This window comes from Pseudomonas sp. GW821-FHT05H12 (assembly GCF_059419385.1).
In genome coordinates this window covers 36920-93512 of sequence record NZ_JBWKRS010000016.1, presented here as the reverse complement: position 1 = coordinate 93512, position 56593 = coordinate 36920, and the positions used below count along the sequence as shown (strand labels likewise).

The window sequence follows — 56593 nt, the reverse complement described above, 5'->3', positions numbered from 1 at the left end:
CCGTGATGCTGCGGGTCAGCAGCCAGGCCAGCAGCAATGTGGCAATCAGGGCACACAGGATGATCAGGCCGACCACCCACTGGGCGTTGGTGTACATCTGCGCGGCGAGGCCAGCGGCGTCTTCCACGCCTTTCTGGTTGAAGGTAATCATGTCCTCCAGGCTTTTATTGAGGACGGTGCCCTGGGGCGCCAGGCGGCTGGTGAGCAAGTCGATGGCGTCTTGCTGCTGGTCCTTGTCGACCAGGGCGACCATCTGCCCGACGATGGTCACATAGGTGTTCACGTTGGCCTTGAGTTGCGTGAGCATCTCGCGTTCTTCATCGCCGCTGAGCAGGTCTTGGTGGTGATCGAGCAAGGTTTGCAGTTCGCTGCGCTGGCGAGTGATCAGGCTTTTGCTGTTATCCCGCACCCGCGACTCGTCGGTGGTCGCCAAGCGCAAGGCCTCCAGGCGGATGCTGGCGATACAGGCGGCGGCGTCGTGGATGCTCTCGATGCTCGGCATCCACGAATCTTCGATGACCAGTGCACTTTCGCGCAGCTTGGCCATCTGCCCCAAGCCAAACAGGCCGACAATCACCAACATGCTGGCCAAAACCCCAAAACTCAGACTGGCACGCAATCCGATCCTCATGTTCCTCAATGACATCTCAATGCTCCTTGGGCGATTAGAACCTGTTCCCGGATCGGTCTTCAGACCTTGTTAGGGTGGGAGAGGGCGCGCTATATATCAAAGTGCCACTAAGGTGGTAATCAGGGTTTCCCTTACGCTGTATCAAGATGGTTACAAACGGTGAACTTCAGTGACATAGCGGGTTTTACCGTGCAAAAGCGCCAAGCCCCGCCGATTCAGGCGTGCAGGTGAGGGCGGGTAGCGATTCGTGCGACTTTTTGGTGCATTTACTGACCGAGTGGTCGAATTATGAAAATTGAAAATAAATGTACGAAGTGCGCAAAGCTGTACAACCTGCCGCGAAAAATCCTCCTTCTCCTGCTTCTATTCACTGGCTAAGCTCAGGGCTTCCAGATGCCCGCCAGAGGTTTCCCGCATGTCGCAATCCGCCCCCGCCATCGCCCGGATGATCCTCGATGGCTTCGACGACTACCGTGAGCATTTCCGCCAGATCACCGACGGTGCCCGCGAGCGGTTCGAGAAGGCGCAGTGGCAGCTAGGGCAGGCGGCGTCGGCGGCGCGGATCAACCTGTATGAAGAAAAGGTCGGCGAAGTCACGGCGCGCTTGCGAGCCAGCTTCGACGAGGCGGTGTTGTTGGAGGTGGGCGCCTGGCCCCTGGTCAAAAGCGCCTACATCGGCTTGATCGACCTGCGCTTTGACGATGAGCTGTCCGAGACCTGGTACAACTCGATCTTCTGCGGCCTGTTCAGCCACGACCTGATCAGCGACGGCTGCATGTTCATCCACACCACCCGGCCCAGCCTGCGCCGGGCGCGGGCGGCGCAAACCCGCACCTACACGCCAAATGGCAAGATTGCCCAGATGCTGGCGCAGGTGTTTGCCGACTACCGCTTCAGCGAACCCTACGCCGACCTGCCAGCTGATCTGCGTCGCCTTGAAGCCCAGCTACGGGAAAACCTGCCGGACTGGGTGTGCAAAGACCCGGACCTCAACGTCGAGTTGTTCTCCTCGGTGCTCTATCGCAACAAAGGCGCCTACCTGGTGGGTCGCCTCTACACCCGCGACGAACAGTGGCCGCTGGCGATCCCGTTGCTGCACCGCGAGGGGCGCGGCATCCAGATCGATGCGCTGATCACCGACGAAGCCGACGTGTCGATCATCTTCTCCTTCACCCGTTCCTACTTCATGGTCGACGTGCCGGTGCCGGCGGAATTCATCGGCTTTCTCAGGCGCATCCTGCCGGGCAAGCACATCGCCGAGCTGTACACCTCCATCGGCTTCTACAAGCACGGCAAGTCGGAGTTCTATCGCGCGCTGATTAACCACCTGGCCACCACCGATGATCGCTTCATCATGGCCCCGGGCGTGCGTGGCATGGTTATGAGCGTGTTCACGTTGCCGGGCTTCAACACCGTGTTCAAGATCATCAAGGACCGTTTTTCGCCGTCGAAAAACGTCAACCGCGCCACCGTGATCGAGAAGTATCGGCTGGTTAAAAGTGTCGACCGGGTCGGGCGCATGGCTGATACCCAGGAGTTCGCCGATTTTCGTTTTCCCCTGAGCAAGTTCGAGCCCGACTGCCTGGCGGAACTGCTGGAAGTCGCGGCCAGCACCGTCGAAGTGGAGGGCGATACGGTGCTGATCCGCCACTGCTGGACCGAACGGCGCATGACCCCGCTCAACCTCTACCTCGACAACGCCAACCCCGCCCAGGTCCGCGAAGCCCTGGAAGACTACGGCCTGGCCATCAAGCAATTGGCGGCGGCGAATATCTTCCCCGGTGACATGCTGCTGAAAAACTTCGGCGTCACCCGCCACGGTCGCGTGGTGTTCTACGACTACGACGAAATCTGCTTTCTCACCGAAGCCAACTTCCGCCATATCCCCGCGCCGCGCACCCCCGAGGACGAAATGGCCTCCGAACCCTGGTACTCCATAGGCCCGCTCGATGTGTTCCCCGAGGAATTCCCGCCGTTCCTGTTCGCCGACGCCAGCCAGCGCCAGCTGTTCGATGAGCTGCACGGCGAGTTGTACAACGCCGACTACTGGAAGGGCCTGCAGGAAGCGATTCGCGCGGGCAAGGTCATCGATGTGTTCCCGTACCGGCGCAAGGACCCGCTCTAACGCCTGCTCCTTGTGGGAGGGCTTGTGTGGGAGCGGGCTTGCCCGCGATAGCGGTGTATCAGGCGGTAGAGGTGTTGCTGACAGATCGTAATCGCGGGCAAGCCCGCTCCCACATTTGATTGGGTTTATCCTTGATGCCGCTCAGCCGCCTGCCAGACGAGACGCTTTTCTGCCACACTTGCCGGCCGTGCCTATACAGATGACCGTCAAGTAGCTGATGACTGACCAAGCGCCCACTATCGACCAACTGCTCAAAACCCTCGATCACGCCATGCTCGCCGACCGCCACCGCTTGCGGCGGCAATTGCTTGAGCTGCGCAAAAAGCCCGACGAGGACAAGTTGGCGCAATGGGTGGCGCGCATGCAGGCCTCCTGCGCCCAGGTTACGGCGCGGCGTGCCAGCCTGCCGTTGATCCGTTATGACGACAGCCTGCCGATTGCCGCCAAGCGTGATGAAATCAAAGAGGCCTTGAACAAGCACCAGGTGCTGATCATTGCCGGCGAAACCGGCTCGGGCAAAACCACCCAGCTGCCGAAGATCTGCCTGGAAATTGGCCGTGGCCAGTTCGGCCTGATCGGTCACACCCAGCCACGCCGGATCGCGGCGCGCAGCGTGGCCAGCCGGGTCGCCGAAGAACTGGGCACGCCACTGGGCGCGCTGGTCGGCTACCAGGTGCGCTTCGAAGACCAGAGTGATTCCAACACGCTGATCAAGCTGATGACCGACGGCATCCTGCTGGCGGAAACCCAGAACGACCGCTACCTGGAACGCTACGACACGATCATCGTCGACGAAGCCCACGAACGCAGCCTGAACATCGATTTCCTTTTGGGCTACCTGAAGACCCTGCTGCCGCGTCGCCCGGACCTCAAAGTCATCATCACCTCGGCGACCATCGACCTCGAGCGCTTCTCCAAGCATTTTGACGACGCGCCGATTGTCGAGGTGTCGGGCCGTACCTTCCCGGTCGACACCTGGTATCGCCCGCTGACCCTGGAACAGGACGAGGAGGGCAACCGCGTCGAGGACGACCTCACCGTCGACCAGGCGATCCTCGCCACCCTCGATGAGATCGCCGCCTATGAGCGCAGCGAACGGCGCAGCCCCGGTGACGTGTTGGTGTTCCTGCCCGGCGAGCGCGAGATCCGCGACGCCGCCGACATGCTGCGCAAGGCCCAGCTCAAGCACACCGAAATCCTGCCGCTGTACGCACGCCTGTCGCCGGCCGAACAGCAGCGCATTTTCCAATCCCACCCGGGCCGCCGTGTGGTGCTGGCCACCAACGTTGCCGAAACCTCGCTGACCGTACCGGGCATTCGTTATGTGATCGACAGCGGCACCGCACGCATCAGCCGCTACAGCTACCGCGCCAAGGTGCAGCGCCTGCCGATTGAGGCGATTTCCCAGGCCAGTGCCAACCAGCGTAAAGGCCGTTGCGGCCGGGTTGAGCCGGGCATTTGCGTGCGGCTGTACAGCGAAGAAGATTTTATCGGGCGCCCGGAATTCACCGACCCCGAGATCCTGCGCACCAACCTCGCTGCCGTAATCCTGCAGATGCTGCATTTGCGGCTGGGCGAGATCACCGACTTCCCGTTTATCGAGCCACCGGATGGCAAGGCCATCAGCGACGGTTTTAACCTGCTGCAAGAACTCTCGGCGGTGGACCGCAACAGCCAGCTCACGCCATTGGGCCGCCAACTGGCGCGCCTGCCGGTGGACCCGCGCATGGGTCGCATGCTGCTCGAAGCGGCCAAGCTCGGCAGCTTGCAGGAAGTGCTGATCGTGGCCAGCGCCATGTCGATCCAGGACCCGCGCGAGCGCCCACCGGAGCGTCAACAGGCCGCCGACCAGGCCCACGCACAGTGGAAGGACACGGACTCGGACTTCGCCGGGCTGGTCAATTTGTGGCGCGGTTTTGAAGAGCAACGCCAGGAACTGACCGCCAGCCCGCTGCGCAATTGGTGCCGCAAGAACTTCCTCAACTACCTGCGCCTGCGCGAGTGGCGTGACTCCCATCGTCAGTTGAGCTTGATCTGCCGTGACATGCAGCTCACCCTCAACAAGGACCCGGCCGACTACCCGAAACTACACAAGGCCGTGCTCTCCGGCCTGCTCAGCCAGATCGGCCAGAAAACCGAAGACGGTGACTACCTGGGCGCGCGTCAGCGGCGCTTCTGGATTCACCCGTCGTCGGGCATCGGTAAGAAGCGTCCGCAATGGCTGATGACCGCCGAACTGGTGGAAACCACCAAGCTGTATGCGCGCATGGTGGCCAAGATCGATGCCGACTGGATCGAACCGCTGGCCGGGCACCTGATCAAGAAGAACCACTTCGAACCCCATTGGGAGAAGAAGCGCGGCCAGGTCGTGGCGTTTGAACAGATCACCTTGTTCGGGCTGATTGTGGTCGGGCGCCGGCCGGTGCATTACGGGCCGGTCGATCCGGTGGTGTCCCGCGAGTTGTTTATCCGTGAAGGCCTGGTGCGGGGTGAGATTCAGTCCCGCGCCAAGTGCCTGGCGGCCAACCAGCAACTGCTGGAGCAACTGGATGAGCTGGAAGCCAAGGCGCGTCGGCGCGATATCCTGGCCGATGAAGAAACTCTCTACGCGTTCTACGACGCGCGTCTGCCGGCCGAGATCCACCAGACCGCCACGTTCGACAGCTGGTACAAAGTCAACAGCCAGAAGAACCCGCAGCTGTTGATCATGCGCGAAGAAGACGTACTGGCCCGCGAGGCCAGTGAGGTCACCGCCCTGCATTACCCGGACACCCTGCACCTGGGTGACCTGGAACTGGCGTTGAGTTACCACTTCGAACCCAACCACCCCCGCGACGGCGTGACCCTGCGCGTGCCGGCGCCGCTCTTGCCAGCCTTGCCGCCGGAGCGCCTGGAATGGTTGGTGCCGGGGGTGATCGAAGCCAAGTGCATCGCCCTGGTGCGCAACCTGCCCAAGGCCCTACGCAAGAACTTCGTGCCGGTGCCGGACTTCGTCAAGGCCGCGCTGCAACGCATCGAATTCGGCCAGGGCTCGTTGCCCCAGGCGTTGGGCCGCGAGTTGCTGCGCATGACCGGTGCGCGGGTCAGCGATGAAGCCTGGGCCGAAGCGGCGCAGCAGGTGGAGAACCACCTGAAGATGAACCTGGAAGTGGTCGACGGTCAGGGCAAGTTCCTTGGCGAAGGCCGCGACCTGGCCGAACTGACCGCGCGGTTCGCCGAGGCCAGCCAGGCCGCGTTGGCCGTGCCGCAAACCGCAAAGAGCCAGCAACCGGTGGAGGCCAAGGTGTTCGCGGCAGTGGCCGAGAAGACCCAGCAAAAAATCGCTGGCCTGTCGATGACGGTGTACCCGGCATTGGTGGAAGAAAACGGCACGGTCAAGGAAGGGCGTTTCTCCACCGCCGCCGAGGCCGAATTCCAGCACCGTCGTGCGTTGCAGCGTTTGCTGATGCAGCAATTGGCGGAACCGGCGAAATTCCTGCGTGGCAAGTTGCCGGGCCTGACCGAACTGGGCCTGATGTACCGCGAACTGGGGCGCATTGATGCGCTGGTGGAGGACATCCTGCTGGCCAGCCTCGACACCTGCGTGCTCGAGGGCGAAGCCAGCCTGCCACGTGATGGCGCCGGGTTGGCGGCGTTGGCCGAGCGCAAGCGCGGCAGCTGGACCGAACACGCCGAGCGCCTGGCGCGCCTGACCCTGGAGGTGCTGAAACTCTGGCATGGCCTGCAAAAACGCTTCAAGGGCAAGATCGACCTGGCCCAGGCCGTGGCCTTGAACGATATCAAGCAGCAGCTCAGCCACCTGGTCTATCCCGGTTTTGTGCGGGAAACCCCGGCACAATGGTTCAAGGAATTGCCGCGCTTTCTCAAGGCCATCGAACTGCGCCTGGAGAAGCTGCCGAGCCAGGTGCAAAAGGACCGGGTGTGGAGCGGAGAGCTGGCGGGCCTGTGGACCCAGTACGAAAACCGCCTGAAAAAGCATGCCCAGGAAGGTAAGCGCGACCCCCAGCTGGAGCTGTACCGCTGGTGGCTGGAGGAATACCGGGTGTCATTGTTTGCTCAGCAGTTGGGCACCAAAGTGCCGATTTCCGACAAGCGCCTGAGCAAGCAATGGTCTTTGGTCGAAGCCTGATACATCCCCTGTAGGCGCTGGCTTGTGTGGGAGCCGGCTTGCCCGCGATAGCATCACCTCGGTGTGTTGGTCACACCGCGGTGATGCTATCGCGGGCAAGCCAGCTCCCACACAAGCCAGCTCCCACATTTTGAATGCATTCCAAGGCAAACCGGTGTTTGTCCGCAGATAGCGCCAAATATCGAGGTTTGTGGCAAACTTCGCGCCTATAAATGCCGGGATCGTCGTGACAGGCTGGTGCGCAGCCACGGCGCGATGGAATAAAGCGTTGCCAGTTTGATGCCCGCTGGACGGCATCGAACGACTTAAAGTTTGGTACGACGGTACCAATATCTTCTGCCTGACAGATTTAGAGGAACGACCGTGCATAACGTCGTCATCAGCGGCACCGGCCTGTACACCCCGGCCAACAGCATCTCCAACGAAGAGCTGGTGCAGTCTTTCAATGCTTACGTGCAACAGTTCAACAGCGACAACGCCGCCGCCATCGAGCGTGGTGATGTGCAGGCGCTGACCGAATCCAGCGCGGCGTTCATTGAAAAAGCATCGGGTATCAAGAGCCGCTTCGTGATGGACAAGGACGGCATTCTCGACCCGCAGCGCATGGCCCCGCGCCTGCCCGAGCGCAGCAACGACGAGTGGTCGGTGCTCTGCCAGATGGCCGTCGGCGCTGCCGAACAGGCCCTGCAACGTGCCGGCAAGACCGCGGCCGACATCGACGGCGTGATCGTCGCCTGCTCCAACCTGCAGCGTGCCTACCCGGCCATCGCCATTGAAGTCCAGGAAGCCCTGGGCATTGAAGGCTTCGGCTTTGACATGAACGTGGCGTGCTCGTCGGCCACCTTCGGAATCCAGAACGCCGCCAACAGCATCCAACTGGGCCAGGCCCGGGCGATCCTGATGGTCAACCCGGAAGTCTGCACCGGCCACCTGAACTTCCGCGACCGCGACAGCCATTTCATCTTCGGCGACGCGGCCACGGCGGTGATCCTGGAACGCGCCGACCTGGCGACCTCCGAGCACCAGTTCGACGTGGTAAGCACCAAGCTGCTGACCAAGTTCTCCAATAACATCCGCAACAACTTCGGCTTCCTCAACCGCACGGCGGAAGAGGGTATCGGCGCGCCCGACAAGCTGTTCGTGCAGGAAGGCCGCAAAGTCTTCCGCGACGTGTGCCCGATGGTGGCCGAACTGATCGGCGTGCACCTGGCAGAAAACCAGCTGAACGTGGCTGACGTGAAGCGCTTCTGGCTGCACCAGGCCAACCTGAGCATGAACCACCTGATCGTGAAGAAACTGCTGGGCCGCGAAGCCACAGTGGAAGAAGCGCCGGTGATTCTCGATACTTACGCCAATACCAGCTCGGCCGGTTCGGTGATTGCCTTCCACACCTACCAGGACGACCTGCCCAAAGGCTCCGTCGCGGTACTGAGCTCCTTCGGTGCGGGCTATTCGATTGGTAGCGTGATCCTGCGCAAACGCTGATCTGCTGGCCAATGTGGGAGCTGGCTTGCCTGCGATGACGAGGGTGAATTCACCACCGCTATCGCAGGCAAGCCAGCTCCCACAGGTATCGGATTTCCACAGCAGGATTGAGGTAAACGATGGCAGCAGCGGACGACACGCACCTGCTTGAACGGCTGCTCAAGGGTGAGCAACGCGCCTACAAGGAGCTGGTCACCACCTACCAAAGCGCCATGCGTGCAGTGGCCTACGCCATCGTCGGCCAGCGCCATGCTGATGAAGTGGTGCAGGACGCCTGGCTGTCGGTGGTGCGCAACCTGGCCAAGTTCGAAGGGCGCTCCAGCCTCAAGACTTGGCTGCTGACCATCACCGCCAACTCCGCCAAGGGCCGCTACAAACAGAACCGCCGCGAAGTGCTGCTCGACGACTTGCCGTCGCCCCACGGCACCATCGGCGATGACCGCTTCGTGCCGGACGATGGCCATTGGGCTGTCGCCCCGTATGCCTGGCACCAGGACACGCCCGAAGCCTTGTTGACCGAGGATGAACTGCGCAAATGCCTGGAACATACGATCCTGAGTTTGTCCGAGTTGCAAAGCAGCGTGCTGGTGTTGCGTGAACGCCAGGGCCTGGAATTGGAAGAGATCTGTAATCTTCTGACGCTCTCGCTCTCCAATGTCCGTGTGCTGTTGCATCGAGCACGGCTTAAAGTCTTCGCCACGGTGGAGCATTTTGAGGAAACGGGCGAATGTTGACCTGTAAAGAACAAGTGGCGCGGTCCAGTGATTATCTCGACGGGCAATTGACCTTTCGCGAGCGTCTGCTGGTGCGTCATCACTTGATGTTCTGCCCCAACTGCCGGCGTTTTATCCGCCAGATGCGCCTGATGCAGGCGACGCTGAAGATCATGCCGGAGGAACCGGTCAAGGATGTGGATGCGCTGGCTGAACGCCTGGCGGCCGAACGACTGAAGGGTCAGTAAAGGCGGGGGGTAAAGGCAGACTCGCGTGACGGAGTCGAACGGATGATGGGGACCGACCCAACCACGCGAGGCTGTTAAAGGCACCTCGGGCCGTCCTGGCCCAAGGCGTATTACGTGCTAAATCAGAACTTGGCTTCAGCATCCAACTGCAGGGTGTTGGTGTTGGCGTCGCGCTGAGTACGGCTGGAGAAGTCAGCCTTGGTCAGGAAGTACGTGGCGCCCAGGGCGAAGTTCTTGTCGATGTCGTAGCTGACCTTGAACTTGTGGCCACGGGAACCGGTGGTGCCGTTGGCGAAGTCCGAGTCGGTGAAGGCACCCACGACCGCGTTACGCTGAATGTCGCGGTAGTTGTAGTCCAGGTTGAAACCGAACACCTTGGACTTGGCACCCAGCAACCAGGCAGTGTCCTGGTCGGTCACGGCGTCGTTGTTCTTCACGTACTGGCCGTAGAAAGCCAGCGGCACTGCCAGGCCACCGATGTCAGCCTGGGCAAACCCTTCGTACAGACGGAATTCGTTGTCCGCCGAGTTGCCGTTGACGGCCAGTGCGCACGGCGTCGTGGTGGTGGTGCAGCGGCTGTCCTTGTCGTTCTGGTAGGCGTAGACGCTGCCGCCCAGGGTCAGTTTCAGGTTGTCGGTGACCGAGAAACGGGTCCCCAACTGGCCGGACGTCAGGCGCAGGTCGTGACGGAATTGCACGCCGTCGCCGTCGACGTTGTCCTTGAGGTTGTAGTTACCGATGCTGCCGAACAGCTCGGCGCTGCTACCCAGAGGGTATTTGTAGGTCAGTGCCAGACCTTCAGGGTTGATGTCGCTATCCCAGATCACGTCGCCCATGTTGACCCACGGTTGCAGCATCTTGCCGCCAATCACGTGCAGGTTCTTGATCTGGTCAGGGTGGTAGTCGATGTAGCCGAGGTCCAGCCAGATCGACTTCTTGTCGAAGTAGTTGTCCTGGTCCTGGTTGGTGGAGCGAGCGTCGTCGCTGCTGCCGGTGGCGATACGGATGCCGGTATCAACCTGAGAGTTGATTTCGGTGTACGCGCCCAGGCGGGCACGGATGCGCTGACGGTCCTTGTCGCGGCCACCGTTGTTGGATTCGCCCTGGATCTTCACGGTTTCCTGACGGAAACGCACGTCACCCTTGAACTGAGTCTTGGCAGCCCAAGCCAACTTCTGGTCGAAGCTGCTCAGCTCGTTGGTTTTTTTCGCGGTGGCCGCGATCTGTTCGTTGGTCTCTTGTTGAGCTTGCTGTGCGATCTGCTTTTCTTTCTGGTCTTTGGCCAATTCCGCTTGCAGCTCGGTGTACTGCGAAGCGGTGATCTGGCCGTTGGCCTTGAGCATGTCGAGCAATTTAGCGTCGACTGCGGCGTTGGCCGGAATGCTCAGGGCCAGTAGCAGGCCGCCACACAGGAGCGCCGCAGTTTTAGTGGAAGCAAGACGCATATCAATCTCCGAAAGTGAGGAGGGATGGCAAACCATCCAGGACACAACCGACCGATTTCGGACGGACAAGTAGCCGCTCGGTATAACCGGGCGCTCTAAAAACAGGCGTCAGTATCACGATCGTTTATGACGGAGCAGTGGCTAAGTGATGTCATGTAGATGACAAATAATTTAAGAAGGAACTAACTGGCACGGGTTTTGTCGCGCCATTTGAAGGTGTGCGAACCCCGGCGATAAGCGATACTCGCCAGGCTTTCACGCCCCGACGTAGTGAGGATGCCGATGCCGTTGCAACGCCTGGACAGCCTGTCCGAAATCGCCCCGCAGGCCTGGGATGCCCTGGTGCCGCAGGCCCAGCCGTTTGTGCGGCATGCGTTCCTGAGCGCGCTGGAAGACAGCGCCAGCCTGGGCCCGCAATCGGGCTGGCAGCCGGAGCATTTGCTGCATTGGGAGGGCGAACGCCTGGTGGCGGCGTTGCCCAGTTACCGCAAGTGGCATTCCTACGGCGAGTACGTGTTCGACCATGGCTGGGCGGACGCCTGTGAGCGCGCCGGTATCGACTACTACCCCAAGCTGCTCACGGCGGTGCCGTTCAGCCCGGTCAGCGGGCCGCGTCTGCTGGCGGCGAATGCTCAGGACGGTTTCGAGTTGCTCAAGGCGTTGCCGGGCTACCTGGAAATCGAAGGGCTTTCCAGCGCTCATATCAACTTCACCGATCCATTGGCCGACGAAGCGCTGGCACAACAGCCGGGCTGGTTGCAGCGCCTGGGTTGTCAGTTTCACTGGCAGAACCGTGGCTATCGCGACTTCCAGGACTTTCTCGACGCCTTGAGTTCACGCAAGCGCAAACAGATGCGAAAAGAGCGCGAGCAGGTGGCGGGGCAGGGCATTGAGTTCGAATGGCTGCAAGGCCATGAACTGAGTGAGGCGCAGTGGGATTTTGTCTACGCCTGCTACGCCAATACCTACGCGGTACGTCGCCAGTCTCCCTACCTGACCCGCGCGTTTTTCAGCCTGCTGGCCGAGCGCATGCCCGAAGCGATCCGCGTGGTGCTGGCCAAACAAGGCTCACGCCCGGTGGCGATGGCGTTCAGCCTGATCGGTGGTGACAGCTTCTACGGCCGCTATTGGGGTTGCCTGGCCGAGTTTGACCGCCTGCATTTCGAAACCTGTTTCTATCAGGGCATGGACTACGCCATCGCCGAAGGCTTGCAGCGCTTCGACGCCGGCGCCCAGGGCGAGCACAAGTTGATTCGCGGGTTCGAACCGGTGATCACCCGCTCGTGGCACTACCTGCGCCATCCCGGGTTGAAGAATGCCGTGGAGGATTTTCTCGAGCGTGAACGCGTGGGCATTCATGCGTATGCCGAAGAGGCGCGGGCAGCGCTGCCCTACCGCCAGGCATAAGGCGAATGTAGTGAGCGGGCTTGCCCCGCGCTGCGGTGTGTCAGGTGGACCGCGGCGCGGGGCAAGCCCGCTCACTACAGAGCCCGTGTGTTCAGGCCGGCTCCTCCTTGCCGAGCCATCGATAGGTCACGCCGCCAATCACCGCGCCCAGGATCGGCGCGAGCCAGAACATCCACAACTGCTGGATCGCCCACCCGCCGACGATCAGCGCCGGGCCCGTACTGCGGGCCGGGTTGACCGAGGTGTTGGTCACGGGAATGGAGATCAGGTGGATCAACGTGAGGGCCAGGCCGATGGCGATGGGCGCTAGGCCCGGTGGGGCACGACGGTCGGTGGCGCCGAGGATGATCAGTACGAACATCGCCGTCATCACCAGCTCACAGACAAACCCCGCTGCCAGGGAATAACCTCCCGGCGAATGCTCGCCGTAGCCGTTGGACGCCAGGCCGCTCGCCAGTTCGAAGCCTGGTTTGCCGCTGGCGATGAAGTACAGCAGCGCAGCAGCGACGGTGCCGCCGATGACCTGCGCGATGATGTACGCCGGTAACTCCCTGGCCGGAAACCTTCCGCCCACGACCAGCCCCACCGAGACCGCCGGGTTGAGGTGACAACCGCTGATATGGCCGATGGCAAACGCCATGGTCAGCACCGTGAGCCCGAACGCCAGGGCCACACCCAGCAACCCGATCCCGACTGCGGGGAATGCTGCGGCCAACACCGCGCTCCCGCAACCGCCCAACACCAGCCAAAACGTACCTAACCCCTCCGTCACTGAACGTTTGAACAAAGACATGAAGCCCGTCCTTGATAGATCGCTCTACCGAATCAGTAAATCAGTGATGCTCCCTGCAGATTTACTACAGCGCCCGTCTGGGCACTGCTGTGAGTACAGCACGGTTGCGCCACAATTCCAGGCCATAAAAAAGCGCCAGGCCCCTTTAAAATCGGGATCTGGCGCTATTCAAACTGTAGGAGCCGGCTTGCCGGCGATGGCGGCCTGGAACAATGCGGTGATCTTCCGGGCCTCATCGCCGGCAAGCCGGCTCCCACAGTGGGGGCGGTGTTGGGTCAGTCGATACCGACGAACCCCCCGGTCTGGTGATGCCACAACCGCGCATACAGCCCGCCATGGGCCAGCAGCTCGGCATGGCTGCCACTCTCGGCGATCTGGCCTTTCTCCAGCACCACCAGGCGGTCCATGCGCGCAATGGTCGACAACCGGTGCGCAATCGCAATCACCGTCTTGCCTTGCATCAGGGTTTCCAGGCTCTCCTGGATCGCCGCTTCCACTTCCGAGTCCAGGGCCGAGGTGGCTTCGTCCATGATCAGGATCGGCGCGTCCTTGAGCAGCACGCGGGCGATGGCGATGCGTTGGCGTTGGCCACCGGAGAGTTTCACCCCGCGCTCTCCCACATGCGCGTCCAGCCCGGTGCGGCCTTCGGCGTCCGACAGCAAGGGGATGAACTCATCGGCCCGCGCCTTGTGCACGGCAGCCCAAAGCTCTTCGTCGGTGGCGTCCGGCTTGCCGTACAACAGGTTGTCGCGGATTGAACGGTGCAGCAGCGAGGTGTCCTGGGTGATCATGCCGATCTGTTCGCGCAACGACTCCTGGGCGACTTCGACAATGTTCTGGCCGTCGATCAGGATACGCCCGCCTTGCAGGTCGTAAAGGCGCAGCAGCAGGTTGACCAGGGTTGATTTACCGGCGCCTGACGGGCCGATCAAGCCGATCTTTTCGCCGGCCTTGATCTCAAGGTTCAGGCCGCCAATGATCCCGCTCTTCTTGCCGTAGTGGAAATCCACCTGCTCAAAACGCACTTCGCCGTGGGGCACACTCAGGCGCGGGGCGTTCTCGCGGTCGATCACGGCCAACGGCTGGGCGATGGTTTTCAGGCCGTCCTGCACCTGGCCGATGTTTTCGAAAATGCCGTTGACCACCCACATGATCCAGCCGGACATGTTGACGATACGAATCACCAAGCCGGTGGCCAGGGCGATCGCGCCCACGGAGATCAGCGACTGCGTCCACAACCACAGGGCCAAGCCGGTGGTGGTCACGATCAGCAGGCCGTTCATGCTGGTGATCACGATGTCCATGCTGGTCACCACGCGGCTGGCCAGTTGGGTTTTCTCGGTCTGCTCGACGATCGCTTCCTTGGCGTACTCCTGCTCGTAGCTCGTGTGGGCGAACAGCTTCAGGGTGGTGATGTTGGTGTAGCCGTCGACGATGCGGCCCATCAGCTTGGAGCGCGCCTCGGAGGAAATCACCGAGCGCTCCTTCACGCGGGGCACGAAGTAACGCAGCGCCAGGCTGTAGCAGATGATCCAGGTCACCAGCGGGATCATCAGGCGCCAGTCGGCTTCGGCAAACAGCACCAAGGCGCTGATGGCGTAAATTGCCACGTGCCAGATCGCGTCCACGGCCGCCACGGCGGAGTCGCGCAGGGAGTTGCCGGTTTGCATGATGCGCTGGGCGATACGCCCGGCGAAGTCATTCTGGAAGAAGTTAAGGCTCTGTTTGAGCACGTAGCTGTGGTTTTGCCAACGGATCAGGCTGGTCATGCCCGGACTGATGGTCTGGTGCACCAGCAGATCGTGCAGGGCGCCAAAGATCGGGCGCAACAACAACGCAACCACGGCCATCCAGATCAGCTCGCCGCTGTGGATCTGGAAGAAGTCTGCGGGCGGCGTGCCCTGGGCCAGATCGATGATGCGGCTCAGGTAGCTGAACAGCGCCACTTCGATCAGCGCGCCGATCAGGCCTACCACCAGCAAGGCGGCAAAATGCGGCCACACCTGGCGCAGGTAGTAGAGGTAGAAGGGCAGGACTTTATCGGGAGGGGCCGCGCTGGGAGCGTCGCGGAAGATATCGATCAGTTGTTCAAAACGACGATAGAGCATTAGGGTTGACGCCCGCCTGGCGGGCTCTCCTGTTCAAATGCGCGCGGCGCCTTGTGGGCACCGCGCGAAGCTACCTGCAGACCTCAGTCGATGCGCTTGGCCGACTTGATCACGACAGGATCGATTGGCACGTTCTGCATGCCCTGCTTGGTGGTGGTCTGGGAGTTGACGATGATGTCGACCACATCCATGCCTTTGACGACCTTGGCGAACACGGCATAGCCGGCGTCGCGGCCCGGGTCGAGGAAGGCATTGTCAGCCACGTTGATGAAGAACTGGCTGGTGGCGGAGTTCGGGTCATTGGTGCGCGCCATGGACAGGGTGCCACGCACGTTATGCAGGCCGTTGCTGGCCTCGTTCTTGATCGGCGCATCGGTCGGCTTTTGCGACATCTGCGCGGTGAAACCGCCGCCCTGGACCATGAAGCCCGGGATCACACGGTGGAAAATCGTGTTGGTGTAGAAGCCCTTGTCGACGTAGGCCAGGAAGTTCTTGGTGCTGATCGGCGCCTTGACCGGGTCCAGTTCGATTTCGATGTCACCGTTGGTGGTGCTGATCAGCACGTGCTGAGCCTTGGCAGGCTCGGCCGCCATCAGGTTGGCAGCGAACAGAACGGAACCGGCAAAGAAGGCGATTTTTTTCAACATGGGTCAGTGATCCTGGGTAGTGGTTTCGACTGTCTTTAGAAAATCGAGCAGGGTAGCGTTAAAGACTTCGGGTTGATCCAAGGGCGTGGCATGGCGGGAATCCTCGATGACCACCAGCCGCGCATCGGGCAGCAGTTTTACATAGTTTTCTTTCTGCGCCACGGGGGTGTAGTCGTGGTCGGCGCTGATGACCAGCGTAGGACAGGCAATTCGGGAAAGTTGTTCCTGCACGCCCCAGCCCACAATCGCATCGAAGCTGGCGAGATAAGCACGTTTGTCGTTTTTTGCCCAGCGTTCGGCCATCTTGCGGCGCAGGTCGGCCTGCTCGGGTTTGGGAAATAGCCGATCGCCCAGAGCCTTGCCAATGGTGGCCAGGCTGAGCAGCCGTGCCAGGCTCCAACGCTTGGCCCATTGCCAATAATCATCGGCGCTGCGCACCTTGACCTCGGGGGCGCTGTTGACGATGCACAGGCTCTTGACCTGGCTCGGTTCGTCCACCGCCAATTGGAAGGCGATCATGCCGCCCATGGACAAGCCCACCACATGGGCGGGCGGCAGGTTCAGGTGTTCGATCAGCGCGAGCAGGTCAAAGGTAAAACCCTGGATGCTGTAGCGTTCGCGGGGTTTGTCGGAGCGCCCATGGCCACGCACGTCCACCACGATCAGGCGGTAGTGCTTGGCCAGTACGGGGATCTGCAGTTCCCAGTCCTGGCTGCTGGAGCCCAGGCCGTGGATCAGGATCAGCGGTGTGCCGTGGCCGTATTCCTCGTAGTGCAGGCTGCAGCCTTCATGGTCGAACCAGGCCATGGGTGAACTCCGTTTCAGGCTTGTTGTGGCGCGGCGAAAGGTGCATCCAGGGGCGCGGTGTCAAAGGTGCGCAGCAGATCGATCAGGATCTGCGTGGCCGGGCCCAGGGGTTTGTCCTTGTTCGAATACAGGTAGAAGGTCGGGTTGCGGCTGCCGCCCTTTTCCAAGGGTAGCTGCTTGAGCAGGCCCTCGCTGAGTTCGCGCTCGATCATGTGCCGGGGCAACCAGGCAAAGCCCAGGCCGCTGCTGACGAACGTGGCGGCGGTGGGCAGGCTGCCGACGGTCCAGCGTTGCTCGGCGCCGAGCCAGCCTACATCGCGCGGCTGCTGGCGGCCGGAGTCACGGATCACCACCTGCATCTGGCTTTCCAGGTCCTGGAAGCTCAGCTCGCGGTTCAGGCGGTGCAACGAATGGTCGGGATGGGCCACGGCGATAAATTCCACATCGCTCATTTCCGTGCCCAGGTAACCCGGGATGATGAACCCGCTAATGGCCAGGTCGGCCATGCCATCGAGCAACAGCTCCTCGACACCCGACAGCACCTCTTCACGCAGGCGCACACGGCAGCCCCGGCTTTGCGGCATGAAGGCGGTGAGCGCGCGCACCAGGCGTGCGTTGGGATAGGCGGCGTCCACCACCAGGCGTACTTCGGCTTCCCAGCCTTGTTCCATATGATGGGCAAGGTCTTCCAGCTGGCTGGCGTTCTTCACCAGTTGTCGGGAGCGGCGCAACAGCACTTCACCGGCATCGGTCAGCACGGCCTTGCGTCCATCGATGCGCAACAGCGGCACGCCGAGCTGGTCCTGCATGCGGGCCACGGTGTAGCTCACCGAGGACTGCGAACGGTGCAGCGCTTCAGCCGCCTGGGCGAAGCCACCGTGGTCGACCACGGCTTGCAGCGTGCGCCATTGATCAAGGGTAACGCGGGGCGCTTTCAAGATGAGCTCCTCTTGTCCTAAGCTGGCGGTCCTTATTGGAGACTGCCGAATGAGAAAATTCTGTTGTGTGTTGCTGGCGATGCTGCCGCTGAGCGCCTTTGCCTACCCCATCGACGTGACGAAAAAGATCGACGGCGTGAAAGTGGACTACACCGCTTCCGACGTGGACGGCGACATCAGCTCGATCCAGCTCAATAACTACGGCACCAACGATGCGGTGTGCTCGGTAACCTTCACCAATGGCCCGGAGTCGCCACGTAACCGCAAGGTCACGGTGCCCGCCGGTAAAAGCACCAACACCACGGTCAAGTTCAGCCGCGCCATTATCAAGATGCGGATCGCCCTGGCCTGCGCACCGAAATAAAGCAATGGCGGAGCATGCCTACAGCAATACTCCGCTTATAAACAAATTTATAGATGGGTTATAGCAGTTTTTTGCGCTTTTTTATCGAATAGGCCCTGGTTAATCTTTTCTCCATCGACTTACAGCAATTACAGATGGAGCCTACGTAGCCATGTCCAACGTTCTGATCATCGAAAGCAGCGCCCGCCAGCAGGATTCGATCTCCCGCCAACTGACCCAGCAGTTCATCAGCCAATGGCAGGTCGCCCACCCGGCGGATCAGATCACCGTGCGTGACGTGGCCCTCAACCCGGTTCCACACCTGGACGCCAACCTGCTCGGCGGCTGGATGAAACCGACTGAACAGCGCAGCGCTGTGGAACAGGCTTCCCTGGACCGCTCCAACGAATTGACCGACGAGCTGCTGGCTGCCGACGTGCTGGTGATGGCGGCGCCGATGTACAACTTCGCCATTCCCAGCACCCTCAAGGCCTGGCTGGACCACGTTTTGCGCGCCGGCGTCACCTTCAAATACACCGCCACCGGCCCTCAGGGTTTGCTCACTGGCAAGCGTGCCATCGTGCTGACGGCTCGCGGCGGCATCCACACCGGCGCCAGCTCCGATCACCAGGAACCGTACCTGCGCCAGGTCATGGCCTTTATCGGTATTCACGACGTCACCTTCATTCACGCCGAAGGGGTGAACCTGAGCGGCGACTTCCAGGAGAAGGGCATCAACCACGCCAAGGTACTGTTGGCGCAGGTCGCGTGATCCTTTAATCGTCAGATAATCGCGCGGTGTTTATCTAAGCCCACGCAAACCCTTCAAGTACGAACCTCCCTTTGCACTTGTTGCTCCTGAGTGCTCCTGCCCGACTGACGCTATAGCGAGGTCGGGTTTTTTTTGCCCCGAGTTTCGTGCAACGCCGAAAACCTTTAATGTCCCGCCCATTCGAAACGAGGCGCGCATGGGCTATCTACTGGTTGTCACCCTGATTCAGGCATTTTCCTTCAGCTTGATTGGCGAATACCTCGCCGGTCACGTCGACAGTTACTTCGCGGTGCTGGTGCGCGTGGTGCTGGCCGGCCTGGTATTTATCCCCCTGACCCGCTGGCGTTCGGTGGAACCGGCCTTCATGCGCGGCATGCTGATGATCGGTGCGCTGCAATTTGGCGTGACCTACGTGTGCCTGTACCTGAGCTTTCGCGTGTTGACGGTGCCGGAGGTGTTGCTGTTCACCATCCTCACGCCGTTGCACGTGACGCTGATCGAAGACGCCCTCAACCGGCGCTTCAACCCCTGGGCGCTGGTGGCGGCACTGGTGGCCGTCACGGGGGCGGCAGTGATTCGCTTCGACCAGATCACCCCGAACTTCCTCGGCGGCTTCCTGCTGCTGCAACTGGCCAACTTCACCTATGCCGCAGGCCAGGTGATGTACAAGCACCTGGTGGCGCGTTACCCGAGCGACCTGCCGCATTATCGGCGCTTCGGCTATTTCTACCTGGGCGCCTTGATCGTGGTGCTGCCGGCATTCCTGATGTTCGGCAAAGCCAACTTCCTGCCCGAAGCCCCGTTGCAATGGGGCGTGCTGGTGTTCCTCGGCTTGGTCAGCACTGCGCTGGGCATGTACTGGTGGAACAAAGGCGCGTGCCTGGTGCAAGGCGGCACCCTGGCGGTGATGAACAACCTGCATGTGCCGGTGGGGTTGCTGCTGAACCTGCTGATCTGGAACCAGCATGAGCCGTTGGGGATATTGGCATTGGGCGGGTTGGTGATTGTGGGGGCGGTGTGGATCAGTCGGTTGGGTGCACGCAAGCAGCCAGCGCCACACTGACCCCCTGTGGGAGCGGGCTTGCTCGCGAATGCGGTATGTCAGAGAAGGATGTGCTGACTGATACACCGCCTTCGCGGGCAAGTCGAACCGTCGCACCGCCGCTCCCACACAAGCCCGCGCCGACAGTGGGCTTGGTGGCGTCAGGCTGATTTGTTTTCCAGGGACGGCAAATGGCTGGCGCCCAATACCGCGGGCAACACCCCCGCACGCAAATCATTGCCACTCGGCTGCTGATACAAGCTCAAGCCAAACTCCGGCAACACCGCCAGCAGATAGTCAAAAATATCCCCCTGAATGCGCTCGTAATCGGCCCACGCCGTGGTGCGGGTAAAGCAGTAGATCTCCAGCGGCACGCCCTGGGCGGTGGTTTGCATCTGGCGCACCATGCAGGTCATGTTCGGCTGGATGTCCGGATGGCTCTTCAGGTAGGCCAGGGCGTAGGCGCGGAAGGTGCCGAGGTTGGTCATGCGGCGGCGGTTGGCCGACAGTTGCGCACTGTGGCCCTGGGCTTCGTTCCAGGCCTTGAGTTCGGCCTGCTTGCGCCCGATGTAGTCGGTGAGCAGGTGCACCTGGGTCATGCGCAGTTCTTCATCGTCGCGCAGAAAGCGCACGCCGCTGGCGTCGATGAACAGGCTGCGCTTGATCCGTCGCCCGCCCGAGGCCTGCATGCCGCGCCAGTTCTTGAACGACTCAGACATCAGGCGCCAGGTGGGGATGGAGACGATGGTCTTGTCGAAGTTCTGCACCTTGACCGTGTGCAGGGTGATGTCCACCACGTCGCCATCGGCGCCCACCTGGGGCATTTCGATCCAGTCGCCCACGCGCAGCATGTCGTTGCTGGTCAGCTGCACGCTGGCGACGAACGACAGCAAGGTGTCCTTGTACACCAACAAAATCACCGCCGACATCGCTCCCAGGCCCGACAGCAGCAACAGCGGCGAGCGGTCGATCAAGGTGGCGACGATGATGATCGCGGCAAACACGAACAACACCATCTTGGCCAGCTGCACGTAGCCCTTGATCGAGCGGGTGCGTGCGTGTTCTGTACGCGCGTAGATGTCCAGCAGGGCGTTGAGCAGGGCGCTCACGGCCAGGGTCATGAACAGGATGGTGAACGCCAGGGCCACGTTGCCGATGAACAGGGTGGCGGTCTTGCTCAGGTCCGGCACCAGGTAGAGGCCGAATTGAATCACCAGGGACGGCGTCATCTGCGCCAGGCGGTGAAACACCTTGTTGTGCCGCAGATCGTTGAGCCAGTGCAGGGGGGGTTGCCGGCCGAGCAGTTTGACGGCGTGGAGAATGAGGTAGCGCGCTACCCGTCCGAGCAGCAGCGCCACCACCAGCAACACCAGCAAGCCCAGGCTGGAATGCAGCAGGGGGTGTTCATCGAGGGCGCCCCAGAGGTCTTGGACGTTGAGCCAGAGCTGTTTGATATCCATGGGTGAAACCGATTCTTCTGTAGGACAAGACGGGGCGATTAGAGCATTTAAGTGCAACAAAGTTGATGTTCTGGACAAACGCACTGACAAAAAAGCAGCTGATTAGCACCGTTCGCGTAAAGAAACTCGGTTTGGACGCCCGAAACCGGTAACCTATGGCGCTGATATTTTGTATTTCTTCGAGGTAGCACCCGTGTTTTCCCAATTCGCCCTGCACGAACGCCTGCTCAAAGCCGTGGCCGAGCTTAAATTTGTCGAGCCTACGCCTGTGCAAGCAGCGGCCATCCCGCTCGCGCTCCAAGGGCGTGACCTGCGGGTGACAGCTCAAACCGGTAGCGGCAAGACGGCGGCTTTCGTCCTGCCTGTGCTGAACCGCCTGATCGGCCCGGCCAAGGTTCGTGTCAGCATCAAGACCCTGATCCTGCTGCCGACCCGCGAGCTGGCCCAGCAGACCCTGAAGGAAGTCGAGCGCTTTTCGCAGTTCACCTTCATCAAGTCCGGCATCATCACCGGCGGTGAAGACTTCAAGGTGCAGGCTGCCATGCTGCGCAAAGTACCGGACATCCTGATCGGCACCCCTGGCCGCATGATCGAGCAACTCAACGCCGGCAACCTGGACCTCAAGGAAGTCGAAGTGTTGGTGCTCGACGAAGCCGACCGCATGCTCGACATGGGCTTTGCCGACGACGTGCAGCGCCTGGTGGGCGAATGCGTCAACCGCCAGCAGACCATGCTGTTCTCGGCCACCACCGGTGGCTCGACCCTGCGCGACATGGTCGCCAAGGTGCTGAACAACCCTGAGCACCTGCAGGTCAACAACGTCAGCGACCTGAACGAGACCACGCGTCAGCAGATCGTGACCGCCGACCACAACGTGCACAAAGAGCAGATCCTCAACTGGCTGTTGGCCAACGAGACCTATCAGAAGGCCATCGTGTTCACCAACACCCGCGCTGCCGCCGACCGCATCTACGGCCGCCTCGTGGCCCAGGAATACAAGGCGTTCGTGCTGCACGGCGAGAAAGACCAAAAGGATCGCAAGCTGGCCATCGACCGCCTGAAGGCCGGTGGCGTGAAGATCCTGGTGGCCACCGACGTGGCTGCGCGTGGCCTGGACGTTGATGGCCTGGACCTGGTGATCAACTTCGACATGCCCCGCAGCGGTGACGAATACGTGCACCGTATCGGCCGTACCGGGCGTGCCGGCAACGATGGCCTGGCCATCTCGCTGATCTGCCACGGCGACTGGAACCTGATGTCGAGCATCGAGCGCTACCTCAAGCAGTCGTTCGAGCGCCGCACCATCAAGGAAGTCAAAGGCACCTACACCGGGCCGAAGAAGGTCAAGGCATCGGGCAAGGCCGTTGGCGTGAAGAAGAAAAAGACCGACGCCAAGGGTGACAAGAAGAAAACCGGCGCCAAGTCGCCGACCAAGCGCAAGATCGCCAACCGTCCGAAGACCGACAGCCTGTCGCTCGTCAGCAAGGACGGCATGGCCCCGCTCAAGCGCCGCAAGCCAGAGGCACCTGCTGCCGAGTAAGGCAGGGGTGAAATAAAAAAACCGGACGATTGTCCGGTTTTTTTATGGCCTCAGTTTTTGGCCTTGGCCGCTGCTTCCTTGAGTTCTTTCAGGCGTGCGTCGATCAGCTGGCACTTGTCGGGGAACTCCGCGCTTTCGGTGTCCAGGTCCATCTTCTGCAGTTCGTCGTTCATCTCCTTGGCCTTGGTCGGGTTCTGTTCGGTCAGCTTGGCCACTTCCTGGGCCAGCTCCTCGCGCTTGGCCGTCGCCTCATCGGGAGTGCAGGCCCAAGCGGGCAGGGCGGCGGTTAGCGTGGCGATGATGGCCAGGTTCATCAGGGTTTTCATGGGCAGACCTCCTTGGCGGTTATGTGCTGTTGAGGCCGCGAACGTCTGGAAAGTTCAGAGAAATGACGTCCGTCTATTCGGCTGAACGGCCAGCGACGTAGCCTGTCCACCCTTTGACGGGCCACTTTTCCATCGGCCTGCAGGAGGAATCAGGATGACGACTTACAACTGGGATCTGATCGAACGACTGTTGCATGAAGTGCAGAACGGCGAAGGCAGCTTTGCGCCGCGCAAATACGCCGAGCAGGAAGCGGCCGAGAAGGCCACGGCGGGAGAGTCCACCGGTAACCTGGACGCGCTCAAGAAGACCGCTGCGGATTATGAAGCGTTGCTGTTCAAGCGCGGCTTCATTGAGTCGCGGCCCGAGGAAGAGGGCGGCAATGGCGAGAATTTCATCCTGACGGCACTCGGTGCGCAATTGTTGGCGCTGATCGACAGCTCGATTCCCGGCAATGATCACCCGCGTCAGGTGCTGGATGAACAGGCGGATGCGCTGGACCCGGAAACATTCAAGGCGTTGGCCAAGAAGGCGCAAATTGCCTGAGGTATCTGCCCGCATTGGCGATGGCCGCTCGCCGGAAACAGCGCCAATGCGGGTTGTTCATCAGCGGGCTATTGGCAGCATGAGGCCGTTCGAATCGAACCATTGTTGAATCATGGCTGCAACCTGGTCCGCGTTTTTTTCCATCATCGCCATATGGGAATTGCCCCGGATACCCTGCTGTGGCAGATCAATCAGGTCCACTTGTCCGCCTGCGTCCCGTACTGCGTTGAGGAAGGTGTTGGATTGGGCTCGATACCGTTGCCATAAGGGGGACTGATCGATGAAGTCGCCCCAGATTACCAAGTGAGGAACCTTTGTTGCGGGGGTGATATCAACCCGCAACGGGTCCGGCCCGGCGGCGGGCTCCAAGGCAACGATGGCCTTGATCTTATCGGGATACTTCAACGCCGCGTTGAAAGCAAAGACGTTACCCTGGCTATGGGCAAGGATTACGCACGGGCAGACTTTCTCCACCAATTGGTCGTAGGCGGCCTGGGCACGTTGAGTGGCTTGGGGCGATGCCCAGCGAGCGACAAATTGCTTGGCAAACTGGTCAACATGATCGACAGGGAATTGGGCGCCGGGGAAGGTTCGCCGCTGTGGATAGGCGTTGTCAGGGCCAAAGCGAAACATCGACCAGGCCTGGTTCAGTGTGCGATGTTCAGGTTCAGTGTCGATCAGCTCTGGGGTGCGCGGCCAGGAGGCGCGACCTCGTTCATAGGCATCGGACACATAGGTCGAATGGCCGCGGCGCATAAAGAAATTCTGCCACCCGGGTTGGCCATCCGGGCGGGTTTCCCAAGTAACGCCTGTCAGCCCCCCACCGTGCCACATCAGTAAGGGATAGCGCGCCCGCGGCTCTTCAAGTTGATAAGACTGAACATACATCTGGCCTACCTGGTAGTCACCGTTGGGGTTCGAAGTACGTTGTGTGCCTGCAATGGCTGATATTTGTGACACCGGGAGCCCTTCGAGCGAGACGGTTTGACCTCCGATGTGGAAGGAACTGATGTCCTTGAGGAGGACGGGCGTGGCCGCTGCCTGAAGGCTTAGGAGCGCGGTGGTGATGATCAGCAGGGGGCGGGGGGCATGAAACATTCCTCTTGTTGTTTTCGAGGAAATGTACTTCGCACCTTTCGCATAAACATGATTAAACGTGATGTAGTTTGCTTTATTTTTATACAGAATGTTTATTTGGGCCCGGCGTTGATAATTGCGCCATCAGTCGTGGGCCTCATACACTTGAGTGCCTTGAAGTCGCTGCGCACACCGTCGATTTTCTGCGTCAGTTTCACGCGCTGTTGTGCGGTGCTTTCGGCCATCAGGTCCACGATCAAGCTGCGCGCCGCCGCTTCGGTTTGTGCATAGGCGATTTTGTATTCCGGCGTCCAGAGGCTTTCCCGATCCACCAGCAATTGCTGCATTTTCTGCGGGAAGTTCGCGCTCTTACGCTGTTTCACTGCGTCGATGAATTGCGCCTGCCAGCGGGCGCGGTTGCCGATCCATTGCTGGTTTTGCTCTCCCAGGCTGATGGACCAGGCCGTGACCCGGTTTTTCTGGCTGTCGCTCAACGGCCCCATCCACGCGTCCAGGCGTTTATTCATGCGTTCGGCGCGGTCCTGGATTTGCTTGGCCAGCGGAGGCTTGAGGTATTCGTCCTGGCGCTTGCGCAGGTCCTTGGCCAGCGCCTCGTTCATTTCCTTGACCTGCTGATCGTCCAGCCCCTGCAACAACTCAATAGCCGACGGGGTAATTTCACGGGCGACTTCGGCAATGGCTTGTTTGGCTTCGGCGGTGCGGGTCTGCAAGGCTGCATCGGTGACCTGGTTGTCGTCGACCATCTGTTGCAGGCGGTCGAGCCAACCCAGGTAGCCCGGCAATTGGGTGGTGCAATGCCAAGCCAGGTGTTCCTTGAGTTTGTCGTTGAACCAGCTCTTCTGCCCGGCATGCATGTCCAGGTAGTCGCTGAGGGTCCAGGGGATGATCACATCGAGGTTGCGGTAGGCCAGGCCCACGCGGCTGCAGGCAGTGAGCGCCAGGCTCAGGGTCAGCAAGATCACCAGTAGTTTGAGCCGACGCACCATGAGCGGGTCCTTGCGCAGAGGAAGTTAAAGCATGTGAACCCGCATCGGGCGCGACAGTTCAGATCCTCAATAAAACGACCGTGCGGCCTTCAGGGTCAACAGCCCATCGCATTGCGAATTGTGTCCGGAGTAGGCCGAGCAGTCGCCGCCGCTGAGGCTGGAGTCGCTGTAGATCAGGTTCAGGTCCACGCCCATCCACTCCCGGGAGAATTGCACTGACCAGTCGCTGAAGCTGCGAATGGAGCCGCCGTCTACCGAAACCGGGGTGCCCAACTGATGGGTGGTGTACTTCATGCTGACGCCGATGCCGAATGGCTGAGTGCCGCCTAAGTCGGCAAACAGGGTGCTGTCCTGGCGATCCGGGTCGTTGCTGAATGAGGCGCCGAAACGATTGCCCAGCAGGTTGAGGCCGCCGTAGAACTCCTGGCTGTCGAGGGGGCTGAGCTTGGGGTAGCTGTAGTGAATCAACCCGACTTCATAGCCCAGGGTCTGGTCGAAGGGATGTTTGAAGCCCATGTACGAGTCGACTTCCAGGTTGCTGGTGGAAGACAACCCCATGTTCGGCGAAAACTGGCCGATGTACAGGCCGCTGTCGTGGCTCAGGTCCAGCCCGCCATGGAACGAATCGCTGCCCGGCGAAGTGGGTTTGACCAGGCCTTGGGCCATGCTGCGGCTTGGGGTGGTACCCAATTTCAGGTCGAAGTCACCCAGTTCACGCTGGAAAATCTGCGCTTCGGCGAGGGGGCTGGCTGCCAGGGCAGTGACCAGGAAAATGCAGGGTTTGAACATGCTTCACTCCATGAAAAAGCGAGGAGCAGTAACGGAGGAAATCGAGCAGATGCCCGTGCTAGACGTGTGCAAGCATACCGGCGAATGCGTAGCGTTGAGGCCCGTTCGTCGATTAGTGCATCCAGGGGATTAAGCAGGAGGGTGTTTCGGGCTCTAGTCCTAGCGCCTTGAAGGCAAGGCGCTTAGGGACCAGGTGCAATGCGCAGGTATTACTTTTTGCCCAGGCTGATCTGCTTGGACGGGCCGAAAGTCTGGCCGCTCACGCCCTTGGCAATTTGCTGGATTTCGCCGCCGGACTTGAGGAAAGCAGCGATCTGGCTGTTGATCGATTCGCTGGTTTCAACGGCGGGAGCTGGCTTTGCTTTGCTGTTGGATGCTTTTACGCGCATGGCGGCCACTAACCTGTAGAAAATTAACTTGGCCAGGCATCGTACAGGAATGACTTGACAATTGCTTGGCAAATATCCCCCGTGAATAACGTGAGGCGTTGGAAATAACCCAAGTTCATCTTTGAAATAAGCCCCTAACTTACTGTTTTAACTCGAAACCATGGGGGCATTCGGCGGTTTTGTCGTCGTGCAATTGGGCCAGATGATCGGACGAGCGGGGCGGTGCTAGTAAAACGCCACGCCGGCCCGCGATTTTTCAGGCGCACGCGCGTACCGGGCGCAACTCGGGTAGAATGCCGCCCACGTAACGAGGGTATCTGGAAATGGCTTTAGTCGGTCGCTACAACAGCTTGCAAGTGGTTAAACATACTAACTTTGGTTTGTACCTGGACGGTGCGCAAGACGGTGAAATCCTCTTGCCTAATCGGTATATCCCCAAAGATATTCCCAGTGAAGATGAAGACTGGCTTAACGTTTTCATTTATTTGGACAGCGATGACAAACTTATCGCGACGACTGAAAAACCCAAAGTTCAAGTGGGTGAATTTGCCAGTTTGAAAGTAGTGGAAGTCAACAGTATTGGTGTATTCCTCGACTGGGGCCTGCCCAAGGACCTGTTGCTGCCGTACTCGGAAGAGAAGCGCCAGTTGAGCGCCGGTGAATACTGCGTGGTGCACGTCTACCTCGACAAGCACACCAAGCGCATTACCGCCACCGCGCGCCTGGACCGCTACCTGGACAAGACCCCGGCCAACTACCAGGTGGGACAGGAAGTCGACCTGTTGGTGGCCGAGGCCACGGACATGGGCTTCAAGGCGATCATCAACAACAAGCACTGGGGCCTGATCCACAAGAACGAAGTGTTCAAGTTCCTGCGCCCAGGCAAGGAAGAGAAGGGCTTTATCAAAGAGATCCGCGCCGATGGCAACATCAGCCTGAGCCTGCAACCGGTCGGCCAGGAAGCGGCCTCCAGCCTCAACTCGAAGATCCTTGCCAAGTTGCGCGAAAACAACGGCACCCTGCCGGTCAGCGACAAGAGCGACCCCGCCGTGATCAGCAACTTGTTCGGCGTGAGCAAGGGCAACTTCAAGAAGGCCATTGGTGCGCTCTACAAGCAGGGCCAGATTGTGATTCATGCCGATCGCATTGAACTAAGCTGACCACGCTTTGCTCTTCTGTAGGAGCCGGCTTGCCGGCGATGGTGTTTTAGAGAACACCGCCAAATCCGCAGGCCTCATCGCCGGCAAGCCGGCTCCTACAGAGGGTGTGCCATGTCCAGGAACGTCATCTACGCCTACCTAGGCACACTGCTCGCCTTCCTGGTGCTCGACGGGCTCTGGCTGGGCGTCCTCATGGGGCCTACCTACAAAGCCCTGCTCGGGCCGCTGATGCTTGATCAGCCACGGCTTTTGCCCGCCATTCTGTTTTATCTCCTGTATGCCCTCGGTTGCGTGGTGTTCGTGGTGTTGCCCAGCGCCAGCTGGCAACGCGCGGCTCGCCTGGGTGCCTTGCTGGGCTTGGTCGCCTATGGCACTTACGACCTGAGCAACTGGGCCACCCTGCACGGTTGGTCCAGCGGGCTGGCCGTCATGGACATGGCCTGGGGCACGTTTCTCACCGCGGTCTGTTGCACGGTTGGCTATCTGTGTGCACAACGAGTGCAAGGTTGATTGTGTACAGGATTTGTATGCACCGTTGCTGAGCATATCTCCCATATTTAAAGCGCTATAGCCTGCTTTGAAACGCCGTGCCATTGGGGATTGTGTGCTATTGGCACGCAATCTGCTGAATGCCTCGTATACAAACTCTGCCGCCTCCCGTATGCACACTGCTACGGCGGGGCAGGCCCGTATTTCGAGGAGCCCAGCGATGACCGAACAATTGCCCAAAGGCTACAGCCCGCGCCTGTACAACAAGGACCTGGGGCCACTGCCGCAGAAATGGACCTGGTACAACATCTTCGCCTTCTGGATGAGCGACGTGCACAGCGTCGGTGGTTATGTATTCGCCGCCAGCCTGTTCGCCCTCGGGCTGGCCAGTTGGCAGGTGCTGATCGCGTTGCTCGCCGGCATCTGCATCGTGCAATTGATCGCCAACCTCGTGGCCAAGCCGAGCCAGCAGGCGGCTGTGCCGTACCCGGTGATTTGCCGACTGGCCTTTGGGGTGTTCGGTGCGAATATTCCTGCGGTGATTCGCGGCCTGATCGCCGTAGCCTGGTATGGGATTCAGACGTATCTGGCGTCGAGTGCCTTGATCATTGTGGTGCTGCGGTTTTTCCCACAGATGGCGGTGTATGCCGAGCCGCACTTCGCAGGCCTTTCCTACTTGGGCTGGTTTGGTTTCCTCAGCCTGTGGGTGTTGCAGGCGGCGGTGTTCTGGGCGGGCATGGAGTCCATCCGCCGTTTTATCGATTGGGCGGGTCCGGTGGTCTACGCGGTCATGTTTGCCTTGGCGGGCTGGATCGTGTGGAAGGCGGGTTGGGCCAACATCAGCTTCACCCTGGCGGAAAAATCCTTGTCGGGTTGGCAAGCGTTCGGCCAAGTGATCGTGGCGACTGCGTTGGTGGTGTCGTACTTCTCTGGCCCGACGCTGAATTTCGGTGATTTCAGCCGGTACTGCCGCAGTATGCAGGACGTGCGACGCGGCAACTTCTGGGGGCTGCCGGTGAATTTCCTGGCGTTCTCGCTGGTCACCGTGGTGATCGTCTCGGGCACCTTGCCGGTGTTCGGCGAAATGCTCCACGACCCGATCGCCACCGTGTCGCGCATCGACAACAGCATGGCCGTATTGCTTGGCGCCTTTGCCTTCGTCACCGCCACCATCGGCATCAATATCGTGGCCAACTTCGTCTCGCCCGCCTTTGACTTCGCCAATGTCGCGCCGAGCAAGATCAGCTGGCGCGCCGGCGGGATGATCGCTGCCGTGGCCTCCATCTTCATCACCCCATGGAACCTGTTCAACAACCCGCTGATGATCCACTACACCCTGGATATCCTCGCCGCCTTCATTGGGCCGCTGTTCGGGATCCTGCTGGTGGACTTCTACCTGATCAAAAAGCAGAAGATCGACGTGGACGCCTTGTTCGATGACAGCCCAAGTGGGCGTTACTACTTCGACGGCGGCGTGAACTGGACGGCGGTCAAGGCGCTGGTGCCGGCGACGCTGGTGGGCGTCGCCATTACCTTCACACCGGCGTTGCAGGGCATGGCCAACTTTGCCTGGTTTACCGGGTGTTTCCTGGGAGGGCTGTTTTTCCTGGTGCTTGCTCGGCGAGAGCAAGTGCGTCTGCCCGCGCCGCTGGTTGCCGGTTGACCAGCACCGCACCCGCCAACACCAACCCGCAGCCGGCCACTATCAACGCTGGCTGCAGCCCACCGCTCAAGTGGCTGCTCACCGAGGCCAGCAGCGGCCCGCTCAATTGGCCGATGGCAAAGCTGGCGGTGAGCAGGCCGGTGCTGCGCTGGTAGCCGTGAGGCGCCACATCACGCAAGCGCGCCATCACCAGTTGCATGCACGCCAGGAACGGCGCGCCGCACAGCAATACGCCCAGCGCCAAGCCCCAGCCGTTGCCCAACAGGCAGGCGAATACTCCGGCCGCTTGCAGCCACAGTGTGGTCATCAGCCAACGGCGCGTGGTCTGCGGGTCCTTGCGGCGCAGGCTCGCCACCACCACGCCCAGCGCTGCCCCCAGGCCAAAGCACGGCCAGAACAGGTCGGCTTGCCAGGCGCCCTTAAATTGCGCACTGGCCATCTGCGACAGGAAGGTGGCCGGGATGATGTAACCCAGGCCGTACAGGAAGTAGATCCAGCACAGGTGCGCGATGCTTTCATTGTTGCCCACGTGGGTCGCGTGAGTGGCCGCCGCGCTTGGCTGCGGCAGGAACGGCAGGACCGCCAGCAGCATCACCAGTGCTACCACGCCATACACCAACCACAGTGTCGCTGAGCTTTGCCCCATCAGGTTGGAGCCCAAGGCCAACAGCCCGGTCAACAAAATCCCCAGCCCCGGCCCTGCAAATATCAGGGCGCCGAGGCGCGGGCGGCCGATGCTCATCGCCAGCGGCTGACTCAAACTGGTGATCATCACCAACGCCCAGGCACTGGCGACGCCGGTACCAAAGCGCAACAACAAATGCGGCCAGAATCCGTGGGCCCAGTACGAAGCCAGGGTCAGCAGCACGCACAGCCACAGCCCACCGTACATACGGCCGCGCACGTGGTGATGGCTGCGGGCGAAGATCGAATCCACCGCGCCGGCGAAGTAGCCCAAGTAATTGGCGGCAGCAATCAGACCCGCGCCGGTCAGGTCAATCTGCCCCTCGCTGAGCAGATGGGGCATTTGCGGGGTAAGGGCGAAGCGGCCAATGCCCATGGCCATCATCAGGGCGATAAAGCTGGCGAGTAAGCGAATCTGGGGTGACATGGTCAAGTTCCTGCTGGTAAGCGAATGACCTTCAGGCTAAAGCTGATTGACTTTCTGTAAAAATGAATAATAGTGAGTAACTTGTTCAGTTTTGGAGAAAGGTATGGAGTTCAGTCAATTGCGCATTTTCCAGGCCGTGGCGGAAGAGGGCTCCATTACCCGGGCGGCCGATCGCCTGCATCGTGTGCCTTCGAACCTGTCGACACGCCTCAAGCAAATGGAAGAGCAGCTCGGCGTTGAACTGTTCGTACGTGAACGCCAGCGGCTACAGCTTTCTCCTGCCGGTAAAGTGCTGCTGGACTACAGCACGCGCCTGTTGGCCCTGCACGACGAAGCCCATGGCGCGGTTCAAGGCGGGCAGCCGGCCGGTGAATTTGTGCTGGGCAGCATGTACAGCACGGCGGCCGTCCATTTGCCGAAGTTGCTGGCGCGTTATCACAAGGCTTACCCGATGGTGAACCTTCAGGTGCAATCGGCCCCCAGCGGCGAATTGCTCGAGGGCCTGATCACCGGTCGTCTCGACGCGGCCTTTGTGGATGGCCCGATCACCATTGCTTCCCTGGACGGCGTGCCGTTATGCGAAGAGCGGCTGGTGCTGATTTGCGAGGCTGATCACCCACCGGTGCGCGGCCCGCAGGATGTCGCCGGGCGTTCGGTGTTCACGTTCCGCCGCAGTTGCGCCTACCGCACGCGGCTGGAGACCTGGTTTTCCCATGAACACGTGGCGATGGGGCGGGCGATCGAGATCGAGTCCTACCAGGGCATGCTCGCCTGTGTGATTGCCGGTTCCGGGGTGGCGTTGATGTCCGAGTCGATGCTCGACAGCCTGCCGGGCAAGGACAGCGTGTCCGTTCATCCCCTGACAGGGCCATATGCCATGGCGACCACCTGGTTGATGTGGCGAAAGGGTATGCTCGGCGCTAACCTCAACGCATGGATCGACCTGCAGCAAGAAGGCAAGGCCGAATTCCTGCAAGACACCCGTGCGATTGCTTGAGCGATCCGTCAGGATTCACATCAATCTGGTAACAGTTCGTTGTGGTTTCGTTCAAGCATTACGTAGGACTTAGGGCTACTATCACTGTAGGAAAAGGCGACAAGAACCTCGCCGACGCGCATTACCCTCAAAGGGGGCAACCATGAAAGAGAAAATTCAAAACTGGCTCCATGACCTTGGCGTTGCGCTGGGCTTGATCGAGCCTCCGCTGCAACCGGTGCCAATCCGTACGGATGACGAGCAGAGCCGACCACGCCGCAGGTAAGCGTAAAGCGCTCAAACGATCAGACATTGAACGTGCGGGCGCTGATGCTACAGGTAGTGTTTCAGGGCAGTTCCGGTTCCCTGTGATCTGAGCGCACCTCCTTTTTTCGCAACACCTCCCCCCGTTTATCGTCTGACGATGCACGTGCCATCGTCAGACCCTTCTGCTTATCCCGTCATCCACGCCTTTTCCCCATTTCAGCCTCTATATTTTCGTCTTCACAAGGATGAAAAGGCATTGGAATGTCGAGCATTGATAACGAAGGCATGTTGATTTCCAGCAAGGTCGAACTCCGCCGTTTTCCAGCGATCGAGCAGGGGGATCTGCGTAGCGTGCACGCTCTGGTGGTCCACCAGACTGACGCCCCGACGGCGCAGCACACGTTCAATACCTACCGAAATAAGGGCAACGGCGCGCACTTTCTCATCGAAAAGGACGGTGTGATCTACCAGACGGCCAGCCTGAAAAAACGCTGTTATCACGTCGGGAGACTACTGCGCTCCAAGTGCGAGGCGGTGGATGAGTCAACGTGTGACGCTGTTCAGATGAAGGCTATTAAATCACTCACCTGGGAGTTGCAGTTCCGCGCGTTGGATCGGTATGAACGCACCAAGAACTACCCTGAGCGTTACCCCATGAATGCCGATTCATTAGGCATCGAGCTGGTCGGAAAACACTTGGACAAAACACATTACGAGAAGGTGACGGCGTTGCAAAATCAATCGCTGCAATGGTTGGTCGCTGAGCTATACGGTCATTTCAACCTGACGTCGAAGGACGTCTACACCCACCCGCAAATTTCCTATAAAAACGTGGATGAAGCCAGCAGCGCGGTGTGGCAATGAGATTTTGGCCAGTGGCGTTTGCGGTGTTACTTGTGGGGTGCTCGCCCGTCAGTGATGTGTCGATTACACGTTTTGAATCCCTGGAGCCTGACTCGTGCCGAGCATCGGACGTTGCACTCGATGAGCGGCAAATCGCCTCTTTCTTCAAGCGTGCCGAGCGCATTGATGGGCGCACGCTGCATGACGACTACGAATGGGCACCTTGTCACCTTGAGGGCACCCTGACGTATCAGGGAAAGGCCTGTACCTGGCACGTGCGCGCAGGGCACACGGGCGCAATCCAATGCCCGGGGGTGCTGCAGTTTTTTGGCTGCAAGACCTGCTACGACCTGTTTGGAGGGGGCATGCCTTAGCGCGGGCCCGCCCGGACTTGACGTTTTAGCGTCAGAAACGGACTACCTCATTGTCAGAAGCAGGGCACTTATTTAATCCCATCGATGCGCCTAGGTTGAACTCTGCCAGGAAAGGTCCGCCCTGACGCCCTTTAAAGACCGAGTAGAACCTAAGCGCATTTCTTTAGTGGCCCAACTTTATCGAGTGTGTTTTTGGGGCGTTGGTCAGCCAGAATTGTTGGAGACAAAGCCATGCGCCCCTCTCGCGTTCCGCCGGTCGCCGCGTCACTGATTGCCACTTATGAAACTGTTCTACATATCGCGCCAGTGTCCAAATCCTGGAAGACCGACGCACCCCAAAACGTAGTCTTTTTTCCGCCGACATTAACCAAGCAATCCTTGCTCATACAGATCGCACTCTTGCATCCATCAGCGATCATCGTCGGGGATCAAGTGATCGATGCAGACGTCATTGCCCAATGGCGTATTTCACACCCGTTTGGCGATCTCTATTTGGTTCGCAGAGGCACGAGCTTGGACAAGGTGGCATTGGCGCTATGCGAGTCCAACAGCATTCGAGTCATCAACTTACCCGGCGTTAATGCACCACACGTTGCGGCCTATATTGCGCATTGGCTGACAGTAGGCGATGGCTCCATCCCCCGTGATATCCGCGTGCTGGGATACGGCAATGTGGGGAAAGCGCTTGTTAAGTTGTTACTGGATCGAACCCCGGATGTTCGGATCAAGGTGCTGGTTCGACACGATCAGGCGCGGAGTTCTGACAGCCGAGTGATATTTGTCACGGACTGGCAGGAAGTACTGGAGGGTGCTTATGCCGTCGCCATCTGCTTGTCGCTGAACGATGAGTCCGTTCATCGCATTGATCGAGCCCTCGTTCAATGCCTGCACAAAAGCGCTCGCCTGGTTTGTGTGGCTAAACCGGACGTCTTCAGCGATGACGCTTTACTGGCTCTGGCAGCAGCTCAAGGTGTTCAGCTGGTGCTGGACTATGGGCCGACGACACTGGAGGCATTTCGGATACGTACACAAACACTGGGCTGCAGTCTCTGCGAGTGGTGCAAGCCCGCGACGCTTACGATTCAGGCGGCAACGACCGAAGGCTGCCATTGCGACCTCGACTATGCGGTTTCGGTGCAACTGAGTCTGATGGCCTTGCGCGGCTTGGTCAGGCGCAAGCTCGCGCAATCACTGACGATCCCCCCACAGCCCGCCGATGCCGGTGCGCCGCACGTGGCAATCATCGGTAGGGGCATCAACGGCTTGCTCCAAGCGGTCATGCTGCGTCTCGCGAATTATCAGGTCACGGTGTATGGCGGACATCAGCAGGGCGATGGAGCCAGTCACAAGCGTATAAACATGCGCCATATGTCAGCAACGGAGACCACCGCAAAGCCCCTGGAAAACGAATTTTTATTGCCTGGCAATCAGCGTTTGGCCATTGAGTGCAATCGTGCAGGCATCGAGTTGTTTGAAAAGCTTCTGGCGGACAATCCGTCGCTGGCGCGATTCGCAAAGGCACGGGTTGTACGAGCCTATAGGGACGAGGACACAGGCGCAGAGAGAGCGATTCGTGAGCAATGCGATATTGAAAACAGGACTTGGCCGAGTGGTAAGCCAGGAGGTGAACTAACAGATATTGCGCCACTGCAATTCCAAGGACGCTATGGAGTCTGCGGAGTTGGCCGAGCGATCGAGGTGTCGGGCTACGACTTGGAGTTTGTCCATTTAATGGGAGAGGTCGAGGCGCTTTTGCAGGGCTCCGGAGTTCAGTTTGTACCCCAGCGTTTGAACACTTCTCAAATCGCCGAATTAAGCCAGGACGTCTTCGTCGTCACTGCCATGGGAGTGGAGGAGCCAGAGGTCGTCGCGATTATTGGCTGGTTTTTCAAGCTGCGCGCGGTTGGTAATGAAGGTGCCGAAATGCGTGGGTTCAAGTTGCAGTACGATCTGCCAATAGGCGTCATGAATTGCCGTTTGGACGGGGACTATATTCTTGTCTCTGGCGGGCAAGTAGTGCCCGGCTCAACGTCAGAGCACAAGGAAGAAATATTGACTGCATGTCTGATGGCGGTTGCTCGGCATTTTCCGAACTCCTATCGCAGGGCTATCGAAATTGGCGACTTGGATATTATCGAATGTGCCAGGCCCGGCACTCAGGATGGGCTATCGATAGTCTATTGCTCTGCCCACCATCGCATCGTAGCCGGTGGAACCTACGCCGCAGGCACAACCCAGGGCTTGGTGTGGGCCTCGCTGGTCCAGGAAATCATCCAGGCGAATTGAGGCGTTTCAACAGAACAAAAAAAACGGGCACGACATCCGACGTCGTGCCCGCTGAAGAAACCGCTCTAAATCCTGTTACATATCAAACCGCCCGCGCCGCCATCGCCTCCGGCTTGCGCGACAACAGGCTCACCAGCACGAAGCTCACCAGCCCGACTGCCAGGCTGTAGTAGATCGGCGTGTTCGCATCCAGGCCATCCTTGAACATGAACACCAGTGCGGTCACAAAGCCCAGGGTCATGGAGGTGATTGCGCCGGAGGTGGTTGCCCGCTTCCAGAAGATCGCGCCGATCAGCGGGATCAGCATGCCGCCCACCAACAGGTTGTAGGCCAGGGTCAGGGCGCTGATCACGTCGTTCACCACCAGCGCGATACCCAGTACGGCGATACCGGTCAACATCGTGAACAGGCGGTTGATTGCCAGGCTCGACTGCTTGCCGCCGCGCAGGCGTGGCAGCAGGTCTTCGGTCAGGACAGTGGAGGCGGCCAACAGGCCAGCGCTGGCGGTGGACATCATCGCGGCCAGGGCCGCCGCAATCACCAGGCCACGGATGCCGTCCGGCAGCGACAGTTTGACGATAGCGGCGAAGGCGTTGTTGACGTTGTCCAGGTTGGGGATCAACACATGCGCTGCCATGCCGATCAATGCGCAGGCCAGGCCGTAGAGAATGCAGTAGAAGCCGGCGAAGGTGCCCGCATACTTGGCGACCTTTTCATCACGGGCAGTGAACACGCGCTGCCAGATGTCCTGGCCGATCAGGATGCCGAAGAAGTAGATCATGAAGTACGTGATGATCGTGTCCCAGCCGATTTCGGTGAAGCTGAAATTCGACGCCGGCAGCTTGGCCACCAGCTCATCCCAACCGCCGACGCGGTACAGGCAGATCGGCAGCAGGATAAACATCAGGCCGACGGTCTTGATCACGAACTGCACGATGTCGGTGAGGGTCAGCGACCACATGCCGCCGATGGTCGAATACACCACCACCACGCCACCGCCCAGCAGCACCGAGATCCAGAACGGCAGGCCGAACAGCACTTGCAACACGGTGCCGATAGCCAGGATCGAGGTCACGCCGATCATCAAGGCGTAGGCCAGCATGATCACCGCGCTCGCTTGGCGGGCCATGGGGTTGTAACGTTTTTCCAGCACTTGGGTCACGGTGAAGATTTTCAGCTTCAGCAGCGGCTTGGCCAGGAACAGGTTCAGCGCGATGATCCCCATGCCCAGCGCGGCGCACAGCCAGAAGCCGGAGATGCCGTGAACATAACCCAGGCGCACGGTGCCGACGGTGGACGCACCGCCCAATACTGTGGCGGCCATGGTGCCCATGTACAGCGAAGGGCCCAGGTTGCGACCGGCTACCAGGTAGTCTTCGTGGGTCTTGGCGCGGCGCATGCCGTAATAGCCGAGCACGAGCATGCCGGCGGCGTAGATGAGTACGACGAATAAATCCAAAGCCATGACGGCGGGTCTCCGATTATCTTTTTTATGAGCGATCAGGCGGCGTGTTGCAGCGCCGGTTTAACGCGCGCATCCGTGCGCTTGCTGCGAGGGTCCGCCGGGCCGTAGACAGCGGCCGGTTCCGGAAACACGCGAAGCAAGGTCAGGTACACCACCGACGCCAGTCCCAGCGTCACCGGCAAGCTGATATCGATGCCGTCGGCGAGGTTGCCCAGCGGCCCGACAAACTGCCCCGGCAGGTTGACGAAGCACAGGCCCACCAGCGCACTCGGGATCCAGGCCCCCAGCCCGCGCCAGTTCCAGCCATGGCTGAACCAGTAGCGACCACCGGTTTCGCCACGGGTGAACACCTGCAGGTCATCCGGGCAGTAGTAACCACGGCGCACGATCAGGCCGATGATCATCATCACCATCCACGGTGTGGTGCAGGTGATGATCAGTACGGCGAAGGTCGACACGCTCTGCACCAGGTTGGCGGCGAAACGTCCGATGAAGATGAAGGCAATCGACATCACCCCGATCAGCAACGTGGCCTTGACCCGCGACAGCAGGCGCGGGAACACGCTGGACATGTCCAAGCCCGTGCCATACAGCGAGGTGGTGCCGGTGGACATGCCGCCGATCACCGCGATCAGGCACACCGGCAGGAAGAACCAGCTCGGTGCCACGGCGAGCAAACCGCCGACGTAGTTGTTGGCCGCGATGTAGTCCGGCGCCTTGATCGCCACGATGGTCGCGGTGGCCAGGCCGAACAGAAACGGGATCAAAGTGGCGATCTGCGCCAGCACCACCGCCAGCATGATGCGCATTTTCGGCGTTTCACGTGGGATGTAGCGCGACCAGTCACCGAGGAACGCCCCGAAGGAAATCGGGTTGCTCATGGCCACCAGCGCGGCACCGATAAACGCCGCCCAGAAGCCGGTCTGGCCCAGTGCGACGGTGCCGGCGAAGTGGCTGTCGAACGCCGGTGCGAAGGCAAAGATGCCCAGCAGGAACAACAGGCTCGCGGCCCACACCGCAATGCGGTTGACCCATAGCATGAAGCGAAAGCCGTAGATACACACCGTGAGCACGAGCAGGGCGAACAGGCCATAGGCCAGGCCCAGGGTCAGGTCGGTTTCCGGCAGGCCTACCAGACGTTTCGCACCGCCTACCAGCGCGTCACCTGAACTCCACACCGACAGTGAGAAGAAGGCAATCGCCGTCAGCAATGACAGGAAAGAGCCGACAATCCGCCCGTGCACGCCAAAGTGCGCACCGGAAGACACGGCGTTGTTGGTGCCGTTGATCGGCCCGAACAGGCCCATGGGTGCCAGGATCAGCGCACCCACCAGCACGCCCAGCACAATCGCCCAGACACCGGCCTGGAACGACAAGCCGAACAGCACCGGGAAGGAACCCAGCACGGCGGTGGCAAAGGTGTTGGCACCGCCGAAGATCAGTCGGAACAGATCCTTGGGGCCGGCAGTGCGTTCGTGGTCCGGGATCTGTTCGACCCCGTTGGTTTCTATTTTGCGAATACTGTTTTCGTTGTTTTTATTATTCATGATCAGCTCCGATCACATTGGCTAAGGGGGCGGCAGCCCTTCCGGCATTGCGGACAAATGTTCGTGACAGGCCAGCCACAGGCCTTGTTCTTGTTGTTCGCTCGTCCCTTGTCGCTTGAAGACAATGGTCTCGCGTTCCTGGCTAAAAAATTGCTCCCCGTTCATGCGCAGCTCGGTGGCCACGTCATGAATAAAAATCGCCACGTCGCCCTGCAGGCTGACAACGGCATTGCTCGAGGTGCAGGACAGCACCTCGAACCCCTCGTCCTGGCGCCAGCTGTCCCACAACGCCTGGTAGGCGTCGCGGCTGAGCAGCGGCTGGGGGAGGGTGTAGAACACAAAGCTGGCATCGGCCGTGAACGCGCCGAAGTAGGCGGCGCGGTCATTGCGGGCGAAGGCCGACACCAGGTCGGCCGCGGCTTTCAGTACGTCGTGGGCGCTCATCAGCGGTGGGCCACGCCGGGCAGTACGCAGAGCATCTCGTACAGCAGGTTGGCGCCGAGCAGCGAGGTGTTGCCGGTGGTGTCGTACGGCGGCGAAACTTCTACCAGATCACAACCAATCAGGTCGAGGCCCTGGCAGCCACGAATGATCTCGATGGCCTGGATGGTGGTCAGCCCACCGATTTCCGGGGTGCCGGTGCCGGGTGCCCACGCGGGGTCGATACCGTCGATATCAAAGCTCAGGTACACCGGGCCGCCGCCGACTTTTTCACGCACTTCGGCCATCAGCGGCGCGAGCGAGTGGTGCCAGCATTCTTCGGCCTGGACCACTCGGAAGCCCTGTTTGCGGCTCCAGTTGAAGTCTTCGGCGGTGTAGCCCTGGGCACGCAGGCCGATCTGCACGACGCGGTCGCAGTCCAGCAAGCCTTCTTCCACCGCGCGGCGGAAGGTGGTGCCGTGGGCGATTTTCTCGCCGAACATGTGGTCGTTGACGTCGGCGTGGGCATCGATGTGCACCAGCCCGACCTTGCCGTGTTTCTTGTGGATCGCCCGCAGGATCGGCAGGGTGATGGTGTGGTCGCCACCCAGGGTCAGGGGGATCACATCGTGCTCGAGGATCTCGTCGTAGGCTTCTTCGATGATGCGCACGGCGTCGAGCAGGTTGAAGGTGTTGATCGCCACGTCACCGATGTCGGCCACCGACAGCGAATCGAACGGAGCAGCACCGGTGGCCATGTTGTACGGGCGAATCATCACGGATTCAGCACGGATTTCACGGGGCCCGAAGCGGGTGCCGGCGCGCAGGGAGGTGCCGATGTCCAGGGGCACGCCGACAAAGGCGGCGTCCAGGCCCTTGGCCGTTTGCAGGTGGGGCAGGCGCATCATGGTGGCGATGCCGGCGAAGCGCGGCATTTCGTTGCCGCCCAGTGGTTGGTGGAAAATCTTGTCCACGGGAGTGCCTCATCGTTGTTTTGTTTATTAGGGGCCGATAATGCGAAATACGCCGATACGAAAGAATCGGCAGGGGCAAATACTTAGTTCAGATTTTTCTAAACTAATGCCTGAGGTAAACTCCGTTCAAAGGTGGGAGCTAGCTTGCCTGCGATAGCGGTGGGACAGCTTGCACCTGTATTGCTGATACACCGCCATCGCGGGCAAGCCCGCTCCCACAGGATTATGTGTGTGCCTTCGGAGACCCCATGGCCAACGCCTTGCCCGACCTGAAACTCCTGCGCATCTTCGTCAGCGTCGTGCGGCACCAGGGGTTCGCCAACGCCCAGCACGAACTCAACCTGTCCACGTCGGCCATCAGTACCTACATGAGCCAACTGGAGTCGGCGTTGGGCCTGGTGCTGTGCCATCGTGGCCGGGGCGGGTTCAGCCTCACCAGCAAGGGCGAGTTGTTTCATCAGGAAACCCTGCGGTTGCTGGGTGAGCTTGAGGGTTTCGAGCAGTACGCCGCGGCACTCAAAGGCGAACTGCGCGGCACGCTCAAGCTGGGCGTGCTCGACTCCACCGTCAGCGACAAGGCTTTGCCCTTTGCTGAAGTGATCGGTGCCTACAGCCTGGAGCACCCGGCCGTTCACCTGCACCTGTCGGTAATGAGCCCTTATGAGCTGCAACTGGGCGTGCAGGACAATCGCCTGGACCTGGCCATCGGCGCCTTTTCCAACCGCATGAGCGGCCTGATCTATATGCCGCTGTACCGTGAGCAGCACTGGTTGTATTGCAGTACGCGCCATCCTTTGTTCAACGAACGGCGCATCCCCGAACAGGTCATTACCCAGCAACGCATGGTCGGGCGCGGTTACTGGAGCCAGGCAGAACTCGCGCGCCACGGCTTCAAGCACAGCGCCGCCACGGTGGAAAGTATGGAAGCGCAGCTGATCCTGGTGCTGTCCGGCGCCTATATCGGCTACCTGCCGGAGCACTACGCCCAGGCATGGGCCGACAAGGGCGACCTGCGCGTGTTGCTGCCGGCGACCTTTGGCTACCAGGCGCCGTTCTCGATGATCATGCGCCGTGGCCGCAGCCGCGAGCCGCTGATCCAGACCTTCCGCGACTTGCTCAAAGCTCAGCTCAACCAGGCCTGATAAACCATGTCCAGACCCCAATGCTCCCGCTGCCTGCGGCCCGTTACCCACTGCCTGTGCCCGCTGATCCCCAGCCTCGACAGCCGCACCCGCGTGTTGCTGTTGCAGCACCCGAGCGAGGTCAACCATGCGCTCAACACTGCGCGGTTGGCGGCGTTGGGGTTGAACAATGCGCAGTTGGTGGTGGGCGAGGTGTTTGAGGACTTGCCCAGCTTGCTCAACCCACCGGGCTATCAGGCCCGACTGTTGTTTCCGGCCGATGATGCCCAGCCATTGCAGGCCTACGCATCTTCCGATCAGCCGCTGCTGCTGGTGGTCCCCGACGGCACCTGGCGCAAGGCGCGCAAAATGTTGCACCTCAACCCGCTGCTGGCCGCATTGCCTCGGGTCACCCTGGCCGAGGGCGGTGTTTCCCGCTATCGGCTGCGCAAGGCGCCGGCACCGGGGGCCTTGTCCACCATTGAAGCGATTGCGCAGGCATTACAGGTATTGGAAGTACCACGATCGTTTGAAGCGTTGCTCAAACCGTTCGAGGCGTTGATCGAGGGCCAGATTGTGGCGATGGGGGATGAGGTGTTTCAAAGAAACCATGCCGATGGCCCTGCCGGCCCATGACCGGCTTATTCCTTTAAGCCATAAGTACCGCACTTTGCGTGATATGGCCCGCCGGCCTTTCCCGGTATGATGTGCGCCCCGCAGTCTGGATTGCGAATACGCCATGACCTTGCAGTACCCTACAATCGCCGATTGCGTCGGCAACACGCCCCTGGTCCGCTTGCAACGCATGGCGGGTGAAACCAGCAACACCCTGTTGCTCAAGCTCGAAGGGAACAACCCGGCCGGTTCCGTGAAGGACCGCCCGGCGCTGTCGATGATCACCCGCGCCGAATTGCGCGGGCAGATCAAGCCCGGCGACACCTTGATCGAAGCCACCTCGGGCAATACCGGGATCGCCCTGGCCATGGCTGCGGCGATCAAGGGTTACAAGATGATTTTGATCATGCCCGACAACGGCAGCGCCGAACGCAAGGCGGCGATGACCGCCTATGGCGCCCAGTTGATCCTGGTCACCCAGGAAGAAGGCATGGAAGGCGCGCGTGATCTGGCCGAGCGCCTGGCCGCCGAAGGCCGTGGCCTGGTGCTGGACCAGTTCGCCAACGGTGATAACCCCGAGGCGCACTACACCACCACTGGCCCGGAAATCTGGCGCCAGACCGGGGGCACCATCACCCATTTCGTCAGCTCCATGGGCACCACCGGCACCATCATGGGCAACTCGCGCTACCTCAAGGAGCAGAACCCGGCGATCCAGATCGTTGGTCTGCAACCGATGGAAGGCGCGGCCATCCCCGGTATCCGCCGCTGGCCCGAGGAGTATCTGCCGAAGATCTACAACGCGACCCGCGTGGACCGCATCATCGACATGGCCCAGCGTGAAGCCGAAGACACCACCCGCCGCCTGGCGCGTGAAGAAGGCATCTTCTGCGGCGTGTCCTCGGGCGGCGCCGTGGCCGGCATGTTGCGCTTGTCCAAAGAAGTGGAAAACGCGGTGATCGTCGCGATCATCTGTGACCGAGGCGACCGCTACCTGTCGACCGGCATCTTCGACGAACCCAACTGATGGCCAAGCACGAGAGAGGCCTGCGCTTCCAACCGACGGGCGGCAGCCGGGCCCCGCAGATCCCTGTAGGCAAGAAGCAAAAACTGACCATCGAGCGCCTGGCCAATGATGGCCGGGGCATCGTGTTCTTCGAAGGCCGTACCTGGTTTGTGAACGGTGCGCTCGCCGGCGAAGAAGTCGAGGCGCGGGTGTTGGGCGCTCACGGCAAAATCGTCGAGGCGCGTACCGAGCGGGTGTTCAAAGCCAGTGAATTGCGCCGGCCGGCGCCGTGTGCCCACGTCGGCCGTTGTGGCGGCTGCAGCGTGCAGCATTTGCCCCATGCCGAACAACTTGCCCTGAAACAGCGCATGCTCGCCGAACAATTGTCCCGTGTGGCGGGTGTCGAGCCGCAAGAATGGGCGGCCCCACTCAGTGGGCCGGAATTTGGCTACCGTCGCCGTGCCCGTGTGGCGGTGCGTTGGGACGCCAAGGCCAAACATCTGGAGGTGGGTTTCCGCGCCGTGGCTAGCCAGGACATTGTGGCCATCGACGATTGCCCGGTGCTGGTACAGGCCTTGCAACCGATCATGCAGCGCTTGCCAAACATGTTGCGGCGCCTGAGCAAACCACAGGCCCTGGGGCACGTGGAGTTGTTCAGTGGCACGTCCATCGCCGTGTTGCTGCGGCATATGGCGCCGTTGTCCGACGCGGACCTGGCGGTGTTGAAAGAATTCTGTGCCTTCCATGAAGCCCAGCTGTGGCTGCATGGCGAGGGGCAACCAGAGCCGGTCGAAGCCGACGCGGAGCTGGGCTTCCGGTTGGAGCAGTGGAATCTGGAGTTGGCTTACCGCCCGGGCGACTTCGTGCAAGTCAACGCTGGCGTCAACGAGGCGATGGTCGCCCAGGCCCTGGAATGGCTGGCGCCACAGCCGGATGAGCGCGTGCTGGACCTGTTCTGTGGCCTGGGCAACTTTGCCCTGCCACTGGCCCAACAGGTGCGTGAAGTGGTGGCGGTAGAGGGTGTACAGACCATGGTCGACCGGGCGGCGCTCAATGCCGTCAGCAACAATTTGCATAATGCGCAGTTTTTTCAGGCCGATTTGTCCCAGCCTTTGACCGACGCAGAATGGGCCAAACAGGGCTTTTCTGCGGTACTCTTGGACCCACCTCGCGATGGTGCCCTGGAGGTCGTGCGCAAGCTGGCGACCCTCAAGGCCAAGCGCCTGGTGTATGTGTCCTGCAACCCGGCCACGCTGGCGCGGGACACGGTTGAGTTGGTCAAGCAAGGCTACCGGCTAAAGCGTGCCGGGATCCTCGACATGTTTCCGCAGACAGCGCATGTCGAGGCCATGGCGTTATTTGAAGCGGGCTAGGATGCCCGTTTAATCCGACTGGCCTGCATTCTCCAAGGCCGTGACCTGCCAGGGAGCGTGCGTAAGCTTTAATAGTTAAAGCAGGTCAGCGATGATTTTTGGCGCATCGAAGGTGCGTCGTAGGGAAGGTAAGCAAGATGGTACAGGTGAGAGCACACCAGCCGATCAACACCGACGGCAGTATCAATCTCGAGGCATGGCTGGATCATGCCGTCAGTGTCGACCCGGCACTGGACCGTGAAGCCTTGAAGGCCGCTTGCGAGTTCGCTCGTGAGTCGGAGCAGCAAAACAATGCGGCCAAGAACCTGTGGGCCGAAGGCACTTCAAGCTTTCGCACCGGGTTGGAAATCGCCGAGATCCTCGCTGATCTCAAGTTGGACCAGGATTCGCTGATCGCCGCCGTGCTCTATCGCGGCGTGCGCGAAGGGCATATCGCGTTGCCGCTGGTCAGCCAGCGTTTCGGCGCCGTGGTGGCCAAGCTGATCGACGGCGTGCTGCGCATGGCCGCCATCAGCGCCAGCCTCAGCCCGCGCCAATCCATGGTGCTGGGCACCCAGGGCCAGGTCGAGAACCTGCGCAAGATGCTCGTGGCCATGGTCGATGACGTGCGCGTTGCACTGATCAAGCTGGCCGAGCGCACCTGCGCGATCCGTGCGGTGAAGACCGCCGACGACGAAAAACGCAATCGCGTTGCCCGCGAAGTCTTCGATATCTACGCGCCGCTGGCGCACCGCCTGGGTATCGGCCACATCAAGTGGGAGCTGGAGGACCTGTCCTTCCGCTACCTTGAGCCCGACCAATACAAACAGATCGCTACGCTGCTGCACGAGCGGCGCCTGGACCGTGAGCGCTTTATCACCGACGTGATGAACCAGCTGCGCTCCGAGTTGCAGGCCACCGGCGTTGAAGCCGACATCAGCGGCCGTGCCAAACACATCTATTCCATCTGGCGCAAAATGCAGCGCAAAGGCCTGGCCTTCAGCCAGATCTACGACGTGCGTGCAGTGCGCGTGCTGGTGCCGGAAATGCGCGACTGCTACACCGCGCTGGGCATCGTCCACACCCTGTGGCGGCATATTCCCAAGGAATTCGACGACTACATCGCCAACCCCAAGGAGAACGGCTACCGCTCGTTGCATACCGCCGTGATCGGCCCCGAGGGCAAGGTACTGGAAGTGCAGATCCGCACCCACGCCATGCACGAAGAGGCGGAGCTGGGTGTGTGCGCGCATTGGCGCTACAAGGGCACCGACGTCAAGGCCGGGTCCAACCAGTACGAAGAGAAAATCTCCTGGCTGCGCCAAGTGCTGGAATGGCACGAAGAGCTGGGCGACATCGGCGGCCTGGCCGAACAGTTGCGGGTGGATATCGAGCCGGACCGGGTCTACATCTTCACCCCTGACGGCCATGCCATCGATTTGCCGAAGGGCGCCACGCCGCTGGACTTTGCCTACCGCGTGCACACCGAGATCGGCCACAACTGCCGGGGCGCCAAGATCAACGGGCGCATCGTGCCGCTCAACTACAGCCTGCAAACCGGTGAACAGGTCGAGATCATCACCAGCAAGCACGGCACGCCGAGCCGCGACTGGCTGAACCCGAACCTGGGCTACATCACCACGTCGCGGGCACGGGCGAAGATCGTCCACTGGTTCAAGTTGCAGGCCCGCGACCAGAACGTCGCAGCCGGCAAAACCTTGCTCGAGCGCGAATTGGCGCGCCTGGGCCTGCCGCAGGTGGACTTCGACAAGCTGGCCGAAAAGGCCAACATGAAGATCGCCGAAGACATGTTCGCGGCGCTGGGTGCCGGCGACCTGCGCCTGGCGCAACTGGTCAACCTGGCCCAGCAACTGGTCGAGCCGGAGCGCGGCAGCGAACAGTTGGAACTGATCCCACGCAAGGCCACGGGCTACAAGCCGGGCAAGCGCGGCGACATCCAGATCCAGGGCGTGGGCAACCTGATGACGCAAATGGCCGGTTGCTGCCAGCCGTTGCCGGGCGACGCCATCGTCGGCTACATCACCCAGGGCCGGGGCGTGAGCATTCACCGCCAGGACTGCGCCTCGGTGCTGCAGCTGGGCGGGCGTGAGCCGGAGCGGATCATCCAGGTCAGTTGGGGGCCGGTGCCGGTGCTCACCTACCCGGTGGATATCGTCATTCGCGCCTACGACCGTTCCGGTTTGCTGCGTGACGTCTCGCAAGTGCTGCTCAATGAGCGGATCAACGTGCTGGCGGTCAACACCCGCTCGAACAAAGAGGACAACACCGCGTTGATGTCCCTGACCATCGAGATTCCGGGGCTGGACGCATTGGGGCGGTTGCTGGGGCGCATTTCCCAGTTGCCGAACATCATCGAGACGCGGCGTAACCGCACCCCTTGATGCGGTACAACCCGTGGGAACCGGGCTTGTGTGGGAGCTGGCTTGCCTGCGATAGCATCGCCTCGGTCTGCTTGATGGACCGAGTTGTCAGCATCGCAGGCAAGCCAGCTCCCACAGTTGATTTTCAGTGTTCTGGAAATATGCGCAGAGATTGAATGATGTATTCGCTTGAAGACCTGCTACATCTGATGAACCGCCTGCGCGACCCGCAATACGGGTGCCCGTGGGACATCAAGCAAACCTACGCCACCATCGTGCCCCATACCCTGGAAGAAGCCTACGAGGTTGCCGATGCCATTGAGCGCGGTGATTTCGATCACCTGCAAGGTGAGTTGGGCGACCTGTTGTTCCAGGTGGTGTATTACAGCCAGCTGGCGCGGGAAGAGGGGCGTTTTGAGTTCGCCGGGGTGATCGACAGCATTACCCGCAAGCTCATTCGCCGCCATCCTCACGTGTTCCCTACGGGCGACTTGTATGCGCCATTGGACATCCCGAAACTGAGCGAGGAACAGGTCAAGGAGCGCTGGGAGCAGATCAAGGCCGAGGAGCGTGCGGAAAAATCCGACGCGCCGGAGCAATTGTCCCTGCTTGATGATGTGCCCACCGCCTTGCCGTCTTTATCCCGTGCCGCCAAATTGCAGAAGCGCGCCAGCCAGGTCGGTTTCGACTGGCCATCCGCGCTGCCGGTGGTGGACAACGTGCGCGAAGAGCTGGATGAAGTGCTCGAAGCCATGGCTGATAACGATTCTGCGGCCATCGCTGATGAGGTCGGCGACCTGCTGTTTGCCGCCGTCAACCTGGCCCGCCACCTCAAGGTCGACCCGGAAACCGCGCTGCGTGGCGCCAATGCCAAGTTCGAACGACGTTTCCGATTTATCGAACAGGCATTGCGCGATACGCACAAACCCATAGAAGATTGCACCCTCGAAGAGTTGGACGCCCTGTGGGGTGAAGCCAAACGTCAGGAAAAGAATGTGTCCAGCTGCGGTTGAGCAGTTGCCTAAGTGAGTAAGCACCATGAGCCTTTCCCTTCGCGACCAGTTGCTCAAAGCAGGTCTGGTCAACCAAAAGCAGGCCAAGCAGGTCGGCAAAGAGAAACAGAAGCAGCAACGTCTGGTCCACAAAGGCCAGATCGAAGCCGATGACACCCAGGCGCGCCTGGCCCAGGAAGCGCAGGCCGAGAAGGTCAAGCGCGACCAGGAGCTGAACCGCCAGCAGCAGGAAAAGGCCGAGGCCAAGGCTCGTACCGCGCAGGTCAAGCAACTGATCGAGACCTCGCGCCTGCCCAAGCTGACCACCGAGGATTACTACAACTTCGTGGACGACAAGAAGGTCAAGCGCCTGTCGGTCAACACGTTGATGCGCAACAAGCTGAGCAACGGCTCCCTGGCGATCGTGCATCACGGTGGCGGCTATGAAGTGATCCCGCGTGAAGCGGCGCTGAAGATCCAGGAGCGTGCACCGGAGCGTATCGTGCAGCTCAATATCCTCACCGAAAGCCAGGTGCCGGATGAGGATGATCCATACGCCGCCTACCAGATCCCGGACGATCTGATGTGGTAACGCCGTAAAACCAACAAACCCCGCCAATGGCGGGGTTTGTTGTAGTGAGCGGGCTTGCCCCGCGCCGGCTGCATAGCGGCCCCCCTAAATACAAAACCCGCTCAAAAGGCGGGTTTTGTATTTTCAGGTACCCAGGCTGCGTGGGCCAGGTACCCAACCATACGAATACTCAGGAGCTTTGCGCCTGGCGTTTCAGTTCGAGACTTTCGAGCTCGTTTTTATAATTGTGGGCTTCGTTCTCGTTGTGAAACATGCCGACCAGCTGATCTTGCTGATGTACATCCCAGATATGAATCCCGTGGGCTACTGCTTCGTGGGACATATGTTCGTCGTCGCGTTCAGTTACTTTTACAGTCATCTGCTTGCTCCAATCTCTGGTTGATCTGCGGCAAGTCGTCGCAGGCCTCTTTTATATGTTTTGTTAGCTTGCTAAGTAAACCGATTTTCCGCGCAACAATTCTTTGCATAAAACGCAACTATCCTGCAGGCCACGTAAACCGTGACATTGCGTCGCAGGTCATTGAGTTTTATGACAGAAGTTTCATGTTCGGGTCAGGCTTATGGGGCTGTATTGGCCATGCTGACGCCATCGCCGGCAAGCCGGCTCCTACAGTTTGAACGCATTCCTCCTGTAGGAGCCAGCTTGCCGGCGATAGCGGTAGAAGCTTCAACGCAAAACCGACAGGCAAAAAAAAGCCCCGCATTCCGCGAGGCCTCTTCTCTAACTCACCCGCCCATCAGCTGCCTTTGACAGCCTTGCCGTCAACGGTGCCGTCGAGCAGCATGATGTTGTATTCCTTGCCGTCGGTTTCAACCTGGCGCAGGGCAACCAGGATGCCGCCCCAGTCCTTGGCAAACCACATCTGGGTGATGCGCTTGCTCTGCGACGGGTCGCGTACACGCTCGACCTTGATCGCATCGATGGAGCCGGCCTTGGTCTGGACCTTTTCCGGGCCGATCACGCGGAAGTCGTAGGTGTCGACATCAGTGCCTTCGACCACGCGGTAGCTCATGCTCTTCTTGCCGGCAGCCACGTCACGTTGCAGGGCGAGCTGGTAGGTCGACTTGTCGAGCATGCCACTTTCGAGGGTGACGTTGACCGGGTCCTTGTTTTCGAAACCGGTGACCTTGTTGGTCGAGTGGTCGAAGTCCAGGTTGATCTTCTTCGCCTTGCCCAGGCCGCCGCGTTCGAAGGTGTAGCTCTTCGGTTGCAAGGCGTCCTTGTCGAATTGGATCACGCTGGTTTCGGTGAGGCTGGCAATCATCATGGAAGCCTTGAAGTTCAAGGTCCAGGAGCCATTGTCATTCTTGGTCAGGCTGCGTTCGGCCGAACCACTCATGGGCAACTGTTTCCAGTCGGCGGTGTAGCTGGCGGAGAAAGGGTGAAGGTCTGCTGCTTGCACGGCAGGCAAGGCGAACAGCGCAAAAGCGAAGAGCAAGGCGCGACGCATAAAATCTCCTAGGTTCGAATCAAGTGGCCGCTGGCCGCGAGTAACTGACCGTCCAATAATGCACCCTGTTCACCAAGAATCAACCGCCCCTCGGCAAACCAGCGAACAGCCAGCGGGTAAATCCTGTGTTCCTGGGTGTGAACCCGTTGCGCAAGCGTCTGCGCCGAGTCTGCAGACTCTACCGGAACCACTGCCTGTACGACCAGAGGCCCGCCATCGAGTTCCTCGGTGACAAAGTGCACGCTGCAGCCATGCTCGCTGTCGCCGGCATCGAGCGCACGCTGGTGCGTGTGCATGCCTTTGTACTTGGGGAGCAGGGAAGGGTGGATGTTGAGCAGGCGCCCTTCATAGTGGCGCACGAAGTCAGCGCTGAGGATGCGCATGAAGCCGGCGAGCACTACGAGTTTGGGGTTGAAGGCGTCGATCAGTTCGACCAAGGCGCTGTCGAAGGCCTCGCGGCCTTCGAAAGCCTTGTGATCCAGCGAGCGGGTTTCGATACCCGCGTCCCTGGCGCGTTGCAGGCCGTAGGCGTCGCTGCGGTTGGAGATCACCGCAGCAATGCGCACCGGGCTGTCGCCGGTGCGCGTGCTGTCGATCAGGGCCTGCAAGTTACTGCCGGTGCCGGAAAGCAGCACCACGACATCACAGGTCTGAGACATTAATGAGCCTTGAGGTTCTTCAGTTCAACCTGGGCTGCGCCTTCCGGGGCAGTGGCGATCTGACCGATGACCCAAGGCTGCTCGCCCGCTTCACGCAGCACGTTCAGCGCGGTTTCTACGTGTTCTTGTGCTACGCAGATCACCATGCCCACGCCGCAGTTCAGCACGCGGTGCATCTCGGTTTCGTTGACGTTGCCTTTCTCTTGCAGCCAGTCGAAGACTGCAGGACGCTGCCAGCTGGCCACGTCGACGATGGCCTGGGCGCCTTTTGGCAGGACGCGCGGGATGTTGTCCAGCAGGCCGCCACCGGTGATGTGGGCCATGGCTTTGACAGCACCGGTGTCCTTGATCAGCTTGAGCAGTGGCTTGACGTAGATGCGCGTCGGGGCCATCAGCAGGTCGGTCAGCGGCTTGCCGTCGAGCTGGGTGTTCTCGATGTCGGCGCCGGACACTTCGATGATCTTGCGGATCAGCGAGTAACCGTTGGAGTGCGGGCCGGAGGACGGCAGGGCCAGCAGGGCGTCGCCCGCGGCGACTTTGGAACCGTCGATGATTTCGGCTTTTTCTACAACGCCAACGCAGAAGCCGGCCAGGTCGTAGTCTTCGCCTTCGTACATGCCCGGCATTTCAGCGGTTTCGCCGCCTACCAGGGAGCAACCCGACAGTTCGCAGCCAGCGCCGATACCGGTGACCACTTGTGCCGCGGTGTCCACGTTCAGCTTGCCGGTGGCGTAGTAGTCGAGGAAGAACAGCGGCTCGGCGCCGCATACCACCAGGTCGTTGACGCACATGGCAACCAGGTCGATGCCGATGCTGTCGTGTTTGTTCAGGTTCAGTGCCAGGCGCAGCTTGGTGCCCACGCCGTCGGTGCCGGAGACCAGTACAGGCTGCTTGTAGCCGGCCGGGATTTCGCAGAGGGCGCCAAAACCGCCCAGGCCGCCCATGACTTCGGGGCGCGCAGTGCGCTTGGCGACGCTCTTGATGCGTTCGACCAATGCTTCACCGGCGTCGATGTCTACACCGGCGTCCTTGTAGCTCAGGGAGGGTTGCTTGCTCATGATCCAGGCCTTTAGGGGGGATTTCTGGGTAACGACCGAGCGGGCAGGCGCTTTTTGTAAAAGGCCCAGCCGTTGACGGTCTGCGAAGGCGCGCGATTTTATCAGGCTTGAGGGGCAGCGGCCATCCTCGGGCCGACGGGCAGGGCCATATCCGTGAAAAAAGCCGGTTAAAAATGCTGACCGGGTCTGCCAAGGCGCGTATTAAGGTATAGCCTTGAACCCGCTATCGTTATGACAGTACGAAAACTTACCAAGACCCTGTGAATGTTTTACCAGTCGCTGTGGTCACAGCCTTGGCAAACCGAGTTCACACGGTCTGTTCCAGCCGCTAATTTTGTCGTTCGGGAATCTTTCATGCGTCTGTGCAAATTCTTCTTTGTAGGCTGCTTGTCGTTGGTCAGCCTGGCGAGTCATGCCGAAACCCTCAATGGTCTTTACCAAGTACTTGAACCGGTTAGCAGCCAGTCGCCCCAAGAGCGCGACCAGGCCACTCAGCGCGCCGTGCAAACCCTGTTGATCCGCCTGACCGGCGACGCCAAGGCTGGCGATGGCCCGGGCCTGGTGGCCGTCCGGAAAGATCCGCAACAAATCATCAGCCAGTACGGCTACGACGCCGGCCCTCCGGAAAGCCTGCAAGTGGATTTCGATCCGGTGAGCACCGACCGCGCCTTGCGTGAGGCGGGTTTGTCGATCTGGGGCAGCAATCGGCCGTCGATCCTCGGTTGGTGGCTGAACGACTCCACCGAAGGCAGCAGCCTGGTCGGTGACGGCCAGGCGGTCGCCCAGGCATTGCGCCGAGCCGCACAACATCGTGGCTTGCCGCTGCGCCTGCCGTTGGGTGACCTGGACGAGCAAGTGGTCGCCACTGGGCCGAACCTGGAAAACGCTGACGCCACACCCTTGCGCGCCGCGTCCGAGCGTTACGGCGCCGATGCGTTGCTGGCGGTGCATGCGCGCCAGGAAGGCAGCCAATGGCAAGCCAAGTGGCGCTTGTGGCTGGGTGACAAGAGCGAGCAGGGCACCGCCCAAGGCGCTGATACCGGCGCCGTCGCTGATGCAGTGATGCTGGCGGTCAGTCAGAAGCTCGCGCCACGCTTCGCGGTCAAGCCGGGCGTGAGTACTGAACAACTGCTGGAAGTGCAGGGCATGACCCTTGAGCGTTATGCCGCACTGGGCCATCTGCTTGAGCCGTTTGGTGGGCAGCCCCAATTGGTCGATGGCAATCGCATCGTGTACCGCGTCAATGGCAGTGCCGATCAGTTGCGTACCCAGTTGAGCCTGGCCAAGTTGCAGGAAGTGCCTGCGGGTGAGGCACCTGCACAGCAGCCGGCAGTGGAGGGCACTCAACCGGCCCCTGCTCCCGAGCCTCAGGCGCAACTGCGTTTTCGTTGGTAAATGTTCTTCCTTATATAGAAGCAGCTAGAGATGGAGTGGTTTATGGCGGATACGCGTCGTTGGGTGTGGCTTGGCGGGATTGTCCTGCTGTGCGGTTTTGTGTTTTTGCTGCATTCGATCCTGACGCCGTTCCTGGTTGCGTTGCTGCTGGCTTATCTGTTCGATCCGGTGGTGGATCGCCTGGAGAAAGTCGGCCTGTCGCGCACCTGGGGCGTGGTGGCGGTGTTCGCCTTGTTCACCTTGATCATCACGGCATTGGTGCTGGTCCTGGTGCCGATGCTGGCCAAGCAGCTGTTTCGCCTCTATGAACTGGCGCCGCAGATGCTCGACTGGCTGCAGCACACGGCGATGCCGTGGGCCCAGGCCAAGCTGGGGCTGTCGGATGGGTTCTGGAAGTTCGACAAGGTCAAGGCGGCCATCAGCGAACACATGGGGCAGACCACCGATATCGTGGGTGTGGTGCTCAGCCAGGCCACGGCGTCCAGCCTGGCGTTGATCGGCTGGCTGACCAACCTGGTGCTGATCCCGGTGGTGGCGTTCTACCTGCTGCGCGACTGGGACATCATGATGGCCAAGATCCGCAGCCTGCTGCCGCGTAATCGTGAGGAGCGCATCGTCTCTCTCGCCGAAGAATGTCATGAAGTGCTGGGGGCGTTTGTACGTGGCCAGTTACTGGTGATGCTGGCGCTGGGGGTCATCTACGCAGCGGGCCTGATGGCGATCGGCCTGGAGCTGGGCCTGTTGATCGGCCTGATCGCCGGCCTGGCCGCTATCGTGCCTTATATGGGGTTTGTGATCGGTATCGGTGCGGCGTTGGTGGCGGGGTTGTTCCAGTTTGGTGGCGATCTGTATCCGATGCTGGGCATTGTTGCGGTGTTCATGGTGGGGCAGGCGTTGGAGGGGATGGTGCTGACGCCGTTGCTGGTGGGCGATCGGATCGGCCTGCACCCGGTGGCCGTGATCTTCGCGATCCTGGCGGGTGGTGAGCTGTTCGGCTTTACCGGCATCCTGCTGGCGCTACCGGTGGCGGCGGTGATCATGGTGCTGGTGCGCCATGTGCATGATCTGTACAAGGATTCGGATGTATACACGGGGGTGGAAGACCCCGACCTGTAACCCCTTCGTCACAAACCCGGCCCAGGCCGGGTTTGTTGTTTATGGGGGAACTGCGTCAAACAATTTGCGCAAATCGCCCAAGTTAACGCAAACCTTTGATTTTGCTTGTGGTCTGCTGCATTGTGCGCCCGGCGTCACGGGTATAAACTTTGCAAACTTTACACAGAGGCCACTAACGGTTCGTTTGGAGCCGTTCAGTCAGCATGAAACCGATTCAGCTGCCCTTGGGTGTGCGTCTGCGTGACGACGCCACCTTTATCAACTACTACCCAGGCGCCAATGCCGCTGCACTCGGCTATGTCGAGCGGCTTTGCGAAGCCGACGCCGGGTGGACTGAAAGCCTGATCTACCTGTGGGGCAAGCACGGCGTGGGGCGTACCCACCTGTTGCAGGCCGCGTGCCTGCGCTTCGAGCAGATGGGCGAGCCGGCGGTATACCTGCCCCTGGCGGAGTTGATGGATCGCGGGATCGGTATCTTCGACCATCTCGAACAATACGAGCTGGTGTGCCTGGACGATTTGCAAGCGATCGCCGGCAAGGCCGAATGGGAAGAGGCGCTGTTTCACCTGTTCAACCGCCTGCGTGACAGTGGGCGGCGCCTGTTGATCGCGGCATCCACCTCGCCACGCGAGTTGCCGATCAAGCTGGCCGACCTCAAGTCGCGCATGACCCTGGCGTTGATCTTCCAGATGCGCCCATTGTCCGACGAAGACAAATTGCGTGCCTTGCAATTGCGCGCTTCCCGTCGCGGCCTGCACCTCACTGACGAAGTGGGGCACTTCATCCTCACGCGCGGCACCCGAAGCATGAGTGCGTTGTTCGACTTGCTCGAACAGCTCGACCAGGCCTCTTTGCAGGCCCAGCGCAAGCTCACCATTCCCTTCCTCAAGGAAACCCTCGGCTGGTAGCCAACCCTTGTGTTCCGGGGTTTCTGGCAAATTACAGGCGCCAGAAAACCTGCGTTTGGGCCGGTTTGGCCACGCAAAAGGCACGTATAGGGTGTTAAGGGCTTAGATGTCATAGTCCAAACAAGAAGTCACATAGATCACGATTGAATTTGCAAATCGATCTGATAGCGGGCATAGTCTCGACTTCTTTACATATCAGCCACGGTCGTGCCCATGCTAAATCGCTTCGCACCCCTCGTGCCCCTCGCACTCGTTACCCTGTTGTTTGGTTGCGCCTCCCACCCTCAACAAGTGGCAGAGCAGCAGAAAACCCAACAGCAGTCCCAGGCAAAATTCGTTGCATCGCAGTCTTCCACTGTTTATGAGGAAGAAGTTGCAACCGAGAAGGAACTGGCCGACTTCGCCGGCAACAAGCCTTATCAGCTTCCAGTTCTGGCCGACAGCATTCTTGAACGCGGCATGTCCCTGATCGGTACCCGTTACCGTTTCGGCGGTACCTCTGAAGCCGGTTTCGACTGCAGCGGCTTCATCGGCTACCTGTTTCGCGAAGAGGCGGGCATGAACTTGCCACGCTCCACCCGCGAAATGATCAACGTGGATGCACCTTTGGTCGCGCGCAACAACCTCAAGCCGGGTGATCTGCTTTTCTTCAGTACGGCGGGTCGTGGTCGCGTAAGCCATGCCGGTATCTACCTGGGCGACAACCAGTTTATCCACTCCAGCAGCCGTCGCAGTGGCGGTGTTCGAGTCGACAACCTGGGTGACAGCTACTGGAGCAGAACCTTCATCGAAGCCAAGCGCGCACTCGCCATGGCCCCGACGACGGTTACCGCTAGCAAGTAAACTTAAAGTGATACTTGAAGTTTGACGTGTAAGCGCTAGAATCCCTGGATATTGTTGTAATCCGTTCGCGCGAGCTTTGCTTGCGCGTTCTGGTTTTCAGCGTTCGGCAGCGAAAAGCCGCATCCAGACCAGGATTGTTCTGCCCATGTCGACCTCAGCCCGCCTCATTCTTCTCGTTTGCGTCGCGCTCCTCAGCGCCTGCGCAAGCCGCCCACCGCCCCCTGCGTTCGTGGCGGCCAAGCCCAAGCCAGTGTTCAACTATTCCAGCCAGAGCTTCTCGCCTGCTGCCGAAGACGTGCTCTTCCGTGCGCTGGGCCTGGTTGGCACGCCTTACCGCTGGGGCGGCAACACACCGGACTCCGGTTTCGATTGCAGTGGCTTGATCGGCTTTGTCTACCGTGATGCGGCAGGTATCTCGTTGCCGCGCACCACCCGCGAGCTGATCGTGATGCGTGCCCAGGACGTCAGCGAAGAAAACCTGCAGACCGGCGACTTGCTGTTCTTCGCCACCGGTGGCGGTTCACAGGTCAGCCATGCCGGGATCTATGTAGGGGAAGGGCGTTTCGTGCACGCGCCGCAAACCGGCGGTACGGTAAAACTGGACACCTTGTCCAAGGCGTATTGGCAGAATGCCTACCTGAGTGCCAAGCGCGTGTTGCCAGCAAACCTGGCTCGCAACCCCTGACAAACATCCTGTAGGAGCCGGGGGGGGGGGGGGGGGGGGGGGGGGGGGGGGGGGGGGGGGGGGGGGGGGGGGGGGGGGG

Annotated in this window: 52 protein-coding genes (1 of these 52 only partly in view); 30 read left to right on the top strand and 22 right to left on the bottom strand. The window is 60.5% G+C overall.

Annotated elements, in window-relative coordinates; genetic code table 11:
- Nucleotides 1-583, bottom strand: the 5' end (the start) of a protein-coding gene (locus tag AC07SU_RS16120) for a methyl-accepting chemotaxis protein (RefSeq protein WP_494997613.1). It extends 980 nt beyond the left edge of the window; only the first 583 of its 1563 coding nucleotides appear in the window; its start codon is at nt 581-583; the stop codon falls past the left edge of the window.
- Nucleotides 584-1046: 463 nt separating this feature from the next.
- On the opposite strand from AC07SU_RS16120, the gene aceK reads away from it, so the two are divergent.
- The 5 genes from aceK to AC07SU_RS16095 all read left to right on the top strand — a co-directional run bounded on the left by aceK (nt 1047) and on the right by AC07SU_RS16095 (nt 9331).
- The gene (gene aceK / locus AC07SU_RS16115) at nt 1047-2756 is read left to right on the top strand and encodes a bifunctional isocitrate dehydrogenase kinase/phosphatase (RefSeq protein WP_494997586.1); all 1710 of its coding nucleotides are present in this window, start codon (nt 1047-1049) and stop codon (nt 2754-2756) included.
- 217 nt (nt 2757-2973) lie between these two features.
- On the top strand, nt 2974-6885 hold the full coding sequence (gene hrpA, locus AC07SU_RS16110) for an ATP-dependent RNA helicase HrpA (RefSeq protein WP_494997585.1): 3912 nt from the start codon (nt 2974-2976) through the stop codon (nt 6883-6885).
- A 363-nt stretch (nt 6886-7248) separates the two neighbouring features.
- Complete coding sequence (locus tag AC07SU_RS16105; protein WP_494997584.1) at nt 7249-8370, top strand: beta-ketoacyl-ACP synthase III; 1122 nt, start codon at nt 7249-7251, stop codon at nt 8368-8370.
- 119 nt (nt 8371-8489) lie between these two features.
- Nucleotides 8490-9104 carry an RNA polymerase sigma factor gene (locus AC07SU_RS16100; protein WP_176996277.1) on the top strand — a complete coding sequence of 205 codons (615 nt, stop codon included), beginning with the start codon at nt 8490-8492 and terminating at the stop codon, nt 9102-9104.
- Nucleotides 9098-9331: an anti-sigma factor family protein gene (locus AC07SU_RS16095; RefSeq protein WP_494997583.1), complete on the top strand. Its 234-nt coding sequence runs from the start codon at nt 9098-9100 to the stop codon at nt 9329-9331. The genes AC07SU_RS16100 and AC07SU_RS16095 overlap by 7 nt, the downstream gene beginning before the upstream one ends.
- A gap of 122 nt (nt 9332-9453) precedes the next feature.
- Here the strand turns inward: AC07SU_RS16095 and AC07SU_RS16090 are convergent, their stop codons facing one another.
- Nucleotides 9454-10776: a putative porin gene (locus tag AC07SU_RS16090; RefSeq protein ID WP_178925561.1), complete on the bottom strand. Its 1323-nt coding sequence runs from the start codon at nt 10774-10776 to the stop codon at nt 9454-9456.
- Nucleotides 10777-11058: 282 nt separating this feature from the next.
- Between AC07SU_RS16090 and AC07SU_RS16085 the strand changes: the two genes are divergently transcribed.
- Nucleotides 11059-12183, top strand: coding sequence for a GNAT family N-acetyltransferase (locus AC07SU_RS16085; protein ID WP_494997582.1), 1125 nt, complete (start codon nt 11059-11061; stop codon nt 12181-12183).
- 91 nt (nt 12184-12274) lie between these two features.
- Here AC07SU_RS16085 and aqpZ read toward each other — a convergent pair whose 3' ends face one another.
- The 5 genes from aqpZ to AC07SU_RS16060 form a co-directional block, all read right to left on the bottom strand.
- Nucleotides 12275-12976, bottom strand: coding sequence for an aquaporin Z (aqpZ, locus tag AC07SU_RS16080; protein ID WP_176996271.1), 702 nt, complete (start codon nt 12974-12976; stop codon nt 12275-12277).
- 275 nt (nt 12977-13251) lie between these two features.
- Nucleotides 13252-15084, bottom strand: coding sequence for an ABC transporter ATP-binding protein (locus tag AC07SU_RS16075; RefSeq protein ID WP_176996270.1), 1833 nt, complete (start codon nt 15082-15084; stop codon nt 13252-13254).
- Nucleotides 15085-15167: 83 nt separating this feature from the next.
- Entirely contained in the window at nt 15168-15731 is a 564-nt protein-coding gene (locus AC07SU_RS16070; RefSeq protein ID WP_176996269.1) for a peptidylprolyl isomerase, read from the bottom strand.
- Between the two features lie 3 nt (nt 15732-15734).
- Nucleotides 15735-16538, bottom strand: a complete 804-nt coding sequence (locus tag AC07SU_RS16065) for an alpha/beta fold hydrolase (protein WP_494997581.1) — start codon at nt 16536-16538, stop codon at nt 15735-15737.
- 14 nt (nt 16539-16552) lie between these two features.
- Nucleotides 16553-17476 carry a PA3225 family LysR-type transcriptional regulator gene (locus AC07SU_RS16060; protein ID WP_178925278.1) on the bottom strand — a complete coding sequence of 308 codons (924 nt, stop codon included), beginning with the start codon at nt 17474-17476 and terminating at the stop codon, nt 16553-16555.
- A gap of 49 nt (nt 17477-17525) precedes the next feature.
- On the opposite strand from AC07SU_RS16060, the gene AC07SU_RS16055 reads away from it, so the two are divergent.
- The 3 genes from AC07SU_RS16055 to AC07SU_RS16045 all read left to right on the top strand — a co-directional run bounded on the left by AC07SU_RS16055 (nt 17526) and on the right by AC07SU_RS16045 (nt 19654).
- On the top strand, nt 17526-17840 hold the full coding sequence (locus AC07SU_RS16055) for a 3-phosphoglycerate kinase (protein WP_176996266.1): 315 nt from the start codon (nt 17526-17528) through the stop codon (nt 17838-17840).
- A 151-nt stretch (nt 17841-17991) separates the two neighbouring features.
- A complete protein-coding gene (locus tag AC07SU_RS16050; protein WP_494997580.1) occupies nt 17992-18591 on the top strand; it encodes an FMN-dependent NADH-azoreductase in 600 nt (199 codons plus the stop codon).
- Nucleotides 18592-18787: 196 nt separating this feature from the next.
- Nucleotides 18788-19654 carry a carboxylate/amino acid/amine transporter gene (locus AC07SU_RS16045; RefSeq protein ID WP_494997579.1) on the top strand — a complete coding sequence of 289 codons (867 nt, stop codon included), beginning with the start codon at nt 18788-18790 and terminating at the stop codon, nt 19652-19654.
- A 140-nt stretch (nt 19655-19794) separates the two neighbouring features.
- Here the strand turns inward: AC07SU_RS16045 and AC07SU_RS16040 are convergent, their stop codons facing one another.
- On the bottom strand, nt 19795-21093 hold the full coding sequence (locus AC07SU_RS16040; RefSeq protein ID WP_259172948.1) for a mechanosensitive ion channel family protein: 1299 nt from the start codon (nt 21091-21093) through the stop codon (nt 19795-19797).
- A gap of 193 nt (nt 21094-21286) precedes the next feature.
- Here AC07SU_RS16040 and AC07SU_RS16035 point away from each other — a divergent pair, with 193 nt between their 5' ends.
- Nucleotides 21287-22633: a DEAD/DEAH box helicase gene (locus AC07SU_RS16035; protein WP_494997578.1), complete on the top strand. Its 1347-nt coding sequence runs from the start codon at nt 21287-21289 to the stop codon at nt 22631-22633.
- Nucleotides 22634-22683: 50 nt separating this feature from the next.
- On the opposite strand, the gene AC07SU_RS16030 is transcribed toward AC07SU_RS16035, so the two are convergent.
- On the bottom strand, nt 22684-22959 hold the full coding sequence (locus AC07SU_RS16030) for a hypothetical protein (protein WP_494997577.1): 276 nt from the start codon (nt 22957-22959) through the stop codon (nt 22684-22686).
- A gap of 154 nt (nt 22960-23113) precedes the next feature.
- On the opposite strand from AC07SU_RS16030, the gene AC07SU_RS16025 reads away from it, so the two are divergent.
- Nucleotides 23114-23503 carry a transcriptional regulator gene (locus AC07SU_RS16025; protein ID WP_176996260.1) on the top strand — a complete coding sequence of 130 codons (390 nt, stop codon included), beginning with the start codon at nt 23114-23116 and terminating at the stop codon, nt 23501-23503.
- 60 nt (nt 23504-23563) lie between these two features.
- Here AC07SU_RS16025 and AC07SU_RS16020 read toward each other — a convergent pair whose 3' ends face one another.
- From AC07SU_RS16020 to AC07SU_RS16005, 4 genes are all read right to left on the bottom strand, one after another.
- A complete protein-coding gene (locus AC07SU_RS16020) occupies nt 23564-24601 on the bottom strand; it encodes an alpha/beta hydrolase (protein WP_494997576.1) in 1038 nt (345 codons plus the stop codon).
- Between the two features lie 92 nt (nt 24602-24693).
- Nucleotides 24694-25587, bottom strand: a complete 894-nt coding sequence (locus AC07SU_RS16015) for a DUF6279 family lipoprotein (protein WP_494997575.1) — start codon at nt 25585-25587, stop codon at nt 24694-24696.
- Nucleotides 25588-25653: 66 nt separating this feature from the next.
- A complete protein-coding gene (locus tag AC07SU_RS16010) occupies nt 25654-26376 on the bottom strand; it encodes a TorF family putative porin (RefSeq protein WP_176996257.1) in 723 nt (240 codons plus the stop codon).
- A gap of 209 nt (nt 26377-26585) precedes the next feature.
- Nucleotides 26586-26765, bottom strand: a complete 180-nt coding sequence (locus AC07SU_RS16005; protein WP_003193095.1) for a PFL_1563 family small protein — start codon at nt 26763-26765, stop codon at nt 26586-26588.
- 323 nt (nt 26766-27088) lie between these two features.
- Between AC07SU_RS16005 and AC07SU_RS16000 the strand changes: the two genes are divergently transcribed.
- From AC07SU_RS16000 to AC07SU_RS15990, 3 genes are all read left to right on the top strand, one after another.
- The gene (locus tag AC07SU_RS16000) at nt 27089-27925 is read left to right on the top strand and encodes a CvfB family protein (protein WP_034099624.1); all 837 of its coding nucleotides are present in this window, start codon (nt 27089-27091) and stop codon (nt 27923-27925) included.
- 111 nt (nt 27926-28036) lie between these two features.
- Nucleotides 28037-28435 carry a DUF2177 family protein gene (locus tag AC07SU_RS15995; RefSeq protein WP_494997574.1) on the top strand — a complete coding sequence of 133 codons (399 nt, stop codon included), beginning with the start codon at nt 28037-28039 and terminating at the stop codon, nt 28433-28435.
- A gap of 199 nt (nt 28436-28634) precedes the next feature.
- Nucleotides 28635-30077, top strand: a complete 1443-nt coding sequence (locus AC07SU_RS15990; RefSeq protein WP_176996255.1) for an NCS1 family nucleobase:cation symporter-1 — start codon at nt 28635-28637, stop codon at nt 30075-30077.
- On the opposite strand, the gene AC07SU_RS15985 is transcribed toward AC07SU_RS15990, so the two are convergent.
- Nucleotides 29989-31188: an MFS transporter gene (locus tag AC07SU_RS15985; RefSeq protein ID WP_494997573.1), complete on the bottom strand. Its 1200-nt coding sequence runs from the start codon at nt 31186-31188 to the stop codon at nt 29989-29991. The two genes, AC07SU_RS15990 and AC07SU_RS15985, sit on opposite strands and share 89 nt — an antisense overlap.
- A gap of 103 nt (nt 31189-31291) precedes the next feature.
- Between AC07SU_RS15985 and ptrR the strand changes: the two genes are divergently transcribed.
- From ptrR to AC07SU_RS15965, 4 genes are all read left to right on the top strand, one after another.
- A complete protein-coding gene (gene ptrR, locus AC07SU_RS15980; protein ID WP_176996253.1) occupies nt 31292-32185 on the top strand; it encodes a putrescine utilization regulator PtrR in 894 nt (297 codons plus the stop codon).
- A 142-nt stretch (nt 32186-32327) separates the two neighbouring features.
- Nucleotides 32328-32450 (top strand): PA1414 family protein, encoded by a 123-nt coding sequence (locus tag AC07SU_RS15975; RefSeq protein ID WP_494997572.1) that lies wholly within the window; start codon nt 32328-32330, stop codon nt 32448-32450.
- Nucleotides 32451-32692: 242 nt separating this feature from the next.
- The gene (locus AC07SU_RS15970) at nt 32693-33295 is read left to right on the top strand and encodes a peptidoglycan recognition protein family protein (RefSeq protein ID WP_494997571.1); all 603 of its coding nucleotides are present in this window, start codon (nt 32693-32695) and stop codon (nt 33293-33295) included.
- A gap of 584 nt (nt 33296-33879) precedes the next feature.
- Nucleotides 33880-35934, top strand: a complete 2055-nt coding sequence (locus AC07SU_RS15965) for an FAD-dependent oxidoreductase (protein ID WP_494997570.1) — start codon at nt 33880-33882, stop codon at nt 35932-35934.
- Nucleotides 35935-36016: 82 nt separating this feature from the next.
- On the opposite strand, the gene AC07SU_RS15960 is transcribed toward AC07SU_RS15965, so the two are convergent.
- The 4 genes from AC07SU_RS15960 to speB are packed head-to-tail and all read right to left on the bottom strand — an operon-like array spanning nt 36017 to nt 40340.
- A complete protein-coding gene (locus AC07SU_RS15960) occupies nt 36017-37399 on the bottom strand; it encodes a sodium:solute symporter family protein (RefSeq protein WP_176996250.1) in 1383 nt (460 codons plus the stop codon).
- Nucleotides 37400-37434: 35 nt separating this feature from the next.
- Complete coding sequence (locus AC07SU_RS15955; protein WP_176996249.1) at nt 37435-38946, bottom strand: purine-cytosine permease family protein; 1512 nt, start codon at nt 38944-38946, stop codon at nt 37435-37437.
- A 21-nt stretch (nt 38947-38967) separates the two neighbouring features.
- Nucleotides 38968-39390, bottom strand: coding sequence for a YybH family protein (locus AC07SU_RS15950; protein WP_176996248.1), 423 nt, complete (start codon nt 39388-39390; stop codon nt 38968-38970).
- Nucleotides 39390-40340 carry an agmatinase gene (gene speB / locus AC07SU_RS15945; protein WP_065909690.1) on the bottom strand — a complete coding sequence of 317 codons (951 nt, stop codon included), beginning with the start codon at nt 40338-40340 and terminating at the stop codon, nt 39390-39392. The genes AC07SU_RS15950 and speB overlap by 1 nt, the downstream gene beginning before the upstream one ends.
- Before the next feature lie 248 nt (nt 40341-40588).
- Here speB and AC07SU_RS15940 point away from each other — a divergent pair, with 248 nt between their 5' ends.
- From AC07SU_RS15940 to AC07SU_RS15910, 7 genes are all read left to right on the top strand, one after another.
- Nucleotides 40589-41482, top strand: coding sequence for a LysR family transcriptional regulator (locus AC07SU_RS15940; RefSeq protein ID WP_017134867.1), 894 nt, complete (start codon nt 40589-40591; stop codon nt 41480-41482).
- Nucleotides 41483-41488: 6 nt separating this feature from the next.
- Nucleotides 41489-42097: a tRNA-uridine aminocarboxypropyltransferase gene (locus AC07SU_RS15935; RefSeq protein WP_494997569.1), complete on the top strand. Its 609-nt coding sequence runs from the start codon at nt 41489-41491 to the stop codon at nt 42095-42097.
- 103 nt (nt 42098-42200) lie between these two features.
- Nucleotides 42201-43103, top strand: coding sequence for a cysteine synthase CysM (cysM, locus tag AC07SU_RS15930; protein ID WP_178919840.1), 903 nt, complete (start codon nt 42201-42203; stop codon nt 43101-43103).
- Entirely contained in the window at nt 43103-44455 is a 1353-nt protein-coding gene (rlmD, locus tag AC07SU_RS15925) for a 23S rRNA (uracil(1939)-C(5))-methyltransferase RlmD (protein ID WP_494997568.1), read from the top strand. The genes cysM and rlmD overlap by 1 nt, the downstream gene beginning before the upstream one ends.
- Before the next feature lie 137 nt (nt 44456-44592).
- Nucleotides 44593-46836 (top strand): GTP diphosphokinase, encoded by a 2244-nt coding sequence (gene relA / locus AC07SU_RS15920; protein WP_176996244.1) that lies wholly within the window; start codon nt 44593-44595, stop codon nt 46834-46836.
- Between the two features lie 158 nt (nt 46837-46994).
- Entirely contained in the window at nt 46995-47828 is an 834-nt protein-coding gene (gene mazG / locus AC07SU_RS15915) for a nucleoside triphosphate pyrophosphohydrolase (protein WP_494997612.1), read from the top strand.
- A 25-nt stretch (nt 47829-47853) separates the two neighbouring features.
- Nucleotides 47854-48399, top strand: coding sequence for a DUF2058 domain-containing protein (locus AC07SU_RS15910; RefSeq protein WP_494997567.1), 546 nt, complete (start codon nt 47854-47856; stop codon nt 48397-48399).
- A 169-nt stretch (nt 48400-48568) separates the two neighbouring features.
- Here the strand turns inward: AC07SU_RS15910 and AC07SU_RS15905 are convergent, their stop codons facing one another.
- From AC07SU_RS15905 to purM, 4 genes are all read right to left on the bottom strand, one after another.
- Nucleotides 48569-48757, bottom strand: a complete 189-nt coding sequence (locus tag AC07SU_RS15905) for a hypothetical protein (RefSeq protein WP_178919837.1) — start codon at nt 48755-48757, stop codon at nt 48569-48571.
- Nucleotides 48758-49136: 379 nt separating this feature from the next.
- A complete protein-coding gene (locus tag AC07SU_RS15900; RefSeq protein ID WP_176996241.1) occupies nt 49137-49850 on the bottom strand; it encodes a DUF3108 domain-containing protein in 714 nt (237 codons plus the stop codon).
- An 8-nt stretch (nt 49851-49858) separates the two neighbouring features.
- Nucleotides 49859-50509 (bottom strand): phosphoribosylglycinamide formyltransferase, encoded by a 651-nt coding sequence (purN, locus tag AC07SU_RS15895; RefSeq protein ID WP_071482945.1) that lies wholly within the window; start codon nt 50507-50509, stop codon nt 49859-49861.
- On the bottom strand, nt 50509-51567 hold the full coding sequence (gene purM, locus AC07SU_RS15890; protein WP_034099596.1) for a phosphoribosylformylglycinamidine cyclo-ligase: 1059 nt from the start codon (nt 51565-51567) through the stop codon (nt 50509-50511). The genes purN and purM overlap by 1 nt, the downstream gene beginning before the upstream one ends.
- A gap of 354 nt (nt 51568-51921) precedes the next feature.
- Here purM and AC07SU_RS15885 point away from each other — a divergent pair, with 354 nt between their 5' ends.
- The 5 genes from AC07SU_RS15885 (at nt 51922) to AC07SU_RS15865 (ending at nt 56514) form a co-directional block, all read left to right on the top strand.
- Nucleotides 51922-52962, top strand: a complete 1041-nt coding sequence (locus tag AC07SU_RS15885) for a DUF2066 domain-containing protein (protein WP_494997566.1) — start codon at nt 51922-51924, stop codon at nt 52960-52962.
- A 42-nt stretch (nt 52963-53004) separates the two neighbouring features.
- Nucleotides 53005-54078, top strand: coding sequence for an AI-2E family transporter (locus AC07SU_RS15880; protein WP_494997565.1), 1074 nt, complete (start codon nt 53005-53007; stop codon nt 54076-54078).
- Between the two features lie 203 nt (nt 54079-54281).
- Nucleotides 54282-54986 (top strand): DnaA regulatory inactivator Hda, encoded by a 705-nt coding sequence (gene hda / locus AC07SU_RS15875; RefSeq protein WP_010208669.1) that lies wholly within the window; start codon nt 54282-54284, stop codon nt 54984-54986.
- A gap of 213 nt (nt 54987-55199) precedes the next feature.
- Complete coding sequence (locus AC07SU_RS15870) at nt 55200-55829, top strand: C40 family peptidase (protein WP_176996237.1); 630 nt, start codon at nt 55200-55202, stop codon at nt 55827-55829.
- A gap of 145 nt (nt 55830-55974) precedes the next feature.
- Nucleotides 55975-56514: a C40 family peptidase gene (locus AC07SU_RS15865; protein WP_494997564.1), complete on the top strand. Its 540-nt coding sequence runs from the start codon at nt 55975-55977 to the stop codon at nt 56512-56514.
- Nucleotides 56515-56593 lie beyond the last annotated feature (79 nt).

What these genes read in the sequence shown, in the direction of transcription:
- aceK (WP_494997586.1), top strand. Translation starts at nt 1,047, where the DNA reads ATGTCGCAATCCGCCCCCGCCATCGCCCGGATGATCCTCGATGGCTTC.
- hrpA (WP_494997585.1), top strand. Translation starts at nt 2,974, where the DNA reads ATGACTGACCAAGCGCCCACTATCGACCAACTGCTCAAAACCCTCGAT.
- AC07SU_RS16100 (WP_176996277.1), top strand. Translation starts at nt 8,490, where the DNA reads ATGGCAGCAGCGGACGACACGCACCTGCTTGAACGGCTGCTCAAGGGT.
- AC07SU_RS16095 (WP_494997583.1), top strand. Translation starts at nt 9,098, where the DNA reads ATGTTGACCTGTAAAGAACAAGTGGCGCGGTCCAGTGATTATCTCGAC.
- AC07SU_RS16090 (WP_178925561.1), bottom strand. Translation starts at nt 10,776, where the DNA reads ATGCGTCTTGCTTCCACTAAAACTGCGGCGCTCCTGTGTGGCGGCCTG.
- AC07SU_RS16085 (WP_494997582.1), top strand. Translation starts at nt 11,059, where the DNA reads ATGCCGTTGCAACGCCTGGACAGCCTGTCCGAAATCGCCCCGCAGGCC.
- aqpZ (WP_176996271.1), bottom strand. Translation starts at nt 12,976, where the DNA reads ATGTCTTTGTTCAAACGTTCAGTGACGGAGGGGTTAGGTACGTTTTGG.
- AC07SU_RS16075 (WP_176996270.1), bottom strand. Translation starts at nt 15,084, where the DNA reads ATGCTCTATCGTCGTTTTGAACAACTGATCGATATCTTCCGCGACGCT.
- AC07SU_RS16070 (WP_176996269.1), bottom strand. Translation starts at nt 15,731, where the DNA reads ATGTTGAAAAAAATCGCCTTCTTTGCCGGTTCCGTTCTGTTCGCTGCC.
- AC07SU_RS16065 (WP_494997581.1), bottom strand. Translation starts at nt 16,538, where the DNA reads ATGGCCTGGTTCGACCATGAAGGCTGCAGCCTGCACTACGAGGAATAC.
- AC07SU_RS16055 (WP_176996266.1), top strand. Translation starts at nt 17,526, where the DNA reads ATGAGAAAATTCTGTTGTGTGTTGCTGGCGATGCTGCCGCTGAGCGCC.
- AC07SU_RS16050 (WP_494997580.1), top strand. Translation starts at nt 17,992, where the DNA reads ATGTCCAACGTTCTGATCATCGAAAGCAGCGCCCGCCAGCAGGATTCG.
- AC07SU_RS16045 (WP_494997579.1), top strand. Translation starts at nt 18,788, where the DNA reads ATGGGCTATCTACTGGTTGTCACCCTGATTCAGGCATTTTCCTTCAGC.
- AC07SU_RS16040 (WP_259172948.1), bottom strand. Translation starts at nt 21,093, where the DNA reads ATGGATATCAAACAGCTCTGGCTCAACGTCCAAGACCTCTGGGGCGCC.
- AC07SU_RS16030 (WP_494997577.1), bottom strand. Translation starts at nt 22,959, where the DNA reads ATGAAAACCCTGATGAACCTGGCCATCATCGCCACGCTAACCGCCGCC.
- AC07SU_RS16025 (WP_176996260.1), top strand. Translation starts at nt 23,114, where the DNA reads ATGACGACTTACAACTGGGATCTGATCGAACGACTGTTGCATGAAGTG.
- AC07SU_RS16020 (WP_494997576.1), bottom strand. Translation starts at nt 24,601, where the DNA reads ATGTTTCATGCCCCCCGCCCCCTGCTGATCATCACCACCGCGCTCCTA.
- AC07SU_RS16015 (WP_494997575.1), bottom strand. Translation starts at nt 25,587, where the DNA reads ATGGTGCGTCGGCTCAAACTACTGGTGATCTTGCTGACCCTGAGCCTG.
- AC07SU_RS16010 (WP_176996257.1), bottom strand. Translation starts at nt 26,376, where the DNA reads ATGTTCAAACCCTGCATTTTCCTGGTCACTGCCCTGGCAGCCAGCCCC.
- AC07SU_RS16005 (WP_003193095.1), bottom strand. Translation starts at nt 26,765, where the DNA reads ATGCGCGTAAAAGCATCCAACAGCAAAGCAAAGCCAGCTCCCGCCGTT.
- AC07SU_RS16000 (WP_034099624.1), top strand. Translation starts at nt 27,089, where the DNA reads ATGGCTTTAGTCGGTCGCTACAACAGCTTGCAAGTGGTTAAACATACT.
- AC07SU_RS15995 (WP_494997574.1), top strand. Translation starts at nt 28,037, where the DNA reads ATGTCCAGGAACGTCATCTACGCCTACCTAGGCACACTGCTCGCCTTC.
- AC07SU_RS15990 (WP_176996255.1), top strand. Translation starts at nt 28,635, where the DNA reads ATGACCGAACAATTGCCCAAAGGCTACAGCCCGCGCCTGTACAACAAG.
- AC07SU_RS15985 (WP_494997573.1), bottom strand. Translation starts at nt 31,188, where the DNA reads ATGTCACCCCAGATTCGCTTACTCGCCAGCTTTATCGCCCTGATGATG.
- ptrR (WP_176996253.1), top strand. Translation starts at nt 31,292, where the DNA reads ATGGAGTTCAGTCAATTGCGCATTTTCCAGGCCGTGGCGGAAGAGGGC.
- AC07SU_RS15975 (WP_494997572.1), top strand. Translation starts at nt 32,328, where the DNA reads ATGAAAGAGAAAATTCAAAACTGGCTCCATGACCTTGGCGTTGCGCTG.
- AC07SU_RS15970 (WP_494997571.1), top strand. Translation starts at nt 32,693, where the DNA reads ATGTCGAGCATTGATAACGAAGGCATGTTGATTTCCAGCAAGGTCGAA.
- AC07SU_RS15965 (WP_494997570.1), top strand. Translation starts at nt 33,880, where the DNA reads ATGCGCCCCTCTCGCGTTCCGCCGGTCGCCGCGTCACTGATTGCCACT.
- AC07SU_RS15960 (WP_176996250.1), bottom strand. Translation starts at nt 37,399, where the DNA reads ATGGCTTTGGATTTATTCGTCGTACTCATCTACGCCGCCGGCATGCTC.
- AC07SU_RS15955 (WP_176996249.1), bottom strand. Translation starts at nt 38,946, where the DNA reads ATGAATAATAAAAACAACGAAAACAGTATTCGCAAAATAGAAACCAAC.
- AC07SU_RS15950 (WP_176996248.1), bottom strand. Translation starts at nt 39,390, where the DNA reads ATGAGCGCCCACGACGTACTGAAAGCCGCGGCCGACCTGGTGTCGGCC.
- AC07SU_RS15940 (WP_017134867.1), top strand. Translation starts at nt 40,589, where the DNA reads ATGGCCAACGCCTTGCCCGACCTGAAACTCCTGCGCATCTTCGTCAGC.
- AC07SU_RS15935 (WP_494997569.1), top strand. Translation starts at nt 41,489, where the DNA reads ATGTCCAGACCCCAATGCTCCCGCTGCCTGCGGCCCGTTACCCACTGC.
- cysM (WP_178919840.1), top strand. Translation starts at nt 42,201, where the DNA reads ATGACCTTGCAGTACCCTACAATCGCCGATTGCGTCGGCAACACGCCC.
- rlmD (WP_494997568.1), top strand. Translation starts at nt 43,103, where the DNA reads ATGGCCAAGCACGAGAGAGGCCTGCGCTTCCAACCGACGGGCGGCAGC.
- relA (WP_176996244.1), top strand. Translation starts at nt 44,593, where the DNA reads ATGGTACAGGTGAGAGCACACCAGCCGATCAACACCGACGGCAGTATC.
- mazG (WP_494997612.1), top strand. Translation starts at nt 46,995, where the DNA reads ATGTATTCGCTTGAAGACCTGCTACATCTGATGAACCGCCTGCGCGAC.
- AC07SU_RS15910 (WP_494997567.1), top strand. Translation starts at nt 47,854, where the DNA reads ATGAGCCTTTCCCTTCGCGACCAGTTGCTCAAAGCAGGTCTGGTCAAC.
- AC07SU_RS15905 (WP_178919837.1), bottom strand. Translation starts at nt 48,757, where the DNA reads ATGACTGTAAAAGTAACTGAACGCGACGACGAACATATGTCCCACGAA.
- AC07SU_RS15900 (WP_176996241.1), bottom strand. Translation starts at nt 49,850, where the DNA reads ATGCGTCGCGCCTTGCTCTTCGCTTTTGCGCTGTTCGCCTTGCCTGCC.
- purN (WP_071482945.1), bottom strand. Translation starts at nt 50,509, where the DNA reads ATGTCTCAGACCTGTGATGTCGTGGTGCTGCTTTCCGGCACCGGCAGT.
- purM (WP_034099596.1), bottom strand. Translation starts at nt 51,567, where the DNA reads ATGAGCAAGCAACCCTCCCTGAGCTACAAGGACGCCGGTGTAGACATC.
- AC07SU_RS15885 (WP_494997566.1), top strand. Translation starts at nt 51,922, where the DNA reads ATGCGTCTGTGCAAATTCTTCTTTGTAGGCTGCTTGTCGTTGGTCAGC.
- AC07SU_RS15880 (WP_494997565.1), top strand. Translation starts at nt 53,005, where the DNA reads ATGGCGGATACGCGTCGTTGGGTGTGGCTTGGCGGGATTGTCCTGCTG.
- hda (WP_010208669.1), top strand. Translation starts at nt 54,282, where the DNA reads ATGAAACCGATTCAGCTGCCCTTGGGTGTGCGTCTGCGTGACGACGCC.
- AC07SU_RS15870 (WP_176996237.1), top strand. Translation starts at nt 55,200, where the DNA reads ATGCTAAATCGCTTCGCACCCCTCGTGCCCCTCGCACTCGTTACCCTG.
- AC07SU_RS15865 (WP_494997564.1), top strand. Translation starts at nt 55,975, where the DNA reads ATGTCGACCTCAGCCCGCCTCATTCTTCTCGTTTGCGTCGCGCTCCTC.